This is a genomic window from Curtobacterium sp. MMLR14_006 (genome assembly GCF_001864985.1).
Lineage (GTDB): Bacteria > Actinomycetota > Actinomycetes > Actinomycetales > Microbacteriaceae > Curtobacterium.
Map to the genome: position 1 here is coordinate 56,351 of NZ_MJGU01000022.1, position 56,526 is coordinate 112,876.

The 56,526-nt window shown below is 68.7% G+C and carries 52 protein-coding genes, 1 tRNA gene and 1 pseudogene (2 of these 54 only partly in view); 19 read left to right on the top strand and 35 right to left on the bottom strand.

Translation table 11 applies throughout. From position 1 onward, the window contains the following. The 3 genes from BIU94_RS09285 to BIU94_RS09295 form a co-directional block, all read right to left on the bottom strand. Positions 1–1,132, bottom strand: the 5' portion of a protein-coding gene (locus tag BIU94_RS09285; RefSeq protein WP_071258034.1) for an ABC transporter substrate-binding protein. The gene continues 131 nt to the left of window position 1, outside the view; 1,132 of the gene's 1,263 nt are visible here — the first part of the coding sequence; its start codon is at positions 1,130–1,132; the stop codon falls past the left edge of the window. 131 nt (positions 1,133–1,263) lie between these two features. After that, on the bottom strand, positions 1,264–2,313 hold the full coding sequence (locus BIU94_RS09290) for a LacI family DNA-binding transcriptional regulator (RefSeq protein ID WP_071258036.1): 1,050 nt from the start codon (positions 2,311–2,313) through the stop codon (positions 1,264–1,266). A gap of 135 nt (positions 2,314–2,448) precedes the next feature. Then, positions 2,449–4,335, bottom strand: a complete 1,887-nt coding sequence (locus BIU94_RS09295; RefSeq protein WP_071258038.1) for an arabinofuranosidase catalytic domain-containing protein — start codon at positions 4,333–4,335, stop codon at positions 2,449–2,451. A 177-nt stretch (positions 4,336–4,512) separates the two neighbouring features. Here BIU94_RS09295 and BIU94_RS09300 point away from each other — a divergent pair, with 177 nt between their 5' ends. After that, positions 4,513–4,932, top strand: coding sequence for a BLUF domain-containing protein (locus tag BIU94_RS09300; protein WP_071258040.1), 420 nt, complete (start codon positions 4,513–4,515; stop codon positions 4,930–4,932). Between the two features lie 57 nt (positions 4,933–4,989). Here the strand turns inward: BIU94_RS09300 and BIU94_RS09305 are convergent, their stop codons facing one another. The 3 genes from BIU94_RS09305 to BIU94_RS09315 form a co-directional block, all read right to left on the bottom strand. Then, positions 4,990–5,757: an SDR family NAD(P)-dependent oxidoreductase gene (locus BIU94_RS09305; protein ID WP_071258046.1), complete on the bottom strand. Its 768-nt coding sequence runs from the start codon at positions 5,755–5,757 to the stop codon at positions 4,990–4,992. A gap of 451 nt (positions 5,758–6,208) precedes the next feature. Next, entirely contained in the window at positions 6,209–6,742 is a 534-nt protein-coding gene (locus BIU94_RS17400; protein WP_139196001.1) for a hypothetical protein, read from the bottom strand. 5 nt (positions 6,743–6,747) lie between these two features. Beyond that, positions 6,748–8,010 carry a NucA/NucB deoxyribonuclease domain-containing protein gene (locus tag BIU94_RS09315; RefSeq protein WP_139196365.1) on the bottom strand — a complete coding sequence of 421 codons (1,263 nt, stop codon included), beginning with the start codon at positions 8,008–8,010 and terminating at the stop codon, positions 6,748–6,750. A gap of 1,512 nt (positions 8,011–9,522) precedes the next feature. Here BIU94_RS09315 and BIU94_RS09320 point away from each other — a divergent pair. Further along, positions 9,523–10,950, top strand: a complete 1,428-nt coding sequence (locus BIU94_RS09320; RefSeq protein WP_175473906.1) for a restriction endonuclease — start codon at positions 9,523–9,525, stop codon at positions 10,948–10,950. 121 nt (positions 10,951–11,071) lie between these two features. On the opposite strand, the gene BIU94_RS09325 is transcribed toward BIU94_RS09320, so the two are convergent. From BIU94_RS09325 to BIU94_RS09335, 4 genes are all read right to left on the bottom strand, one after another. After that, positions 11,072–11,344 (bottom strand): hypothetical protein, encoded by a 273-nt coding sequence (locus BIU94_RS09325; RefSeq protein WP_139196366.1) that lies wholly within the window; start codon positions 11,342–11,344, stop codon positions 11,072–11,074. A gap of 428 nt (positions 11,345–11,772) precedes the next feature. Then, positions 11,773–12,786: an ImmA/IrrE family metallo-endopeptidase gene (locus BIU94_RS09330; protein WP_071258065.1), complete on the bottom strand. Its 1,014-nt coding sequence runs from the start codon at positions 12,784–12,786 to the stop codon at positions 11,773–11,775. Beyond that, positions 12,783–13,451 carry a hypothetical protein gene (locus BIU94_RS17405; protein WP_139196367.1) on the bottom strand — a complete coding sequence of 223 codons (669 nt, stop codon included), beginning with the start codon at positions 13,449–13,451 and terminating at the stop codon, positions 12,783–12,785. Before BIU94_RS17405 ends, BIU94_RS09330 begins: the two co-directional genes overlap by 4 nt. Beyond that, a complete protein-coding gene (locus tag BIU94_RS09335) occupies positions 13,448–13,975 on the bottom strand; it encodes an RNA polymerase sigma factor (protein WP_071258068.1) in 528 nt (175 codons plus the stop codon). The genes BIU94_RS17405 and BIU94_RS09335 overlap by 4 nt, the downstream gene beginning before the upstream one ends. Positions 13,976–14,485: 510 nt before the next feature. Between BIU94_RS09335 and BIU94_RS09340 the strand changes: the two genes are divergently transcribed. Together BIU94_RS09340 and BIU94_RS09345 are read left to right on the top strand one after the other, a co-directional pair. Further along, positions 14,486–15,484 (top strand): hypothetical protein, encoded by a 999-nt coding sequence (locus BIU94_RS09340; RefSeq protein WP_071258071.1) that lies wholly within the window; start codon positions 14,486–14,488, stop codon positions 15,482–15,484. A 105-nt stretch (positions 15,485–15,589) separates the two neighbouring features. Continuing rightward, positions 15,590–15,940, top strand: a complete 351-nt coding sequence (locus tag BIU94_RS09345) for an Lsr2 family protein (protein ID WP_071258075.1) — start codon at positions 15,590–15,592, stop codon at positions 15,938–15,940. Between the two features lie 630 nt (positions 15,941–16,570). Here the strand turns inward: BIU94_RS09345 and BIU94_RS09350 are convergent. Together BIU94_RS09350 and BIU94_RS09355 are read right to left on the bottom strand one after the other, a co-directional pair. Continuing rightward, on the bottom strand, positions 16,571–17,017 hold the full coding sequence (locus tag BIU94_RS09350) for a hypothetical protein (protein WP_071258077.1): 447 nt from the start codon (positions 17,015–17,017) through the stop codon (positions 16,571–16,573). After that, positions 17,014–17,487 (bottom strand): ImmA/IrrE family metallo-endopeptidase, encoded by a 474-nt coding sequence (locus BIU94_RS09355; RefSeq protein ID WP_071258088.1) that lies wholly within the window; start codon positions 17,485–17,487, stop codon positions 17,014–17,016. The genes BIU94_RS09350 and BIU94_RS09355 overlap by 4 nt, the downstream gene beginning before the upstream one ends. A gap of 461 nt (positions 17,488–17,948) precedes the next feature. Here BIU94_RS09355 and BIU94_RS09360 point away from each other — a divergent pair, with 461 nt between their 5' ends. From BIU94_RS09360 to BIU94_RS09390, 8 genes and pseudogenes are all read left to right on the top strand, one after another. After that, on the top strand, positions 17,949–18,836 hold the full coding sequence (locus tag BIU94_RS09360; RefSeq protein WP_071258091.1) for a sce7726 family protein: 888 nt from the start codon (positions 17,949–17,951) through the stop codon (positions 18,834–18,836). A gap of 50 nt (positions 18,837–18,886) precedes the next feature. Next, complete coding sequence (locus BIU94_RS09365; RefSeq protein ID WP_175472085.1) at positions 18,887–19,825, top strand: sce7725 family protein; 939 nt, start codon at positions 18,887–18,889, stop codon at positions 19,823–19,825. Between the two features lie 215 nt (positions 19,826–20,040). Then, the gene (locus BIU94_RS09370) at positions 20,041–21,285 is read left to right on the top strand and encodes a hypothetical protein (RefSeq protein WP_139196370.1); all 1,245 of its coding nucleotides are present in this window, start codon (positions 20,041–20,043) and stop codon (positions 21,283–21,285) included. A 204-nt stretch (positions 21,286–21,489) separates the two neighbouring features. Beyond that, positions 21,490–21,828, top strand: a pseudogene (locus tag BIU94_RS18105) (histone-like nucleoid-structuring protein Lsr2); the annotation flags it as partial. A gap of 171 nt (positions 21,829–21,999) precedes the next feature. Next, positions 22,000–22,593, top strand: coding sequence for a hypothetical protein (locus BIU94_RS18110; RefSeq protein WP_071258097.1), 594 nt, complete (start codon positions 22,000–22,002; stop codon positions 22,591–22,593). Between the two features lie 316 nt (positions 22,594–22,909). After that, positions 22,910–23,530, top strand: coding sequence for a hypothetical protein (locus BIU94_RS17410; protein WP_139196371.1), 621 nt, complete (start codon positions 22,910–22,912; stop codon positions 23,528–23,530). A 1,257-nt stretch (positions 23,531–24,787) separates the two neighbouring features. Continuing rightward, positions 24,788–25,852 (top strand): hypothetical protein, encoded by a 1,065-nt coding sequence (locus BIU94_RS09385; RefSeq protein WP_071258101.1) that lies wholly within the window; start codon positions 24,788–24,790, stop codon positions 25,850–25,852. Further along, the gene (locus tag BIU94_RS09390; protein WP_071258103.1) at positions 25,849–27,792 is read left to right on the top strand and encodes a hypothetical protein; all 1,944 of its coding nucleotides are present in this window, start codon (positions 25,849–25,851) and stop codon (positions 27,790–27,792) included. The genes BIU94_RS09385 and BIU94_RS09390 overlap by 4 nt, the downstream gene beginning before the upstream one ends. Positions 27,793–27,924: 132 nt before the next feature. Here the strand turns inward: BIU94_RS09390 and BIU94_RS09395 are convergent, their stop codons facing one another. Further along, the gene (locus BIU94_RS09395) at positions 27,925–28,902 is read right to left on the bottom strand and encodes a Fic family protein (protein WP_071258104.1); all 978 of its coding nucleotides are present in this window, start codon (positions 28,900–28,902) and stop codon (positions 27,925–27,927) included. A 434-nt stretch (positions 28,903–29,336) separates the two neighbouring features. Continuing rightward, positions 29,337–29,426, bottom strand: a tRNA-Ser gene (locus BIU94_RS09400). A 142-nt stretch (positions 29,427–29,568) separates the two neighbouring features. Between BIU94_RS09400 and BIU94_RS09405 the strand changes: the two genes are divergently transcribed. Then, a complete protein-coding gene (locus BIU94_RS09405; protein WP_071258106.1) occupies positions 29,569–30,672 on the top strand; it encodes an SGNH/GDSL hydrolase family protein in 1,104 nt (367 codons plus the stop codon). Positions 30,673–30,682: 10 nt separating this feature from the next. Beyond that, positions 30,683–32,044, top strand: a complete 1,362-nt coding sequence (radA, locus tag BIU94_RS09410) for a DNA repair protein RadA (RefSeq protein WP_071258108.1) — start codon at positions 30,683–30,685, stop codon at positions 32,042–32,044. A gap of 86 nt (positions 32,045–32,130) precedes the next feature. On the opposite strand, the gene BIU94_RS09415 is transcribed toward radA, so the two are convergent. Further along, entirely contained in the window at positions 32,131–32,514 is a 384-nt protein-coding gene (locus BIU94_RS09415) for an SseB family protein (RefSeq protein ID WP_071258111.1), read from the bottom strand. 292 nt (positions 32,515–32,806) lie between these two features. Between BIU94_RS09415 and BIU94_RS09420 the strand changes: the two genes are divergently transcribed. Further along, complete coding sequence (locus BIU94_RS09420; RefSeq protein WP_017887662.1) at positions 32,807–33,016, top strand: cold-shock protein; 210 nt, start codon at positions 32,807–32,809, stop codon at positions 33,014–33,016. Positions 33,017–33,460: 444 nt separating this feature from the next. Here BIU94_RS09420 and BIU94_RS09425 read toward each other — a convergent pair whose 3' ends face one another. Beyond that, a complete protein-coding gene (locus BIU94_RS09425) occupies positions 33,461–34,138 on the bottom strand; it encodes a hypothetical protein (protein WP_071258113.1) in 678 nt (225 codons plus the stop codon). Between the two features lie 51 nt (positions 34,139–34,189). Continuing rightward, positions 34,190–34,732 (bottom strand): amino-acid N-acetyltransferase, encoded by a 543-nt coding sequence (locus BIU94_RS09430; protein ID WP_071258115.1) that lies wholly within the window; start codon positions 34,730–34,732, stop codon positions 34,190–34,192. Positions 34,733–34,830: 98 nt separating this feature from the next. Here BIU94_RS09430 and BIU94_RS09435 point away from each other — a divergent pair, with 98 nt between their 5' ends. Both BIU94_RS09435 and BIU94_RS09440 read left to right on the top strand, forming a co-directional pair. Next, positions 34,831–35,283, top strand: coding sequence for an SRPBCC family protein (locus BIU94_RS09435; RefSeq protein ID WP_071258129.1), 453 nt, complete (start codon positions 34,831–34,833; stop codon positions 35,281–35,283). A 145-nt stretch (positions 35,284–35,428) separates the two neighbouring features. Beyond that, positions 35,429–36,442: a hypothetical protein gene (locus tag BIU94_RS09440; RefSeq protein ID WP_071258131.1), complete on the top strand. Its 1,014-nt coding sequence runs from the start codon at positions 35,429–35,431 to the stop codon at positions 36,440–36,442. A 228-nt stretch (positions 36,443–36,670) separates the two neighbouring features. Here BIU94_RS09440 and BIU94_RS09445 read toward each other — a convergent pair whose 3' ends face one another. After that, complete coding sequence (locus BIU94_RS09445; protein WP_071258133.1) at positions 36,671–39,190, bottom strand: ATP-dependent Clp protease ATP-binding subunit; 2,520 nt, start codon at positions 39,188–39,190, stop codon at positions 36,671–36,673. 169 nt (positions 39,191–39,359) lie between these two features. Further along, positions 39,360–39,836, bottom strand: coding sequence for a Clp protease N-terminal domain-containing protein (locus BIU94_RS09450; RefSeq protein ID WP_071258142.1), 477 nt, complete (start codon positions 39,834–39,836; stop codon positions 39,360–39,362). A 71-nt stretch (positions 39,837–39,907) separates the two neighbouring features. Between BIU94_RS09450 and BIU94_RS09455 the strand changes: the two genes are divergently transcribed. Next, positions 39,908–40,840, top strand: coding sequence for an NAD(+)/NADH kinase (locus tag BIU94_RS09455; RefSeq protein WP_071258144.1), 933 nt, complete (start codon positions 39,908–39,910; stop codon positions 40,838–40,840). Between the two features lie 144 nt (positions 40,841–40,984). Here BIU94_RS09455 and BIU94_RS09460 read toward each other — a convergent pair whose 3' ends face one another. From BIU94_RS09460 to tilS, 14 genes are all read right to left on the bottom strand, one after another. Next, positions 40,985–42,043, bottom strand: coding sequence for a sigma-70 family RNA polymerase sigma factor (locus BIU94_RS09460; protein WP_071258146.1), 1,059 nt, complete (start codon positions 42,041–42,043; stop codon positions 40,985–40,987). A gap of 357 nt (positions 42,044–42,400) precedes the next feature. Continuing rightward, positions 42,401–42,532 (bottom strand): hypothetical protein, encoded by a 132-nt coding sequence (locus BIU94_RS18205; RefSeq protein ID WP_258369388.1) that lies wholly within the window; start codon positions 42,530–42,532, stop codon positions 42,401–42,403. Positions 42,533–42,739: 207 nt separating this feature from the next. Continuing rightward, positions 42,740–42,943 carry a hypothetical protein gene (locus tag BIU94_RS09465; RefSeq protein ID WP_071258149.1) on the bottom strand — a complete coding sequence of 68 codons (204 nt, stop codon included), beginning with the start codon at positions 42,941–42,943 and terminating at the stop codon, positions 42,740–42,742. Positions 42,944–42,972: 29 nt separating this feature from the next. Continuing rightward, positions 42,973–44,499: a lysine--tRNA ligase gene (gene lysS / locus BIU94_RS09470; protein WP_071258157.1), complete on the bottom strand. Its 1,527-nt coding sequence runs from the start codon at positions 44,497–44,499 to the stop codon at positions 42,973–42,975. Between the two features lie 88 nt (positions 44,500–44,587). Beyond that, on the bottom strand, positions 44,588–45,280 hold the full coding sequence (locus BIU94_RS09475; RefSeq protein ID WP_071260245.1) for a Rossmann-like and DUF2520 domain-containing protein: 693 nt from the start codon (positions 45,278–45,280) through the stop codon (positions 44,588–44,590). Continuing rightward, the gene (locus BIU94_RS09480; protein WP_071258159.1) at positions 45,277–47,148 is read right to left on the bottom strand and encodes a PH domain-containing protein; all 1,872 of its coding nucleotides are present in this window, start codon (positions 47,146–47,148) and stop codon (positions 45,277–45,279) included. The genes BIU94_RS09475 and BIU94_RS09480 overlap by 4 nt, the downstream gene beginning before the upstream one ends. A gap of 8 nt (positions 47,149–47,156) precedes the next feature. Further along, positions 47,157–47,678 (bottom strand): PH domain-containing protein, encoded by a 522-nt coding sequence (locus tag BIU94_RS09485; protein WP_071258168.1) that lies wholly within the window; start codon positions 47,676–47,678, stop codon positions 47,157–47,159. Between the two features lie 27 nt (positions 47,679–47,705). Beyond that, positions 47,706–48,197 carry a DUF3180 domain-containing protein gene (locus BIU94_RS09490; protein WP_071258171.1) on the bottom strand — a complete coding sequence of 164 codons (492 nt, stop codon included), beginning with the start codon at positions 48,195–48,197 and terminating at the stop codon, positions 47,706–47,708. Further along, complete coding sequence (folK, locus tag BIU94_RS09495) at positions 48,194–48,745, bottom strand: 2-amino-4-hydroxy-6-hydroxymethyldihydropteridine diphosphokinase (protein WP_071258174.1); 552 nt, start codon at positions 48,743–48,745, stop codon at positions 48,194–48,196. Before folK ends, BIU94_RS09490 begins: the two co-directional genes overlap by 4 nt. Further along, entirely contained in the window at positions 48,742–49,131 is a 390-nt protein-coding gene (folB, locus tag BIU94_RS09500) for a dihydroneopterin aldolase (RefSeq protein WP_071258176.1), read from the bottom strand. Before folB ends, folK begins: the two co-directional genes overlap by 4 nt. Beyond that, entirely contained in the window at positions 49,128–50,021 is an 894-nt protein-coding gene (folP, locus tag BIU94_RS09505) for a dihydropteroate synthase (RefSeq protein WP_083404728.1), read from the bottom strand. Before folP ends, folB begins: the two co-directional genes overlap by 4 nt. Before the next feature lie 9 nt (positions 50,022–50,030). Continuing rightward, entirely contained in the window at positions 50,031–52,016 is a 1,986-nt protein-coding gene (ftsH, locus tag BIU94_RS09510; protein ID WP_071258178.1) for an ATP-dependent zinc metalloprotease FtsH, read from the bottom strand. Between the two features lie 155 nt (positions 52,017–52,171). Then, positions 52,172–52,723: a hypoxanthine phosphoribosyltransferase gene (gene hpt / locus BIU94_RS09515; protein ID WP_017887686.1), complete on the bottom strand. Its 552-nt coding sequence runs from the start codon at positions 52,721–52,723 to the stop codon at positions 52,172–52,174. 9 nt (positions 52,724–52,732) lie between these two features. Beyond that, on the bottom strand, positions 52,733–53,752 hold the full coding sequence (gene tilS, locus BIU94_RS09520) for a tRNA lysidine(34) synthetase TilS (RefSeq protein WP_071258181.1): 1,020 nt from the start codon (positions 53,750–53,752) through the stop codon (positions 52,733–52,735). Positions 53,753–53,816: 64 nt separating this feature from the next. Here tilS and BIU94_RS09525 point away from each other — a divergent pair, with 64 nt between their 5' ends. Continuing rightward, a complete protein-coding gene (locus BIU94_RS09525; RefSeq protein WP_071258184.1) occupies positions 53,817–54,308 on the top strand; it encodes an inorganic diphosphatase in 492 nt (163 codons plus the stop codon). Between the two features lie 81 nt (positions 54,309–54,389). Here the strand turns inward: BIU94_RS09525 and BIU94_RS09530 are convergent, their stop codons facing one another. Both BIU94_RS09530 and BIU94_RS09535 read right to left on the bottom strand, forming a co-directional pair. Next, entirely contained in the window at positions 54,390–55,844 is a 1,455-nt protein-coding gene (locus tag BIU94_RS09530) for an NlpC/P60 family protein (RefSeq protein WP_071258217.1), read from the bottom strand. Positions 55,845–55,878: 34 nt separating this feature from the next. Then, a protein-coding gene (locus BIU94_RS09535) for a M23 family metallopeptidase (protein WP_071258219.1) crosses the window boundary here: on the bottom strand, positions 55,879–56,526 show its 3' portion. 630 nt of this gene lie beyond the right edge of the window; only the last 648 of its 1,278 coding nucleotides appear in the window; its start codon lies off the right edge, out of view; the stop codon is at positions 55,879–55,881.

A 56,526-nucleotide genomic window follows, 5' to 3' on the forward strand; every position in this document is an offset into this window, starting at 1 on the left:
GCACGTGCGGCAGGTAGAGGCGGGCGTCCCCGACCTGGCTGGCGAAGACCGACACCGTCGGGTCGGCCTGCAGCTTCGCGTCGTCCGACAGGTCGGTACGGAGCGGCGGGAAGCCGGTCTGCAGCGAGAACTTCTGCTGCGCGGTCTTCGACGTCCAGTACGCCAGGAACTCCTGCGCCTGCTCCGGGTACTTCGTCTTCGCCGAGATCGACAGCGGTGCGATCGAGCCGAGCGTCGACGACTTGCCGTCGACGCCGACCGGCACCTTCACGATGCCGAGGTCGATGCCGGCCGACTTGTACCCGGAGGCCGCCCACGGCCCGTTGATCTCCATCGCGGCCTTGCCGGCCGAGAACAGCGAGTCGGCCTCGGCGCCGGTGAGGCCGACGGGGCTCACCTTGTCCTTCGCGACCAGGTCGCCCCAGGTCTCGAGGCCCTGGCGCGATGCGCTCGTCTGCACCGCGCTGCAGCCCTTGCTCGTGACGATGTCGCCGCCCTCGAGCCACTGCAGGACCGGCCACATCTGGATCGTCTGGTTGTCCGCGAGCGCGATGCCGTACTTGCCACCGGTGGTGAGCTGCTTCGCGTCGGCCGCCAGCTCCTGCACGGTCGTCGGCGGCTTCGCGATGCCGGCGTCCTCGAAGAGCTTCTTGTTGTAGTACAGGCTGAGCGTCGCGAAGTTGGCCGGGACGCCGTAGAGCTTGCCGTCGTAGGTGAACTCCTCGACGGTCCCCGGTGCGAACTCGGACGTGTTGATCTTGCCGTCGCCGCTGCCCGTCATCGTGATCGGGAGCACCGAGTTCGTCTTGACGTACTGCGCGACGGCGTTCGGGTCGCTCGACACCGCCGCGACGTCGGGGCCCTGCCCGGTGAGCCAGGCCGACGGCAGCTTCTGCTGGATGGTGTCCCACGGCTGGACGGTCATGTCGACCGTGATCTTCGGGTGGGACTTCTCGAAGTCCTTGACGATCGTGGCGTAGCCGGGGCGGTCGCCACCGGTGAACCCGGTCCAGACCTTGAGGGTGACGGGACCGTCGGTGTCCGCGGACCCGCCGGCCGAGCAGCCGGTCAGGACGAGGGCGAGGGCGGCGGCACCGGAGACGACCGCGAGGGTCGTGCGTGCGTGCTTCATGGTCGAACGCTCCTTTGCGTTGCAGGTGGGTGCGCGGGTCGGTGTTCGGTGTCGATCGGCGCTGTGGTGGTGCGGGTTCGGGTGGTGCGGGTTCGGGTCGTGCTGGTTCGGGTGGTGCTGTCGGGAGCGGCTCAGCCGGTCGGCTGCTCGCGGTCGTCGTCGCACCCGCAGGATCCGCGGAGGACGACCTCGACGGGCAGCTCGGTGTGCTGCCCGGTCGTGCTGGGGGTCCGGCGGTCGACGAGGTCGAAGAGGCGCTCGGTGGCGATGCGTCCCATCTCCTCGGCGGGCACGCGGACGGTGGTGATGCCGGGGGTCGTCACCCGGGCGAGGCCGAAGTCGTCGAAGCCGACGACCGAGACGTCCTCGGGGACGCGGACACCCGCGCGACGCAGCACCCGGAGACCCCCGACGGCCATGTCGTCGTTGGCGAAGACGATGCCGTCGTGGTCGGCCCCGCTCGCGAGGGCCTGCTCGACCGCCGCGGCACCGGAGGCCTCGGACAGGTCGCCCTCGACCACCGTGACGTCGGTCAGACCGTGCTCGTCCGCCGCGCGGAGGAACCCGTCGCGACGGTCGATGCCGGTCTGGTGGTCGAGCGTGCCGGTGACGTGCAGCAGCCGGCGGCGGCCGTGCACGGCGACCAGGTGCTCGACGAGTCGCTCGGTCGCCGCGACGTCGTCGATGCCGACCGAGACCGCCCGGTCGAGGTGCGGGTAGTTGCCGATGAGCACCACGGGCAGCCCACTCGCGACGAGCGTCTGCACGTGGTCGTCGTCGATCGCGGCACTCGTGACGATCGCGCCGTCGGCCGTCCGCGACCGCATCACCCGCTCGTACGCGACGCTGCCCGAGGACGTGTCGGCGTTCGTCGAGACGATCACCTGGGCGTCGTGCGCGTTCGCCGCGGTCGACATGCCGGTCAGGACGTGCATGAAGTACAGGTGGCCGAACACGTGGGTCGACGAGTTCGGCACGATGAGCGCCACGGCGTCGGCCCGCTGGCTGCGGAGCGCCCGACCGGCGGAGCTCGGCACGTACCCGAGCTCGTCGGCCGCCTGCTTGACGGCGGCCCGGGTCCGCTCGCTGATCCGCTCGTGGCCGGACAGCGCCATGCTCGCGGCGGCCGAGGTGACGCCGACCGCGGCGGCCACGTCCTTCAGGGTCACGGACTTCGGCACGAGCGCCTCCTCGGGTTGTTTTATCGATTAACCGGTCTGCACAGCATGCACCTGCTGAATCGATTGAGCAAGCGGTGCGTGTGGATCGGACAGGAGGCGCGTGGCGGGGCCGCCCCGTGCCTCCTGTCCGGTGGATCAGTTGAAGCGGAACACCTGCGGTGCCTGCCCGTTGCAGTCGTAGAGCTGCAGGGCGGTGCCGTTCGCGGTGTTGCCCGACGGCACGTCGAGGCACCGGCCGGACTGCGGGTTCAGCACGGACCCGTTCGCCTGCGGCACCCACTGCTGTCCGCCGACGCCGTTGCACGTGTACAGCTCCAGGTGCGTGCCGTTCGCCGTCGCGTTGCCGTCGAGGTCCAGGCACCGGCCGAGCGTGCGGATGGTGTGGTCACCGGCGTCGTACGCCCACTGCTGGTCGGTCGTCTGCTCGTCGGTCAACAGGGTCTGGCAGTCGTACACCTGCACCTGCTGGCCGTTCTGCTGCAGGTCGTTGCCCGCCACGTCGACGCACTTGCCGCCGATGGTGCCGATGGGGACCGCGGCGACGAACTTCTGCGCGGCGTTGCCGTTGCAGTCGTAGAGCTGCAGCGCCGTGCCGTTCGCGGTGTTGCCGGACGGGACGTCGAGGCACCGGCCGGACTGCGGGTTCTTGATCGACCCGTCCGGCTGCACGATCCACTGCTGCCCACCGACGCCGTTGCAGTCGTAGAGCTCGACGTGGGTGCCGTTCGCGGTCCCGTTGCCGTTCGCGTCGAGGCAGCGCCCCAACGTGCTCAACGTGTGGGTGCCGTAGACGTTGCCGAGCCAGTGCTGGTCCGCCGCCAGGGTCCGGCAGTCGTACAGCTGCACGACCGCGGTGTTGCCACCGGTGTCGTCACCGGCGACGTCGACGCACTTGCCGCCGGGGCCGGTGATGGACGCGCCGGGTCCCCCGCCGGTCGACACGCCCTGGTAGTTCTGCGCGACGATGTTCGCCTGCACCGCGCTGTCCGCGGCGTCGGTCGAGTACCCCGTGGTCATGACGCCCTCGAAGAACGACTGCGTGCCGCGGTTCGAGTTGTCGCCGCCGGCACCGAGCACGATCGAGCCCTCGAGCTTCATCGGCGTGTAGCCCTGGCCGTCGCCGTCCCGGTCTGTGGGCAGCGCGCCCTCGTACCACTTCGACAACGAGCCGCCCTGCGCGTCCCCGCCCTTCAGCGCGAAGTTCGCGACGCCGTCGTTCTTGAGCAGCGCGGTGACGAACTTGCTCGAGTTGCCGGTGTTCGCCGTGGTGATCGCCGTCTTCCCCTCGTAGACGCCGTTCTCCAGGTCGGCCTGCACCCACGGACCGCGGCCCGCACTGCCCTTGCCGTTCAGCATCGACAGGTTCAGGGCGTCCATGTGCCCCTTGCCGGTGTCCTGCGGCAGTGTCTCGACGTTGCCGAAGTCCGAGCAGCAGCCGTGGTTGACGTTGGTGCCGCTGGCGACCTCGTACATCGACTCCGGGCTGGCGCCGCGGGCGGTGCCCTTCGCGACCGTGCTCGAGATCCGGTAGGCGACCTGCTGCGGCATGAAGACGCCGTAGGCCTTGTGCCCGGCGACCGTGATCGGCAGCGCCGCAGCGTCGGCGGCGTGGTTCGCGGGTCCCGCGTCCCCCGCCCCGGCGACCGTCAGGTCGTTGTGGTTGCTCGTCTGGTCGTAGATCTTCGGGATGGTGCACGTGGTGCCGGAGCAGAACGCGTCCTGCGTCGCGGCGTTCGCGTACCCGCCCGCGGCGAGCAGCCCGACGTTCGTGGTCGCGCCGTCCGAGGCGCGCTGCACCTGGTAGAGCGGGCCGTTGTACGCGGCGAAGAGGGCGCGGGTCGAGCTGTAGGCGGCGACGCACGACGTGCCGGCGCTGCCGTACGTGTCGCACGGGCCGTTCGTGGCTGCCGAGGCAGCGCCGGCGCCGAACGTCGTGGCGAACAGGCCGCCGGTGACGAGGGCGAGGGCGCCGAGCGCGGCGGCGATGGGACGCCGCCTTCGCGTGAGTGGTCTGGTGTGCATGGTGAGCGGTTCCTTCCGAGCGTCGTTGCTTGCGGATGCGGTCGATCGCGAGGATGCTTAATCGATTAACCGCATCCAGGATAACGCAGACGTGGTCGGGGCAACAGTCCGATCGGGCACACGGCACCCACGGAGTTGACTGACCGTCCCGGCACGACCCCCGACAAGGAGCCTCCGATGCTGTCCCTCATCTACTCGAGCCTCGCCACCCGACACCTCGAGGACGACGACCTCGCCGCCTTGCTCGCGCAGAGCCGACGCGCGAACGCCGAGAACGACATCACCGGCGTCCTGCTGTTCCGCAACGGCTACTTCCTGCAGCTGCTCGAGGGGCCGGACCAGGCCGTCCGCGACAAGATGGCGACCATCAAGCACGACGACCGGCACACCAAGGTCTCCGTCCTGGTCGAGGAACTCGTCGAGGAACGACAGTTCCCGGAGTGGACGATGGGCTTCCCCGCCGAGGACTCCGACGTCGAGCAGGCTCCGGGTTACCGGACCACCTTCGACGACCTCGACGCTGCCGGCGGCACCCAGGTGAGCTCGCTGCCGGCGCTGCGCGAGCTCATCCGGTGGTTCCGGCCGGCGGGGCGCTGAACCGCGGCACTGCTGCGGTGTCCGGAGGCGCCTGTCGGCGCGCCGCTTCTGCGGTGCCTACAGTCCGACGCTGCCCTGGGAGATCCCACCGTCGATCGTGACCGTGGTGCTCGTCATGTAGGCGGCCTTGCCGGACGCCAGGAAGACGACGACCTCGGCGATCTCGTGCGGCTTCGCCGGGCGACCGAGCGGGATGGCGTCGTCGAGCTGCTTGAGCTTGTCCGGGTCCGAGGTCGTGGCGGTGTTGATCGGGGTGTCGACCGCCCCCGGCGCGATGTTCACGATCCGGACGCCGTGCGGACCGAGCTCGACGCCGCCGCTCCGCGCCAGCATCCGCATGCCGCCCTTCGACACGCAGTACGCCAGGTTGCCGGGCATCGGCCAGTCCTCGTGCACGCTCGAGATGTTCAGGACGAGACCACCGTCGCCCTGTGCGATGAACTGCTTCGCAGCGGCCTGGGTGCCGAAGAACGCGCTCTTCATGTTGACCGCCATGAGCTTGTCGTAGCCCTCCTCGGTCTCCTCGAGCAGGGACTTCCGGTCCTCCATGCCGGCGTTGTTCACCAGGACGTCGAGCGAGCCGAACGAGTCGACCGCCTTCTGCACCATCCGGTGCAGGTCGTCCGCCTTCGTGATGTCGGCATCGACGCCGACCGCATGACCGCCGGCCTGCTCGATCCGCTGGACCAGCGACTCCGTCTCCTCGGGGTGGGCGACGTAGTCGATGACGATGTTCGCGCCCTCCGCGGCCGCGGCGAGGCAGATCTGCTCACCGATCCCGCTGTTCCCGCCGGTGACGACGATGGTCTTGCCTTCGAGCAGCATGCTTCCTCCTGGTCGGTTCCTGACGGCCACGATGCTCCTGGGGACCGGGGAGCGTCCGGTCAGTGGGCTGAGGCTGTGCCCGGGCGGGTCGGGCGGCGTATGGCCGGGGTGCCGACGCTGTGCGCAGTCGATCAGCGGACCCGTGGCGGAGGCCGCAACCGCCGCGGGCGCAATCTCGCATCCACCCCGCGCCAGGCCCGACTCCGTGGCCGGATGATCGGCTTCTTCGCGGTCTCGCCACTCCCGATCAGCTCGGGCATCGTGGGGAAGGGCGATCTCCAACTCGTGTTCCGGTCACTCCAGTTCAGCGGCCGTGATCCCCGGGCGTATCCGGGCAACGACCGCGAAGGAGCTCGGCGCCACCGCTGCTGCGTCCGCGCCGAGCTCCTCGATGATGTGACGCCGCGTCATCTGCTGTCGCCTCTCACCCGGTGTCGGGTGGACGAACGCTTCACACGAGGAGCAGCCGGCGAAGAGGCACGTCCGGGTACAGCGTGTGATCGATGCGCCAGGCGGAGCCGTTCCAAGTCCAAGCCCTGGTGACCGCCGTGGTGCGCCAGAGGCGTAACAGGTCCCCGACCGGGACGACCGGATAGTCGTCAACGAATCCGCTCGGATCGAAGACCAGCGCGCTCGTGGCGACGTCAGGGCCGTGTTCGATGATCTGCGCGACTGTGCCGTCGGTGACGAACGCCAGCCAGAACGTTCCTGGCCGGTGATCTGGATGGTCGGGGAGCGCACGTCGGGACCGTAGCATCGCCTCTCCTTCTGCGACCGCCGTGCTGAGCGGAAGGAAACGCGCGCCTGGGACGAACTCATCGCCGGGGTTCTGTCCGTCCCGCCATCGCCAGATCGAGGCGACCTCGGGAGGCAGCCGAGCCAGGCTGTGGTCGGTGGGTTCGAGACCTGGTCGCAAGCGCAAGGGGGACGAGGAGCTCGACGACACTCGTCGGGCGTACGCGTCGAGCTCCTCATCGTTGTTCATGCTGTTCAGTGTCCGTTGCAGATCTTGAGCGTGGCCACGGCAGATCCCCGTGGCGCTGGAGCCCACACGATGCCACGTTCGCTTCGGGGTGCCGTGTTGAGGTGGCACTTCGTCACGAAGCTGCCGTACTGGCCGCCTTGTGCACTGTTGTCCGTGCTGGTGATCGAGCGCAAGCTCGGGAGCGGGGATGCAGTGTTGCCGCCCTGCAGGGTGCTGTAGAGCGGGAACTCGTCACAGGAGTTTCCGGCGGGTTGGTTCTGACAGGCCGGCGACGATGAGTACCAGCTTCGAGGACTCGGGTTCTCTGCCGCTGGACGGTAGTCCTGGAGCACCCACGCGGGATGGGTCAGCATGGCGTCGATGTCGTGATTTGTAGCTTCATCGACGGCGTCTTCCTGCCCGGAGACGAAGATCGGACGGTGCTTGCATTCGTCGTAAGGGTTCTGCCCTGCCGCGGCGACGTAGGCGATGCACTGTTTTGCTGCGACCTGGGCGTCGCTGGGCGTGAGGTCCGGGTTCGTCCCGGTGAGTGCTGACGCGACGGCGCCGACTCGCCAGAAGCCTGGCAACTGCGCCGGCGGCTCTGGCGCCGATGGCGGGGCGGGGTTTGCCTGCTGCGTCCACGCGGGTGCAGTCGCCGTCTGCGTGCCATCGCCCACGTAGTAGATCGCCAGCGCGGACAGCGCTGCCGCACCGCCGGATGAACGGACGGCGAGGAGCACCGAACGGCTCGTGGCACCACTGGCCTGCGCCGCACGTGTGCAAGCGATGTACTGGTCGGTGAGGGAGCTGCCGAGGTTGTGGGTACCAGGCACGAATGCCAGGCCGTCGCAGAGCTGCGACGGTGCAATCGCGAGCAGCGACGCCGCGAGCGCTTCGGCGTCGAGCCCGTCGGAGAGCCGATGAACGGTCAAGCCCGCGGCGCCGACGGCGCTGGTCGGCTGCTGCGCGGAGGCGCGCACGGACGCAGCGCTACCACCGTTGAAGGCGCTGTTCGATGAGTACGAGTACTCGTCTCCCCCGCGGGTGTCACGGGCGGTCGCCTTCCAGGAGTCACCATTGCCTTCGACCCACATCTCGATGGCTGTGGTGCTGTTGCCGCTCTCGGACCATCCCCAGTCGGAGAGGTCGGAGGCGTTCGTGTCGTCGTAGTTGCCGGAACCGAAGATCGCGCTGTACTCAACCGCTGTCGCAAAGTTCCGCAGCGAGGACGATGTGACGGCGTCGTACGGGCCAGCGGCTTGTGCGGGTGATGTCCCGATGGTCAAGAGTGCCGCTGCGAGAGCGGTGGCAGCCGAAGCTGCGACAGTGGTTCGGAGAGTTCCCCTCAGTTTTCTCACGTCGCCACCCTGACAGGGCACACAGCATCGTCGCCGCCCCCCGTTCGGGGGTTCGCAACCAACAGGCGCAACCCCTTGGCAAAATCCATTTCCTACCACGTCGAGCGTGACCGAGAGGAGGAGCTACAGCACTGCTGGCGGCACCTCGATTCCCCATCCCCGCCGTGCACTGGAGGCGCCTGAGCCATAACCGACGCCAGCCGGCGGGGCCGCGGTTCGCATGGTCGTTCTCATCTGCTCAGTTGTGACTGTGGGCGGTGCGGGACGGGGCGCTTCGCCTTCGCAGACCGCGGTGGCTCCATTGCCCTGACCGGCAGGGACGTGCCCGTCAGGGCTCACGTCGAGGCGCGCGCGTCCTGCAGATCGCCGTGTCGAGGTGATGGATCCTACGTGTCGATACCGCGCACGTAGGCCGACACATCCGCTCCCGAACGCAACACGCACGCCTTCAACCCGAAAGCTTCGCCGCGCCCGGAAACGCCATCAGAGCGTCCGGGGTGCTTCAGCGCGCCCGAAAACAGCGGCGAACGCCGCCACAGTCACTTCCACGCCGTAGCAAGGCGTCCGACGAGCCCCTATCCGGCTACAGACCCCGCAGAAACGAGAAGAACCCCCGGCTGAAGTCGGGGGTTCTTCTCGTGAGCCGAGTTTCGCAAACCGTTGAGGTCAGAGACACAAACGGCCCTGTGGCGGGTCATTTGCAGGTCTCGGCGTCCACCGTAATAGCGCCGATCCGGGACAGCCGGGCTGGCCGCCGTAGCTGGGTTTCCCCTGGGCCGGGTCGACGTTTCCCCTTTCGGAAGGAAGCCCTGGTCAGGCGTTGGGTGCACTTGACCCAGACGCACTCTTCGGCGAACGGTCAGATGGTGACGAGATCGCAGTGCCCGCCTCGCTCGAGGTGGCCCCGGCCGCCGAAGAGTGCACGCAACCCGACTCCGGAGACTCCACTCGAACAGGGTGGGTGTCACGCATCTCAGCTGTTCACGGAAGCTTGCCTGGCGAGTTCGGCGGCGAAGGAGAGCCTCGGGTGTTCGCGGACGACTGCGAGGAGCTGCGCCTCTGGGACTCCAAGCTCGTGCAGCAGGTTGAGGATGACCACCGCGGAGGTCGTCTCAACGACGGCGTGCAGCCGGTCGAAGTCCCCTCCAGCTGCACCGGCATCTGGCTGGCGCTGCCCCCACTCGTCGTATGGACTGGGTCACGCTCCGTACGAAAGGTCCCCAGCAACAGCTGCCCGGCGGAGGATCGGTGTAACAGCATCCCGACGACGAGGAAGAACACGTATCCGCTCTTCCATCTGATCTCCTGGCCCAAACGCGTCAAGCGGAACCTGTCGTCGTGTCTTCACGACCGGGCCCCTGAACTCACCAATCTTCACCTAGGCCGCTTCGGATGTGATCAACTGATCGCGGACTGCACGGGAAGGTGGTCGGAATGATCGTGCTCGGCAAGACCGCTGACGACAAAGGCGCACAGCTTGAGGCGGTCGTCGCCGCTGCCCTCACCGCGCAAGGCTATGAGGACGTCACCGGCAACCTCATCGAGGCGGGCGGCAACGAGATCGACGTCGTCGCGGTCCGCGCCTCACCGGTCATCGGCGATGTGCAGCGCACTCCGGTGATCTGCGAAGCGAAGGCGTACCGTGACCCGGTCGGCACGCCCGCGTGGCAGCGGTTCCTCGGCAAGCTCTTCATCGCCCGAGCGTCAGACGCCAGCACCGTCGGCGTGCTCATCGCACTCAATGGCGTGAATGGCAACGTCGAGGGCAGCTTTCGCGACCTACGAAAAGCCGACACCGCAGTGTTCATCATCACCGGTAGGCATCTCGAGGAGAACGCTCGAAACACCGGCGAAGTCGGCGACGCGGCAACCGTGCAGACTACGGCGGAGGAGCGCTACAGCCGAGTAGCGACGAACACGGAACTGGCCTACTACGGCGGCGCCTATTACTGGCTGATCACCTGGCAGTCCACCGTCGGGGAGTACTCCATCACCGACGGGCATGGCGGCGCCCTGTCCCAGGAAGTCGTCGAAGACCTCGGCCCAGCGTTGACCGCCGCGGTTTCCGGCACGCTCCTCACCGACGCAGACGTCGCCGAACGCGACGCCGAAACCCACCTGGAACGCCTGCGGCTAATGAACCGGTTGTTCGCCGGCCAGTCAGTTGAACCTGGCGAAGCCGCCGACGAACTCAGGGTGGAACCGTTCTGTGCCGAAATCGACGGGCAGGTGACGTTGCGGCCAGCAGGAGAGCTCAACGCCTACGCCGTGTCGCGGCTGTTCGCCAGCATCTTCACCCACGCTGTTCCGGTCGCGCAACTCGGCTTCGCCGCGGATCGTCACCACACCGCGTACGTGCTCCGCCTCATCGACGTGCTCCCGGAGCTGCAGTTCGGGTTCACACTCTCCGCCGACGACGACGCGACGCTTCGAGCTGTCGCACCGTACTTCCCGTCGGTGTGGATGGCGTTGGCGACACCGATGCCGTTCTTCGCCGGCCACGCCGACACCGTCGTCGATGATGCAAAGACGGGAGATCTGGGCGTGGTGGACCGGAACGCGTTCTGGGAGACGATCGCGGACCTGATCCGCGGCGACTTCGTCAACGTCAGCGTTCGCGGTTTCCTGTTCGAGCACCTCGGGGTCGCCGAGCTCGCCGAGCAGCGCGCACTGACGGTGAAGACTCGCAGCGCAGCGATCGGCACAGTGGACGTGCAGTACCGGAACGCGCTCGCAACGCTTTCCGACGAACTCGTCGGCGAAGCAGGCAGTCGACACAGCATCATCCGGATCCTCCCGGGCGTTCAAGAGCCCTGGGAGGTGGAACACCCGGAACCGACGATCGCGCTCAACCGTCCGACGGGTTGACTTCGCCACATTACGTCCGCCCCGGGATGACGTGCTGCATGTCGTTGCCCAGTTGTCGCCGACGATCGTACAGGCGCGTTCGGTCGGCACCATGGGCTTGCACGTTCGCTCCTGCTGCTGGCTAGAAGTGGTTCTGCATCCAGTCGGTCACGTCGTTGGGCACGCCGTATGTCGCCCAGACCTGGTCGGTGACGGTAACGACGGTGACGGCGTCGTTGCTGTCGACGATCTTGCCGATGCCGTCCCGGAGTTGCACCGCGGTGAGGTCGGTGTCGACGAAGTAGCTGCTTTCCGCGGGGCGAGCCCAGCTCCGATGCGACTTCAAGTATGCGATGAGGGCTTCGTACTTCTGCCCGGTCATGTTCAGGTCGTAGTTCACCCAGTGAACGGCCATGGTGTTCTCCTGTCGATGCGTTTGGGGCGCTGAGCGGGTGGACTGCGACGACGCTGCAGCCCACCCGCCGTTCGCTACTTCTCGTTCCGGACACCCTTGTGCTGGTTCGAGCTCCCGTTGAGGATCCGACCCGTGCTGGTGTCACGCTTGAACCACTGGCCGTTGTGCTGGAACTCGCTACGTCCCTTGACGGCACCATTGCGGTGCCCGTTACCGGTGTTCTTTGCCACTGTTTTCGTCACCTCCGCTCCGAGCGAGAATCGGCGGTTCCGCCACGCTCACTCAGTAGTCGGAAGGTGCGTTCCCGACTTAAGCCGCTCGGTCGAACTTTTCCGCGCCACCTCTGTGGCGGCTGAGGTGCAACGGGCGTCCCGTCGTGTACTCGGGTCTGCCGGGCACGAGCGCTCCGCGGTGACGGCAGGGTCCGTTCACTGGCAGTCGACGCAGATGCCGGCGTCGTTGATGAGGTAGATGCTCTTCAGATCTCCGCATTGGGCGCATGCTCGGGCGCGGGCGGCGTTCCGGTCGCAGCGGCACTTGCCGCAGACCGGGCAGTGCGGTTCATGACAGGTGGGGCACGGCCATCCGCGCACCGCCACCTGTCCCTGGCAGCAGCTGATGTGGAACGTGGGCCGTCGGTCGTAGTCGCGTTCGATGACGGGTTGGGCGATGCCGCTTCCGCCGCTCCATACGTTCGCGTCGGCGAATACGGCGATGACGTATCGTCCGTCACGGACGGCGTCGACCCAGAAATCTGCTTGCGCTCCCCATGGTGCTCGCCAGCCGATCCGCCGGCGGAGGGATCCGCCTTCGGGAAGTTCCAGAAGGGGGTTGCCCGGGTCTGGGATCTGGTTCCGCCAGGGGTAGACCGTGGGCCAGCCGTGTTCCGCGTCGGGATGAATGGAGGCGTGTGCGACAACTCCGTACTCGGGGTCGATCATGGCGATGGCGCCGAGCCCTCGCATCTGCTCGGTGAGGGCGATGACGCAGACCGGTCGGCTCGCCCGAGTCGTGCGGTAGAGGTTGATGACGTCTGAGGCTTGGAGGGGTCGTTGCAGCGGCTGGAGTGCTGCGGCGGGGAGCAGCAGCGCTTGTGCGATGCGGTCGCACAGCATCTCGAGCAGATGCTCGGGCTGTGTTTGGTCCGCGATCCAGTCGTAGAGCCCTGAGTTGGTGACGAGGATGTGCGCGAACTCGTGAGCGAGAGTGAACTGGTCGCGGTCACTGTTTGACGACGCAGCGTAGAGCACCACTCCGTCTTCCAGAAATGACAGCCCGTCGCACGTTCCGTCGGCGGCACGTTGGTCGCCGAGGTGTTCTACCTGTTCGACGATCAGGTCGAACTCGTCCCGCATCGTCGCCGCGGGGTCTGCTGCGAAGCGCCGCCGCTGCTCTTCGGACACTCGCCGCAGCGCCTTTGCCACCGCCTGGTCGAGGTTCATAGGCCGCTTCGGTTTTCGAGCGCGCGAACGAGCGCCTCAATCGACGACAGGGTGTCGTCAACATCTGTTCGCGATCCTCGGTGCACGGTGCCAAGCGCGCGTCGTTCTAGGGCGGTTCGCGCCTCCTGCACGGTGATGTGACGCAGCTGCGCCCACCGTTCGACGAGCGCTCTGAACCGCGGGTGACGGCGAAGCTGCTGCACGAGGTTCGCATCTTCCGCAGGTGCGGAAACGTCGATGAGTTGTTCCGCAGCGGTGTTGAGGATTGAGGCAAGCGAGTCGATGACGACGGGCGGTACGTCGGCGGCTTCTGTGGTTTCCCACCTCATTACATCTGCTGGCGTGATACTCCAACCACGTCGGCTGAGTTCTGCCGCAATGTCGCTGACGGTGCGCTGTCGACGTTGACGCTGGCGACGGAGGAGCCGACCGTCGAGGCGCTTCGTTGGTGAAGGAACCAGGCCGAGCAGCTTCGCTGCTGAGTCATCCTCGAGCGCTGGAGCACCAGAATACTGTCCAACGTTTTGCAATTCATCCACGATTGCGGCGAACGGTCGAATGTCTGCGGGGAGGTTGGGCAGCGGGACGGGCGCGTGCGCGTGGCGAGGGCCCAGTCTGCCCGTTGCCATTAGTCGGCTGATGAGGTCGTCGTTGTCCGTGGTCATTGCTTCGCTCCTTCCATTCGTTGCCGTAGTTTCTGTAGAGCTTTGGAGAGGATTTGCGAGATTCGGGCCGGGGTGACCCCCAGTGCCTGTGCAACGGTCTTCTGAGGTTCGTTGTTCATGATCACTCGCGCGATGACGTCCCGTTCCCGGTCCGTCAACACATCCCATGCTTCCCAGAGCTCAGCGATGGCGAGGGCCTCGTCGACCGTGTCGTCGACCGCCGCGTAGGCGTCGATCGGGTGCGGTACGTCTTCGAGCGCATCCGCCGTCCCGGCGTACTGCTTCGGGTGCAGGCTCCGGATCGCGTCGATCGCGCGCCGCTTGATCATCTGGATGACGAACGCTTCCGCGTTTGTCACACCGGTGGGACGTTTGCGGAGCAGCTCCTCTACGACGGTGAGCACCACGTCCTCAGCCTCACGTTCAGCACCGACTTGCGCCAGCACTGATGAGGCGACGCGGTAGAGAGTGTCTCGGTGGGCGTTGTAGAACGCCGCGATGCCTTCCGGAGTGGAAAGGTCCATCGGTCCCCCAATGTGTCAACGGCTGACACGCCGCCTGGTAGCTACCTTCACATGATGAAGTCGTCGTCGGTGTCAGAAACGTTAGCGGCGGGTCCACTCGGGCGTGTCGCTGCGTCAAGTCGGCGACGGGTCCTCCTCCGGGTCGCGCTGCGGTGGTCTTCCTTCGGCCTGCCCGCGAGCGGTCGATCGCATCAAGAAGCGGGGGTGAACATTGAGCTGGGGTAAGCACCTCAACCTGCATCGAGCATGCCCATGGCCAGGGCGAGCGCTCCGGCGAGGAGCGACCAGACGGCGCGGATGACCCCTGGAGGGCGAATCTCCGGCGATGTGTGGCAACGCTGGCGCCAGCGACCCGCCCCGCAGATCCTGACCCCTGAACGGCGCTACGGTTCTGCCAGCAGGAGGACGTCACTGGCTGCGGGAGTCATTTCCGGCCGTGTCGGTGGGAATTGACGCGATCGGTGGCACTACTGTCTGCGTCGGATCGAGACGAACCCGATCGGAGCTGTCATGGAAGTCGTCGAACGAGTCGGGGTCGCCGCGCTGACCGCGGTCCGGCTGCTCGAGGCCGGCTCACCTGGCCAAATGAGCATCGCCCTCGTATTGCTGGAGGCCGCAGCGGAAGCAACGATGCGCCGCCGCGCACAACAAGAGGAATGGTCTCCGAAGTTCGCCGACTTCTATCGCGGAATCGGCGAGCCCGTTTCCGAGATCGACCTCCGCAACACGCTTCCCGTGAGCAAATTGACGACGAAGGCCTGGGAGCTCGATGATCGTTCGCGTCGAGCGATGGAGAAGACCTTCGAGGGACTCACCGACTACCTGGTGTTCCTCGAGGTGATCCCGCCGGACCTGAAAGCGCCACTGATGCGGCTCCACGAGTACCGCAACGAGACTTACCATCACAACCGTGTGCGATCCGAGACACTTCGCACGGCCGTACAGCTGTACCTGAACCTCGTCGCCGAGCTCCTCGAACTCGCCACCCCGAACATGTACGAGCTGTTCTCGCGCCAACGGGCGGCCGCTTTCGCAGCGGTACTCGAGATCGACACGGATGAGGCCCGCGGAGCAGTCACCGCGCAGAAGGCTCTCGCAGCGAAACTCCGTGCCGCAGCGGGCAAGTCCGACGCCCTGCCACGCCTTCTCGCCGAGGACGTGCACCGGCGACTCGACGACGTCGCGGAGGCTCTGAGCTTCTCGGCTTCTGTGATGCCCCAGGAGGGCGTGACCGCCGATGACGTCTCGCGCCTGGCGCAATGGACCGGTAATCCACTGGAATCGATGGAATCGCTTCGCGGCAAGCGCTTCCCAGTGATGAAGGCGACAGTCGCTCGTTGGCGGCAGGACGCAGGGGCGATCTCCGAGGCGACCGATGTTCGTGCCGCCTTCACGCTGTTCGCGAGCTTCGAGGACGAGTTCGAGGACTACGAGGCAGCAGTGGCCGAGATGGCATCGATGGCCGACGACTACGTGCAGCACCAGATTGATGAGCGGCGCGGGAAGTAGCCCCCCTCCCCGAATTGCGACCGCCGGCGGCAGTAAAAGAAGCTCGCGGGCTGGGATCTTCTGCCACAGTGGTCTCTGAAACCTACGACAGATCAGGAGTCGCACATGGCGCAGAAGGTGACGACGCAGCTCGTCGACGACCTCTCCGACGAGGTCATCGAACAGGGGAAGGGCCGCACGGTCCAGTTCGCGTTCGATGGCAGCTTCTACGAGATTGACCTCACGGACGACAACGCGGAGAAGCTCCGTGAGGTGTTCTCCGACTACGTCGCAGCGGCCCGCAAGGTATCCGGCGCTCGTGCGGGCCGGGGCGCTACGTCTTCTGCTGCGAAGGACCGCAACAGCGCAGACGAACTTGCAAGGATCCGCGAGTGGGCTGCTGCCAACGGCTACGAGGTCGCAGCACGAGGCCGCATCAGGCAGCAGGTTCGCGACGCGTACGCCGCGGCGAACTGACCGCGACCGAGGAGCTGAGCCAAGAGCAGGGGCGGGAAGCGGCGCACGAGTAGCGCCGAGAGGACTCGCTGCGCTGACGGCCACTGCGTGGAGGTCGCTTGTTCGCACCGCACTTTGTTCTGCAGCCGCTGCGATCGGGTCGAAGGCGAGTTCGCCGCCGCGATTCACACCGGGTCCGCCCGCGGAGCTGATCGGCTGCTCCCCTGTCAGCCTCTGAACCTCGCTCACTCCGATCCCGCACTTCCTCTCCCACCGCGCGTTGAGCAGTTCGAGGACTTTGAGAATCGTGACTTCCGGGATCCACGTGGCCCGACGACGGCGATGAAGTTCGCTGGCGCGACCACCAACGTTGCCTCGCGGCCGGCGAACCTCTGCGGGTCTTCCCCGTGGCGCCACGCGATGCCTGACAGAGCGTAAACCGGCGCAGGTTTCTCCGCGGAGCGAGAGCGCTGCTCGCCGTTGTCGGCATCCGTCGGGAGACCAGGACCCGAAAGTCCACCCCTCGGCGCCCGTCAGCAGGGGCAAGGAGGCAGGCGTTGGTGGTCATCCGCCGACCGCCCGTGCTCCGACATGGCATGTCTGCTGCCCACCACTTCCTTCGCCTGGGCGCGCACCGTCGTCTTCGGAGCTTCAGTCGTTCTTCGGCGCTGGCGGGAAGAGATAGCGGGCAATGATATAGATGATGCCCAGCACTTCGACGATGGTCGAAGATATCCAGAATTGCAGAACACTGGGCTCGACGTGACCTTTGACGGACCATGCGTAGTAGCCCACCAAAGCGCAGCCGAACACGAGGACACTTACAGCGAGCCGGGATGCGAACGTGAAGAACCGGAGACGCAAGTCGTTCTGCTGCCGCAGTCGAGCGATTTCCTGGAGTTCCATCTCACGCGCGTGATGTTCGCGCTCGTGTGCCAATTTGCCGGCCTCGGCCAGGTCCGCCCGAGGCTGAGTGCCTATTGTCAGATCGGCGACGTCGGGTCCGTCAGGGACATCCTCTTTCAGCTGTTCGATCTTGGCCTTATCCTTGGCCTCTTCGTTCTCGGTTTTCTTCGATCGCCGCTTACCCCACGTCATCGGGCGAGACGTTCGCGGCGCTTCTGTACAGCGGTCGGCGAGACGCCGAAGTACGACGCCAGGAGGTAGTCGGAGCCCAGCTTCCGTTCTTGCTTCCGGAACTCGGACGCGGGCATCAGCAGGGCGCCAGCGAACTCGTCCGCGTAGAACTCGTGCAGGTCGTATTCCCCGCCGCGCTTCTCGACGAATGAGTACGAACGGTCGTCTTGAGCTCTTCGCTCGACGAAGTGACCGACCTCATGGGCGCAAGTGAACATCTTGCGTCCGTAAGCGTCGGTGTCCTCGATCAGGACTTGAGCGGATCCGGGGCGCACCACGATCGCTCCCGAGATCCCCGGCAGCATCGACGTGAACTTAACGTCCAGCTCCATCGACCGTGCGATGGCGACGGGGTCGACTGGGAAGGTGCCGTTCCAGTGCTCGGCGCGGATCCGTTCCGCGGCATCCCGAGCAGCGTCTTTGACGAGCATCCTGCCTCCTTCCCCAACGTGGGATCCACGGTACCAGCGCGCTACGACGCCGGCTCGTAGGCATGCGGCGAGAAAGCTGCGGCGATAACCGGAGTGAGACCTGTCGTCGCGCGACGTAACGTCTCTCCGTGTCGCTCTGGTGCGGCTCTTCATGCAGCCCCTATGCGCGGAGCCTCGCCCGGCCGCCGCGGCCGGAGCAGGCAGGGCAGAAGCGGGTCGGCGTACCCGAGAGGCGCCGCCGACTCACCCGACCCTCCCTGGCCCTCGCACAGGGAGGTCAAGCTGGACAGGGGGTCCGCCGAGATACTCGCCAGCCGCTGAACCCCCGGCATAGGCAGCACATGACATCCCTGGGCCAGGACCAGCGTGCACTCTCGCCGGAAGCCGACGCACCCCCACGACCTTCTGCCGACTCCAACCCGCAGCATCCGGACTCGACGCTCGCTGCGTATGCTGCTGCGGTGCGCACTGAGCTGATTCCCGAGCCGTCGGTCGCCGACGCGGCGGCGCTGCTCTCCTCAGCCACGTACCGCAACCTCTCGACGACGCATCCGCTCGACGCGCTGTCCCGTATCGCGAGAGTCGCGCCGCTCGCGGCGTCTCAGGGCGCACAAACAATCGGCGACGTTCTCGACATCGCATACGCGGCCCTCGTCAGCGACTACCGCAACGAGTATGTCTTCAAGAATACGGTGGTATCGAGAATCGTGTTCGGTAAGCACAAACCGACAACCGCTTCAGCCATCCTGGAACTGCCACTCGGCACGTCCTTTGCGGACGTCGCGATCTTCAACGGAACGTCCACCGTGTATGAGATCAAGACGGACCTGGACTCGTTCAGCCGGCTGGAGAGCCAGCTGCGCGACTACTGCTCTCGGGCAGAGTTCGTGAACGTCGTCGTATCCGATCGGCGGGCCGCCACCGTGCAACGGCATCTACCGGAGTCCATCGGCATCATGGCGTTGCGCCGCAACGGCGCCATTCAGACCGTGCGCGCAGCGGAGTCCAACCTCGGCCAGCTGCGCTCGGACCATCTCTTCGACAGCCTAAGACGAGCTGAAGCGGAAGCTATCCTTCGCGCCAGCGGACACACAATCGTCGCAGCGGATCCGCTAGAACGGTGGAACGAATTGCGCGAGGCGTTCGCTGCACTCGATCCACACTTCGTGCACAGCCGAGCTGTCGTCGCCCTCCGCGAACGCGGGATGAAAGCCGCCTCCGTCGCAGCGGACCCGTCGCTACCACTCTCCGCACGAGCGCTCGCATACTCCGCTCCACTCTCCAACGCGAGCGGTCGACGGCTCCTCGACCGACTACGACAACCGATACCCCCAGTTTGGGGCTGTTGAGTTCATCTCACAGAATGCGCAACACTGTTCCCGGATAGCCAGGGGGACTGTTGTACTTTCCATACTTCTACGCAAAGCGTGCCGAACGAAATGCGCTCATCGACGTAGTGACGCACTTGGGCTCACCGCAGAAGGTGCATCCGATCCTCGAGCCGTACTCTCCGGCCGAGGACCTCGCCAAACTCCTCAACGCGTTCAGTGCGGCGAAGCAGCGGCTGCACCTGGTCGTCAATCCGAGTCGTGGTCTCCTCCAGACAGCCCCGAGCCGGGCAGCATGGTCGGCGGCGATGGCCAGTCCCATTGCGCAACCGGCACTGATCACGCCAACGCTGCACGTACTCGCTGGATCTACGGAAGCCGACCTCATAGCGTTCCTCGCTGCATTCCCGAAGCGTGATGTGGCTTTGATCGTCCTCGACCCGGGCTTGGCACCTGCGATCGTCGCGAAGCACGTCGTCGGCAAGCCCGTGCGTGTGTTCACCGGGCCACGAGTCGCGGTGACGGACTACCAGACGGCGTTGTCGCCGCTACCCGTTGTGGCACTCACTCCTCGGTTCCCGGTCATGACGAACGCGGACTACCCCGGTACGTCGCCGTTCTCGCTCAACCCGACGAGCTACGGCACAACAGGCTTCGGCGACTTCGCTCTGCTGGATCCGAAGCTCCCGCGGGTCGGCGCCGGCGGTGGCGGTGGCGCCGGCGCAGTCGCGTTGCATCTGACTTACCAGGACGCCACGACGAACGAACTGCATGTGCAGCACTTCTTGTCCGACGACCGTGTGCAGGGTGCCCCGCCCGTTGCCATCAAGCTCCTGCAGGCGATCGGGCACATGGACGCGCAGCAGACGGCCACTCCAGGTCGGTTCCTGCAGTCCCCCGGCTTCCAGACGCTGCACAAGTACCGCGTGGACAAGAAGGAAACGAGCCTCGAAAAGTCGAAGCAGCAGCAGATAAGCCACCACCTGTTCACGGTCGCAAGCGCACTGTAAGTACAACGAGCCGCTCGCCGTCGAGGCTCGGCACGTTGCCGTGACACTGCGGCCGCCTCTTGCGTCGTCGACGACGCCCAAAGTCCAGGTTGCGACCACCTCGAACGGCTCTTGCTTCATCGCTGAGGAAACACATGCCCCTCTTCCCCTTGTTCCGCCGCGCGCCCACTGCCGCTGTCGCTGTCAGGGAGGTCCCGCCTTCGACCATGGCATCAATGGCGATCCGAGAGTCCCGTATCTACGGGCGTGCGGTGCACGTCCGGGTCATCGTCGCCACCGTCGTCGTTCTCGCGGTCCTGGGTTACTTGTGGCTCGCTGTCACGCTCGCAGGGACGCAGAGTGCAGACGCAGACTCTGCACCCAAGTTCGAAGTCCATCCGTTGAGTGGCGCGACGCTGGTCGCGGTGTACGCCGGTCTGGGCGGGGTGAGTATCGCGCTGCAGTTCGGTGCCAGGTCGGTTGTAGACGCATCCACTGGCGACGCTCGTGGTACAGCGCGAGCTCTCGCGCAGCGCGCGTTCCTCAGCACATTGGCTTGGACGGCGTTGCTCTCCTCGGTTCTCCTAGGCATCCTCTCCGTGTTCTGGTACTCCGGGTTCCCGCACATCGACGCTGCTCGCACCGCTGGCCCATTGCTGACGAGCGCGTTCCTCGCCTACGTCGCAGCGGAGACGCATGTACTGCTCGAGAGCCCGCTGGATAAGACGATTCGCGAGATCGTGCAGCTGCGGCGCCGCCGGCAACTCAAGCACATTGTCGCCACTCATCTGCCGGCGCCGCTCAGCCGGCGGCGGGACTGGATTCTTCGCGTGGCGGCCTTCATCGGCGTTCCGCTTCTGTGCACCGCAGCCAGTCACTCCGTGTTGCCCGCCCGTGACCAGTTCGTGCTCGCCGGTCGCCTCGGCATCATCGCGTTGGCGACCGTCACTGCGTACGCAATCGTTCTCGCTGTAACGCAGGCGCTGGTCGACCGTCAGCCGGGCACCCTCGTCTCCTTCATCGGGTTCTCCGCTCTCGTGGGCTTCGTCCTCCTGCTCACGGTCCTGCAGACGATGCTTCAGATGCATGGAGAGCTGACTACCCGGGGTGACGTGGCTCGCGGTGTGCTCGGGATGTGGGTATTCGTCGTCGTTGTGCCGCTTGCCGTCATGTGTGCTGCCACCAGCTCGCGGGGGTTCATCCTCGGCGACACTCGGGCGCTGCTGCAGCGTCGCATCCGTGCCCTGGAGCGTGCGACGGTGAACCACCAGGCCCGGCGCCCGCTCGGCCGACTCGTCGTATGGGCGTGGTTGACCGCTCCGGTGTTCCCGTTCGGGATCCTCGTCGGATTACGTGCTGCACGAGACGCACGTGCGTTCCAGCACCGCGGGGCCGCTTCGGCGATGGCGGCTGCATGGACATGTGGAGGTATCGCAGGTGTCGGCGTCGTCGCCGCTGCCATCATCGCGCTCTTCCCGTAAGCGCCGGGGCACTCCCCCTTGGAGGGACGATCCCCCTTCCGCGACGCTCGGCGTAAGCCGGTGCGCGGCGTTGGAGCAGAAGGTCGAGCGGTGCCCCGGCAGGCCACAAACCTTGCACCTCGGGCACCTCACGGACGACGACCAGTATCCCGTCCAGCGCCGGTCTGCCACGCTGAAGGCAATGCTCGCAGTTCGGGGCAGCGCATGGCACAGAAGGTCACCACCCACCTCGTCGACGACCTGACCGTCGTCGTCGTCGTCATCGAGGAGGGAGGTACTGGACGTACCGTTCAGTTCGCGCTCAAGGGCATCAACTACGAGATCGACTTCGTCGACGACAACGCTGACAGCCTCCGCGAGGCGTTCTCGACTTAGATCTCCGCTGCTTTGGAAGTCACCGGACGCAGCGCCCGTTCGTCTTCCTCTTCCACCGCGTTGAAGGGCGGCAGCACCCCAACGGTGCTGGGAAGGATTCGAGAGTGGGCGGCCGCGAATGGCCATGAGGTCGCCGCTCATGGTCGTATCAGCCAGCAGGTCCGCGACGCACACGAGGCCTGCTGTCTCAGAATCAAGCACTCCCCTGCTGCGAGGGCATCAGCAGCAACCGTCCTCCAGGGCGCCCCTTCCTTCAGTCATGCGGCGAGATTGCAGCCGGCCCGAGTGGGCGCCGGGATGGGCTGGACAGCTCACTTCACCCGGACTACGTTCATACTTATGACCAATGAGGCTGCCGAAGTGCTCGGTCGAGTGGTCGCTGCGCTCACGGACCGGGAAGTGCCGCGCCTTGGCTGGCCGACGTCGGTGGTCCCGCTTCGAGGTGTCCGCATCGAGGCCATCGCGCACGACTCCGCTGTCACCGTCGTCGTCACCGACGGCAGCGCCGAAGCCTCGGCACGTCTCGACCTCGAAAGTCGGGAGGTCGTCATCTCATCCTCCGGCGGCGACGCGCAGCTCCGTCGACGTCTGCGCTGCCATACCCTCGAATTCGTCGCGGACCGCAACGACTTCGATCATCGCCGCGGTCTGATGACGCGTCCCGCTCCCCCGGACTTCGACGAGCACGACCCGGGTACGTGGACGTCGATGCAAGAACTCGCGGACGTCGTCGACGACGACTGGTACCCGCCGGAGCCGCGGGACCGGGAGCCCTCCGGCTGGGCATCGTTCTACGCGACGGCGCACCGCTTCAACGACCGGCTCCCGAACTCGGATGCCGTGGCCACAACGCAGCATTCAGACCCACTTCGAGGCGAGCGATGGTCTGCAGGTCCGGCCACGCCTGGCCAGCCAGCACCCGCTGAAGAGTGACATGACCGATACCGGCGTCCGCGGCAACCGCGCGCAGACTCCGTCCCGCCATCGCGTCGCGGACGTTCAACACGAACTGGCGAGCGATCTCGCCGAATCGATCCGAAGAGGGAACCTCTGGCCACGGCGCGTCGGCGAGTTCCACCGGCAACGCACGCATCGGACGACCCATGCGTCCAGCGTAGAGGGCCCGGCCCCCCGATTGTCGCTTGGTGGCGGTGACGGCCATCGGGGGCGCACTCGAACTGTCTCGCCTATCACCGCCTACCGCTTGGTTCTTCTACCCGTCCGACGGCGCCCGCCGACAGAACCCGATGTGACAGCCATCGAACAGATTGCCTTAGCAACTGCCGCAGACCTGCAAGCCGGACTCCGCCTCGTCGGCATTGAGTGGGAGCCCCGAGTCGGTGAACACTCACGCCCGGGCGACATGTACGTCTGGGTGTGCGGCGATGCGGGCGAGCAGAGCGCAGTCTCCTCCCTGCACCGCGGCGTCCTCTACGTGGGCGTCGACCAGAGCGGGCGCGGCGGACGGACGGAGTACGAGGAACGGGTCCGGCGCGGCTGGCACGGTCACGGTTTGGCGTTGGAACGCATGCACGCAACGGCCCTCACCGGCACCGTGTCGGCAGCCGCACCGTTCTTGGCGCATCCGGGCCTCGGCGCGGGCGCGAAAGGGCCGTACGTCAACGAAGTGCCGGATGGTCTGCGTCATCTTCACGCTGACATCGCCGCCGGCCGAGTCGTCACAGCCGCAGAACGACTGGCTGTCCGGCTCTGCATGCATGTGGGTGCGATTGGAGCGGCTGTGAACTCGCAGTACGCGTCGGCGTGGAAAGTGTCTGACACACTGAAACCGTACGACGACCTGGCATTTTGGGTCGCCGACTACCTTCGCGATGGTCGTCCCACAGCTCCAGCCAGCGGCGAACGATGAGAGGTGCGCCGCTCTCCGAAGCGACAGCACCTGCGGCTTTACCGTGGCCGTGCCGGCGTTCCGACTGGCTCGGTTCCGCGATCTGCGGCGGGCCTCCTGGGTGAACGTATAGGCGTTCGGTCGCTCGAACGCGCCAATGCACGCTCGACATGTGCGGGCAGCACTGGGCTCCCGTGTGACCAGCTCCTTCTCACCGGCGCCGACGTGAGCCGGCGCGGATCGAACCCGACTCCGAGCAGGACGACCCCCGCAGCGTTGAGCGCCACGGCAGGGAGCCCCCCCCCCCCCCCCCCCCGTGGAGGCCAAGGAACTGCCGCTGCGCTGACATGGCGGCAGCGATCGCAACGGCGAGGACCGATGCCGTTCGGATCATGAACGGCATAAGCTCGACCGGCCAGCCGAGAATCACCACCGCAACGAGCATCAGGCAACCGATCACAGGACCGACGCAGAGCAGCAGCAGACCGGTCAGAGAAAGCGGATCGATGCATCCTCTGCTCCGTCTGATGACTTCGGCCCGGGCCAGGTCAGGTCGAAAGTCCTCGCGCATCACGGCCCGTCCTCTGCACCAGCCACCACACCGGCGGCCCTGTCACGTGACCTTTTTCAACGACAGCCTGTCGATCCGCCGAGCCCCCACCTCGCCTGTTTATTACTATAAGCAGATGTCGAGCTATCGTCCACGCCTCCCATCGGCCGACTGGGACGCCATCGCCCCTTACGTGCATGACGTCGTCACACGAGCAGTGCCGCTCGTCACGTACGACGCGAAGGAGCTTTACCCCGCGGTCACTCGACTCGTCCACTTCGCCCGAGGGGAATACGCGCCGCTGACAGACGAAAGCGTGTTCGAGCCGTACATGGTGAACCGGTTCGTCGTACACCACCTCGCCGGCTACAACCGGGCCAGCAGGAACACGATCCGTGCCCGGCTCAGACGCGTCTCCGAGGCGCTCCTTGGCGATGACGCGGTCGGGAAGTTCAAGGCGCTCGGGAAGGCCGACGCGGTCCAGCCCTACACAGTCGGCGAGCAAGCTGCGCTCGAAGCATGGTCCCGGGCGCAGACATCAGCGGAACGGCGCACGTCGGCCGCCGCGCTGCTCTCCCTCGGGTTCGGCGCCGGACTCACCGGAGGGGAGATCATCCGCCAACGACTGGAGCACATCGCCGTCACCGGTCCGCACGTCATCGTGCACGCGGGCGGCGGGGGCCCGGACGGAGCTCTTCCACCCCACCCTCCTCGGCCGCTACATCCGGATGCGAGCGCCGAAGAAGCAGTCGAGCCTCAACAAGACCCTGCACTCGCTGCTCTTCCGAGTCGCCAGCGCCGTCGCCGACGTCGACCACAACCGCAAACACCGTGGCCGCATCAGCCACGGTGTCATCCCCTACACCGCAGCGGAACTGGCTGAACTCGAGAGCTGGGCTATCGCGCGGAAGAACGCGACGCACCGCCGCTACGCGAAGACGTTCCTCGCCCTCGCGGGAGGCGCCGGCCTGCAGTCCGTCGAATGCACGCACGTCCGAGGCCGCGACATCATCCGCACCGACGCGGGTTATGCCGTCCGGGTGACCGGACGACACCCGCGAACAGTGCCCATCCAGTCCGAGTGGACGAGCTACATCGACGAGGCCATCGGGTCTCTCACGGACGACGAGCACGTCCTCTTTCCCAGCGACACCGACGAGGTCCGACCTCGGACTCTGAAGTGGTTCTGCGTCGGCGGCCACCCCGCACCGTTCGCGCAGCGGCTCCGGGACACGTGGGTGCTCAGCCAGCTTCCGGTCCTTCCCCTCGGCGTCCTCCTCCACGCCGCCGGGATGCCCGACATCCAGACGCTTCGACGCTACCTGGAGCGCATCGCCGACACGGACCTGACGGACTGGGACGACGTCCTCCGACGGCCATCCGAACACATCCGCCCTCCGGCTGCCGACCGCGAGCGGGTCGCCCGCCCCCGGACAGCGCGTCAGGACGTCGGAGAAGCGGACCGCTTGCGCGCCCCGGACGACCGCGGCGCCGAAGCCCTACGCCGCGGAGAGACCACGCTCCGCTTGGACCAGACCGCCGTGCCAGCCGGAACACCGCAGTCGTCTGTGCCTAGGTCGGTGCCGCACGCCGGCTCAGGGAACAGCTCCTTGGAGCCGGAGGCCGTTTCGATGTCGGGGCTCACTCGCGCCGGAGTGAGAGCCGAGTCGACTGCGACCTCGCTCCCCGTGTGGACGCGGGGAGCCTCGACCTCAGGTTCCGCGACATTCACGGAGCTCAAAGAGCAGCTACAGAAGCGCCGCGACGAGCGGAACGGCGGTGACCTCCGATGAGCGTCGAAGCCCTTTCCTGGGACGACACGGTCGCCCTCACCCTCGAGGTGCTCGGCTCCGCAACCGACGGTGGCCTGAGCGACAGGGAGGTCGCCGCGGGTGCCGGGTCGATGACCCCCACCGACGCGCACCTCGTGGAGACGTGGCTGAACCGCGTCATCCAGTCGAGGGTCCTGCCCGCCCTCGTCGGGTGGCGACGATTCGACAGGGCCGCAGCGGGACGACGCGCAGGCGGACCCCTTCCGGACATCTCCGACGCCGTCATCCTCACCATCGCACTCGTCCTCGTGATGGAGGAATCGACCGTCCGCGTCCGAGACATGGAACGAGCCCTCGCTCATCGGCTGACGCCAGAGGCGCGGGAGGTGCTTGGAATCGCCCACCTCTACGACAACCCGTTCAAGGACTGGTACTTCCTCGCGCACCGCGCCATCCACCGCATCATCGCCACGTTCGACCCGTACGTCGCCAACGCCGGCTTCCAGCGCAACAACTGGAAGGCGATGACCCTCGAACAGCGGAACCTCTGGGAAGCGAATCTCGACGAGGCGTTCCTCGACCGGATGCGCCTCCGGGGAGAGTGGTTCATGAACGCGCTCCTCGAGATGTCCATCCGTCAGCAGGCGCCGCAGTTCCGTCGCGTCAAGACCGCCTTCACCATCGACCAGAGTGCCGTCACTGCAGGCGTGCATCAAGCACGGTGGAAGCGCGACAAGCACGGCAATGAGGTCCCGATGCGGAACAAGCTCGACACCACCACCAACCAGGCGGAACCCCGGCGGGTCCTAGCGCTCGAAGCGGACTGGGCGCCGAAGAAGAAGGGGGCCAAGAAGCGCAACGCCGACGAGGAGAGACGGGTCTCCCGCATCAAGTGGGAACTGTCGTACATGGCGAACATCATCATCGACGTCATCGAGGACCCCGACCTCGACAAGAAGCTGCAGGCACCGCAGCTCATCCGCGCCATCAGCCTCGGCACCCCGAACAAGCGCATCGGCGACCACGCCATCGCACTGCTCGACTCCCTCGAAGCACGCGGGTACGAGCTATCCCGACTCTCGTTCGACCGCGGGTACTCACAACTCACCGACGCGTTCCACGAAGAGTTCGTCCGACGGCGCATCCCCGTCGTCAAGGACTACGTCGAGCGACAGAAGGGCATCACCAACGGCGCACTCGGCGGCGCCATCATGGTCGAAGGACGCTACGTCTGCCCCTCCACACCAGCCGACCTCCTGGAAGCGACGGGACGGTGGGAGCGAGGCGAGCTCACTGACGTCGAGTACGGGAAGGAACTCGACCAGATGGAGGACTACGAACTCAGTGTCCATGAGAAGAAAGGCGACGGTACCCTCCGACTCAGCCGCCCCGCGTCCGGCATCTCACCCACGGCATCCTGCCCGCTGCGGAAACTCCACCCGAGAGCCGTCCCGGACGAGGAAGCGGACCGCGTGCGCATCCAACGGGCGAACATCACCGACCGGCAGAAAGATTACAAGGTGTGCTGCCAGACAAGCGTCACCGTGAAACCCGACCAACACGTGCAACAGCGGCAGCTGCTCCGCCACAACAGCCGTCAATGGTTCAAGACCTACCGCTCGGACCGCAGCAGCAGCGAATCCACCAACGACCTTCTGCAGCGCGACCACAAGCTCCACGTCACAACGAACCGTCCCCTGCGCGGCCTCGCCGCACAGAAGCTCGCACTCGCGCTCCTCGCCGTCAAGTCGAACATGACCCGCATCATCAACTTTGAGAACGCTCTCCGAGAAGAACAGCTCCGCGCGGCAGCCGGTCGAGCACCGAAACGACGGAAGCAGGACGGCGAATACCTGCAGCGCTCCCGCGACCGGCGCGGGGAAACCCGCTACCTGCGGAACCCGCCGCCCCGGGAACTCGTCCCCTACGAGGAGCCAGCCTTGCCGGACCCACCAGTGTGACGAAGGCCCTCAATGCCCGGGAGTGCGAGATGATGCTCGCGCTCCCGGGCACCCTGGTCCTTCAACACGTACAGCTCGACGCTGCAACCGCCGCCCTATGTCGCTCGTCTCCCGTCACGAGTACGGGCGACCCTATGAGGAGCTGCGCTTGAATCGGGAGCCCTTGTACGCGGCAAGCGCCATCCGGCTCGAGCGCCACTGACCATCAGCACCGCGGATAGCTTCGAGCCGCCCGCGGGTTGCAGCAGCCTTCAAAGCAACGAGACTGAAGTCAGCATCGACGAGACTCTGAAGCGGTACGTACTTGGCCGGTCCGGCGATGTTCGGGATGAGAGTGTGAAGGTTGTCAACGACCGATCTACTCAAGAGCTCCGCGAGCGGCCCGTAGTCCCCGTTATCCGCCCGGTCCAGGGCTCGAAGGTACTTCTTGCGTTGTTCCTTGAAGACGATCGCAGGCGGCCATCCCAGTCGAACAAGGATCAGGTTGAGGCACAGTCGTCCGGTTCGGCCATTGCCATCGATGAACGGGTGGATGTGTTCAAAGTCCCGATGCATCAGGGCGAGCCACTCGGGCACCTCTGCAAGCAGGATCGACTTGTCGTCAACCCCCACCCCAAAGTCATTGACCTTGTCCACCCACGATGTGAGTTCAGAGTGAATCAGGGGGAAGCTGGGCGGAGTCATTCCGCCAGAGAAGGAAGCAATTTCATGCTCGCGGAAGCTTCCGGGCTGTTCGTTTCCGGTGGCCTCGGGATGTGGCGCGACCGCCCAGACCTGCTCCATCATCACCTGGTGGATGTTGCGGATCTCCTGGAGAGTGATCAGTTGATCCCCGCCCGCCGGCTGCAGCGCCTGCTCATAGACCCATTGAGCAGCAGCCCCGTACCCAAGCACTTCAAGGTAGTCCTTGAGCTCCTTCGCTCCAACCGCCCGGCCTTGCTCCAGCAGCTGCGCCACCTCGCGAAGCACGAGTGTGTTGCCTTCGATGGCCGTCGAGTGATGGGCCTCCAGGTGCCAGAGCTGGTCCCAGAGCCCCTTCGCCTCGTGAGGCTTGGGAAGACCTCCGAAGTTAGCTAGCTCGTCAATCGCTGCCTCGAAGCGCTTGTACACCGCTGCGCGAGCGGGTCGCCCTCGTCCCGGCGCCGAAGGCTGTACAGAATCAGAAGTTGTCACGGGTCGCCCTAGGTAAGGAAACAGAACGATGTTCATCTTGTCACGGGTCGGGCTGAGTAACAAAACAAGTTGCGATCGGCATGCCTGAGCCGATCCAGATTACAAGATGCACGGAAGGAGCCGAGAGATCGGCCCTCCGGCGCAGCAACTCGTTACAGGATGCGGCAACACGGCCCGCAGGATCGCCACCTGATCGGCGCCAACCTGGACGTCAGCTTCTCGGGAGTCGCGTCACGACCTCGACAACACCACGGCCGCGCCACTGCGATGCCAGCGACAGAGAGCAACAAAGCCCCCCGGCCGAGACCGGGGGGCTCACGTTGGCGGTCAGACTTGCAAACGCTGGAACTCCAGACTTGCAAACGACCCTGTGGCGGTACCGGTGGGATTTGAACCCACGGTGGAGTTGCCCCCACACATGTTTTCGAGACATGATCCTTCGGCCGCTCGGACACGGTACCGGGAAAGATCATACACGATCAGGAGGCCCCTCCCGCCACCCAGGGTCGGCTCTCCCTCCACAGGCGGTCGCCACCAGGGCCCTCTCCACATCCGCACGGCACCTTCGTCGAGGACGAAGCGTTGCGGCGTACCGTCCTCGGCATGAAGTCCCGCACGCTCATCGCCCTGGTGTCCTCGATCGGCGGGGGTCTGCTCGTCGCCGGCAGTGCCGCCCTCGGTACCCGCGCCGGCGTGAAGGGCCAGCGCGCCGCCGCCCAGCGGGTGGTCGACATGCTCCCCGTGCACGCCGACTGGTGGCGCGAACGCCAGCAGCACGAGGGGCAGCTCCTCTACGTGGCCATCGGCGACTCCGCCGCGCAGGGCGTGGGCGCGACCGCCCCGTCGCGCGGGTACGTGGGCCTGCTCGCCCGACGCATCCGACACCGCTCCCGCATGTCGGTGCGGGTGGTGAACCTCAGCGTCTCGGGCTCGACGACCTGGGGCGCGAAGCGGGACCAGCTCCCGAAGCTGCAGCACTACTCGCCCGACGTCTGCACGGTGTCGATCGGTGCGAACGACATCGCCGACTTCGACCCGGGCAAGTTCGAGCGGAACATCCGGGCGATCTACGGGGCCGTGCCGTCGCACACGGTGGTCGCCGAGCTACCGTGCATGTTCGTGCCGGACCGGGAGCGCAAGGTGGCGGTGGCGAACGAGATCGTGCACCGGGTGGCCGCCGAGTTCGGGTTGACGGTGGCGCCGCTGCACACCATCACGAAGCGGGTCGGTCTGCGCCGGACGTTCTTCAACAGCTACGGCGACCTGTTCCACCCCAACGACCGCGGGTACGAGATCTGGGCGAGTGCGTTCGAGCCAGCGGTGGATGCCCGGGTGGACACCGTCGCCGCGATCCGGCACTACCTCTCTGCTCGCGAGGCCGAGAACCTCGGGCGTGAGGCAGGCGCCGTCGCCAACGCCCGCGCCGAGCAGGACACGGAGGGCGCCGAGGCCCTCGATCACGCAGGGCGGCAGAGCCCCGGCCCGGTCGAGCGCCTCCGCCAGCGGATGACGGCATCCGCGACGCAGGACGAGCGCGAGCACGCCACCGACGCGAACCCTGACCAACACCCGGACCGACACTCAGACGAGCAAGACGCCCCCGCCCACCACGACGGCCAAGCCGAGCCCGACCAGCACGACGACCGAGCGCAGCCCTCCCGTCAGCAGCCGTCCCGCCCGTCGGGTGATGTCGGCGGCACCGCCTAACCTCGACGTCATGGCGCGCCCGCAGTCCCTCTACCGATGCACCGAGTGCGGCTGGACCAGCGTGAAGTGGGTCGGCCGCTGCGGCGAGTGCCAGACCTGGGGAACCGTCGAGGACTCTTCCGCCGCCTCGGCGAGCTCTCGCGGCACCGTCGCTGTCGCCGTCACGGGCACGCGCGTCGCCCGACCGATCACCGAGGCCCGTGGCACGTCGGTGCAGCGGTGGCAGACCGGCATCGGCGAGTTCGACCGGGTGCTCGGCGGCGGCGTCGTTCCCGGGGCGGCGGTGCTGCTGTCCGGTGAGCCCGGTGTCGGCAAGTCGACGCTCCTGCTCGAGGTCGCTTCACGCGCGGCGGCCGCCGGCAAGCGCGTCCTCTACGTCAGCGCCGAGGAGTCCGTCGACCAGGTCCGCCTGCGCGCCGAGCGCACCGGCGCCATGCACGATCAACTCTTCCTGGCGAGCGAGGTCGACCTCGGCGTCATCATCGGCCAGATCGACCAGGTGCAGCCCGACCTGCTCATCGCCGACTCGGTGCAGACGATCTCGTCGGGCGCGATCGACGGCATCGCCGGTGGGACGTCACAGGTGCGCGAGGTCGCCTCGACCCTGATCCGCATCGCGAAGGACCGTGCACTGCCGGTCCTCATCGTCGGGCACGTGACGAAGGACGGCACGATCGCCGGCCCCCGGCTGCTCGAGCACCTGGTCGACGTCGTCTGCCACTTCGAGGGTGATCGGCAGACCGCGCTCCGGTTCGTCCGGGCGCTGAAGAACCGCTTCGGCCCCACCGATGAGGTCGGCTGCTTCGACATGGCCGGCGACGGCATCCACGAGGTCCCCGACCCGAGCGGCCTGTTCATGTCGAAGAACGCCACCCCGGTGTCGGGCACGTGCGTGACCGTCGCGCTCGAGGGGCGTCGGGCACTCCCGGTCGAGGTCCAGGCACTCATCGTGCCGAGTTCGGCCCCGCAGCCGCGCCGCGTGGTGAACGGTGTCGACTCGTCGCGTGTGGCGATGCTGCTCGCCGTCCTCGAACGGCGCGCGGGGCTGAAGCTCTCCGATGCCGACGTCTACGTCTCGACGGTCGGCGGCATGAAGCTCACCGAACCGGGCGCCGACCTCGCCATCGCACTGGCGCTCGCGAGCGCCGCCCGTGACCGTCCGTACCCGCACACGTTGGCGGCGGTGGGCGAGATCAGCCTCGCCGGCGAGATCCGTCCGGCCACGGGGACGAAGCAGCGAGTGGCCGAGGCGAAGCGGCTCGGCTTCACGACGGTGCTCGGCGCGGACTCCGGGCACCTGCGCGAGGCACTCCGGGTCGCGTTCTCGATGACCCAGTCGGCCCGCGAGCGCGAACTCGACCGCGCGTTCTGACCGGCACGTACGAGCACCGGCACGCACGAGCACCGGCACGGCCGGGCACACCGACGCAGGCACCTGCACGAGTCGCCAGACGCCCCTCAGGCGCGCAATGCGGCCAGCAAGTCCTCGGGCGTCGCCTGCATGGTGTGCGGTCCGGCGATGTCGAAGAACACGCCCTCGAGCAGGTCGAGGTGCGCCGCGAGGAACTCCTCGAGCCGCGGTCCGTCGTAGACCATGACCTGCCGGATCTTCTCGTCGGGCACCATCGCCGTGTAGGCGTCGGCCGACGAGAACAGCAGCAGGATGCGCTTGTCCGAGCCCTCACGGCCGAACACCCGCACCTGCATGTCCTTCTTGCCGGTGACGAGTCGGGGGACGATCACGATGTCGTTGCGCAGCGCAAACGCCACCGCAGCGACGTCCTGCTTCGCGAGGGCTTCCTCGAGTTGTTCACTCCGGAAGCGCTGTTCCTTGTCTGCCATCGGAACGATTCCACCAGATTTCGCTGTGCCGTGGAGAACGCGTCGCGAGAACGGGTAGCCAGCGGAGCCTGAGCACGCTAGCCTGGTGAAACCGCTTCGGCGGCGCTCAACGTCTTGGTCAGGTGGTTTGCCCCTGACTCGGACTACCAGGATCACCGGTCGTCAGACCTGATCCCGAACCCGTCCCGCCGGCACCTGCCCGCGTGGCGCATCACCCCCGTCGACGTACGTCGGGGCTCCGCAGGTGCGATCGCACCATGGCGGAACGCAAGAAAGCTAAGGAAACGCCATCATGGCATCTACCGGTACCGTCAAGTGGTTCAACAACGAAAAGGGCTTCGGCTTCATCGCCCCGGACGACGGCAGCGCTGACGTCTTCGCGCACTTCTCCGCGATCGCCGGCAACGGCTACAAGTCGCTGGAGGAGAACCAGAAGGTGGAGTTCGACATCACCGAGGGCCGCAAGGGCCCGCAGGCGGAGAACATCACCGTCCTCGGCTGATCACATCAGCTTCGAACGGCCCCGTCGTCTTCGGACGTCGGGGCCGTTTGCTGTCACCGGGCAGGGAACACCGCACAACCACAGTGCGTCGGAACCGGCACACGACCCGGCGCGGACGCAGTTCGGTCGCACAAAGCGCTCCCGGACCGCCCGGCCGAGCACCGGGACCCCGCCCGTCGCCACCCTGCCCTGGTGGCGACCACCGACGGACGGGAGGCGCGGTACCAGCTGGCACCGTGCCTCCCGTTCGTCCGTGCGCACGTCGAGCGCCGCATCACCGCAGCGACGGACCCGCGAAAGCGACAGTGTGCCGCGAACCATCCGCGGAGATCAGTCGCTGTCGCGACACACCCACAGCCCCGAGCGCCGACGCCCAGCCCGAGCGCCAAGCCCCGCCCGAAACGCCAAGCACCGCCCGGCGCCCCGCCCGGCCCCGCACCAGCCTCAGTTCAGCACGAACTGCGCCGACCGCTCCGACTCGACCTTCCCCACCGCGACCTGCAGGTGGTAGCTCGCTCCCCCGCCGGTGACGGCCGGCCGCGACGAGTCGCAGGTCGTCGTCGAGGACCGGGTGCGGTCCCACTCGATCGCCGGCGTGGTGAGGGTCTGACCGACCTTGATGGTGACGTCCTGGTGGGTGCCGCCGGTCTGGCAGTCCTTCGATGACCAGTACTGCTCCTCGCCGGAGCTGATCGTCAGGACCTGCTGCGCCGAGCCGAGGTCCCAGTGGCAGCTGTTCGAGCCGGAGTTGGTGATCGACATGGCGATCTTTGGGTCCTCGGTGGGGCCGTAGGCCTCCTTGTCGAGGACGGGCTTGAGCTCGATCTGGTCGGCCGTGCACTCGGCGCCGTCGGCGGCGGTCGGCGCTGCGGAGCGGGAGGGCGCGGGCGTGCGCGACGTCGCCGTCGACGACGAGCCGGAGCTCGCACCCGATCCCGATCCCGATCCCGGTTCTGCGGAACCGGAGGCCCCGGGAGCAGCCGACTCGGCTGCCCCGCCGCGGCCCACCACGATGAGCACGACCACGATCACGACGACGAGGACCGCGCCGAGCGCGATGGCGCGCCGGCGCCAGTAGACGCTGGGGCGCTCGGGGCCGACGGGGTGGCGGAACGACGACATGCGCACAGGGTAGGGCGGCAGGTCGGACGAGCGCGGATGCCGCGCGACGCGTCAGAGGATCTTCAGCATGCGGGTGTTGCCGAGGGTGTTCGGTTTGACCCGGGCGAGGTCGAGGAACTCCGCGACCCCCTCGTCCGACGAACGGACGAGTTCGGCGTAGACGTCCGGCGAGACGACGCTCTCGCCGATCTCCAGGTAGCCGTGCTTCGCGAAGAAGTCGACCTCGAACGTCAGGCAGAAGATGCGCGCGACGGCGAGCTCGCGGGCGTCGTGCTCGAGCGCCTCGAGCATGCGGTGGCCGACGCGCTTGTGGATCCAGTCGGCGTCGAGAGCGAGCGTGCGGACCTCGGCGATGTCGTCCCAGAACACGGCGAGGGCACCGCAGCCGATCGGCACGCCGTCGGGGCCCTCGGCGATCCGGAACTGCTGGATCGAGCCGTAGAGCTGGACGTTCTCCTTGCCGAGCAGGATGCGGCGGTCGACGTACGGGGCGATGAGCCGCTGGATGTGCGGGACGTCCGACGCCAGCGCCGGACGCACGAGGATCCCGTGCTCGTCGCGCTCGTCGAACGCGTGCCTGCCGTGCTCTGTCATCCGGCCCACACTAGTGCGAGCCGACCGTCGACGTGCACCACGCCGAGGGGGACACCCGTCTGGGTCCCGCTCAGGACGACCGGCCTACCGTGCAACCCATGCCCCAGATCATCGAAACCGTCGACGTGAACGTGCCCGTCTCCGCTGCCTACAACCAGTGGACCCGCTTCGAGGAGTTCCCCACCTTCCTCGACGAGGTCGAGAAGATCGTCCAGGTGGACGACAAGACCACCGACTGGACCGTGAAGGTCGCCGGCCAGGAGCGCGAGTTCCGGGCGATCATCACCGAGCAGCACCCCGACGAGCGCGTCGCCTGGACCGTCAAGGACGGCGAGACCGACCACGCCGGTGTCGTCACCTTCCACAAGCTCTCCGACAACGAGACGCGTGTGACCGCCCAGATCGACTGGCAGCCCTCCGGCTTCCTCGAGAAGCTCGGCTCGGCCGTCGGCATCGGTGGCCACGCCATCAAGAAGGACCTGCAGAACTTCAAGGAGCGCGTCGAGTCCGCTCCGACCGACTCCGGCTGGCGCGGGGACGTCCAGGCCTGAGACCGGCTGCGGTCGTCCGTGGTGACGGACGGCCAGACTGGAGGCGCGGTGCCGGACGGCACCGCGCCTCCCGTCCGTCCGGGGGTCGGGTCCACCCCCGCACCCGCGCCGACGCACGCCGGGAGGCTCCGCGAGGGGAGACCACATGACCGGCACACGCACCACCGTCCTCGGCACGACGATCGGCACCGCGGTGGGGACGGCCGGCAGCATCGCCCTCGCCGCGCTCGTCGCCCGCCGGTTGCTCGCCCCCGCCCCGTACCGGGCGACGGCCACCGTCCGGAGCTCCACGCGGACCGAGGCGCTCCTCGACGCCACCCGTGACACCCGGCTGCCGGGCACGTACGGCCTGCAGCGCTCGGGCCGACGCGAGCGGATCGGCACCGTGCTCGGGGTCGACGGCGACGCCGTCCGCCGCGCGGTCTCCGAACCCGTCGACCCCGGCGTCTGGGAGTGGGACGCGCTGATGGCCGACTCCCCGGACGACGTACCGGGCGAGGAGCCGGCCACGACCGCCCGCACCCACGTCGTGCACGTCCACGGGCAGGCGCTCGGGCCGCGCCAGGTGCTCCGCGGGCTCGCCGTCTGGCGGTCGCTCGGGGCGTCGAACACGATCGTCGACACCACCGACCTGCCGCTGCGCTCGCTCGACCCCGCAGCCGCGGACCGCATCGTCGCCGCCGTCCGGGCCGCCCGCGCGGACGGGGCCGAGCGCGTCGTCCTGCAGGGCTGGTCGGCCGGGGCCCTCGCGTGCGCGGTGGCGGCCGACCGCGAGCACGTCGACGGCATCGTCGGCGTCGCACCGCTGCTCTCCATGGCCTCCGCGCTGCGCGGGGCCGTCCGGGCGGCACACCTGCCGTCGGTCGTCGGCTCACTGGCCGCCCGCACCGCGTCGACGCCGCTCGTCTGCCGGCTCGCCGGCACGAACGACCCCGTGGCCGTGACCACCTGGCCGGACCGGACCACCCCGACCCTGCTCCTGCACTCGACGGCCGACGCCCTCGTCAGCGCCGACGACGTCGCCGCGCAGGCTGCCCGGGCGGGTGTAACCGCGGTCGCGTTCCACACCGCACCGCACACGCTCGAGTGGAACGAGGACCCGGTCCGCTGGGACGACGCCGTCCGCCGGTTCGCCGCCGAGGTCGCGCCGACCCCCTGACGTGCAACGGCCCCGGTCTGCGAACAGACCGGGGCCGGCAGCGCCTCGATCCGTTGGGGGGAACCGATCGAGTGCTCCGCGCGAGGAGTTGGGGGGAACGTCTCGCGCGTACTGGCAACACTACCCCCGGACGAGGGCCGGTGGCCGCGACGCGCGCAGAACGGACGGGAGGCCCGTTGCCAGATGGCAACGGGCCTCCCGTCCCGACACGTGTCGGTTATCCGTGCGTCAGGACTCGATCTCGCCCTGCGGCGCCTCGGGCGCCTTGTCGAGCGACGGCGCACCGGCGAGGACCTCTTCGCGGCCCGGCTGACGCCCGGTCTCGAACTGGAACTTGCCCTCGGCGAAGTCGACCTTCACGTGGTCGCCCGCATTGAGCTCACCCTGCAGGATGTGCTCGGACAGCTGGTCCTCGACCTCGTGCTGCATCGCGCGGCGCAGGGGGCGAGCACCGAGGGACGGGTCGAACCCGACCTTGATGAGCTGCTCCTTGGCGGCGAGCGTGAGCTCCACCGTCATGTCGCGGTCGAGCAGGCGGTCGGCCAGACGCTTCACGAACAGGTCCACGATCTGCAGCAGCTCGGGCTCCGACAGCTGCGGGAACACGATCGTGTCGTCGACACGGTTCAGGAACTCGGGCTTGAAGTGCTTCTTCAGCTCCTCGTTCACCTTGCCGCGCATGCGGTCGTAGCCGACGGCCGAGTCACCCTCGACCTGGAAGCCCACCGGGCCACCGGCGATGCCCTGCGAACCGAGGTTCGTGGTCATGATGATGACGGTGTTCTTGAAGTCGACCACGCGGCCCTGACCGTCGGTCAGACGGCCTTCCTCGAGCACCTGCAGCAGCGAGTTGAAGATGTCCGGGTGGGCCTTCTCGATCTCGTCGAACAGGACCACGGAGAACGGCTTGCGGCGCACCTTCTCGGTGAGCTGGCCGCCCTCCTCGAACCCGACGAACCCGGGAGGGGCACCGAACAGGCGGGACACGGTGTGCTTCTCACCGAACTCCGACATGTCGAGGGAGATCAGCGCACCCTCGTCGTCGAACAGGAACTCGGCGAGTGCCTTGGCGAGCTCGGTCTTCCCGACGCCCGTGGGGCCGGCGAAGATGAACGAGCCGGAGGGACGGTTCGGGTCCTTCAGGCCGGCACGGGTGCGGCGGATGGTCTTGGACAGGGCCGAGATGGCCTCTTCCTGACCGATGACGCGCTCGTGCAGTGCCTTCTCCATGAAGACGAGACGCGAGGTCTCCTCTTCGGTGAGCTTGAACACCGGGATGCCCGTGGCCTGGGCCAGGACCTCGGCGATGATGCCCTCGTCGACGGTGCCGGACGCGGCGACGTCACCCGCACGCCACTGCTTCTCGAGGCGGAGACGCTCGCCGAGGAGCTTCTTCTCCTCGTCGCGCAGGCTCGCGGCCTTCTCGAAGTCCTGCTCCTCGATGGCGGCTTCCTTCGACCCGCGGACCGTCGAGATCTTCTCGTCGAACTCGCGGAGCTCCGGCGGCGCCGACAGGATCGACAGACGCAGGCGGGCGCCGGCCTCGTCGATCAGGTCGATGGCCTTGTCCGGCAGGAAGCGGTCCTGCACGTAGCGGTCCGCCAGGTTCGCCGCGGCGACGATCGCGCCGTCGGTGATGGACACCTTGTGGAACGCCTCGTACTTGTCGCGCAGCCCCTTGAGGATGTTGATCGCGTGGGGCAGCGACGGCTCGTTGACCTGCACCGGCTGGAAGCGACGCTCGAGTGCGGCGTCCTTCTCGAAGTGCTTGCGGTACTCGTCGAGCGTGGTGGCACCGATGGTCTGGAGCTCACCGCGGGCCAGGAGCGGCTTGAGGATCGAGGCAGCGTCGATCGCGCCCTCGGCAGCACCGGCACCGACGAGCGTGTGGATCTCGTCGATGAAGACGATGATGTCGCCGCGGGTGCGGATCTCCTTCGTGACCTTCTTCAGGCGCTCCTCGAAGTCACCGCGGTAGCGGGACCCGGCGATGAGCGACCCGAGGTCGAGCGAGTAGAGCTGCTTGTCCTTCAGCGTCTCGGGCACGTCGCCCTTGACGATCGCCTGGGCGAGGCCCTCGACGACGGCGGTCTTGCCGACGCCGGGCTCACCGATCAGGACGGGGTTGTTCTTGGAGCGGCGGGAGAGGATCTGCATGACCCGCTCCATTTCCTTCTCGCGCCCGATGACGGGGTCGAGCTTGCCGTCGCGCGCGGCCTGGGTGAGGTTTCGACCGAACTGGTCGAGGACCTGCGAACCCTGCTGCGCGTTCTGCTGCTGCTCGCCACCGACGGCGACGGCTTCCTTGCCCTGGTAGCCGGACAGGAGCTGGATGACCTGCTGGCGGACCCGGTTGAGGTCGGCGCCGAGCTTCACGAGGACCTGGGCTGCGACGCCCTCGCCCTCGCGGATCAGGCCGAGCAGGATGTGCTCGGTGCCGATGTAGTTGTGGCCGAGCTGCAGCGCCTCGCGCAGGGACAGCTCGAGCACCTTCTTGGCGCGCGGCGTGAACGGGATGTGCCCGGTCGGCTGCTGCTGGCCCTGCCCGATGATGTCCTGGACCTGCTCGCGGACGGCATCGAGCGAGATGCCGAGCGACTCCAGCGCCTTGGCGGCGACGCCCTCGCCCTCGTGGATGAGGCCGAGGAGGATGTGCTCGGTGCCGATGTAGTTGTGGTTGAGCATCTTCGCTTCTTCTTGAGCGAGGACGACAACCCGACGGGCTCGGTCGGTGAATCTCTCGAACATGTGCTCTCCCTTGCCGGAATCGTGGGAGTCCGGTGACGTACATCGAGACTAACCAGCGCTCCCCCGACGGGCTCCCCCTGTTCGCCGTGGGCGTGACCTGGAGTGCGCGATGTGCGCGATGTGCGCGATGAGCGAACGCCGGCCGGCTCCTCGGCGTCCGGGAGCCGGTTCAGCCGCGCCGGACCGCTCGCCGCAGGGCCCGTCGGAAGCGCCGCGGGTCGACGCCGAGCGTCTCGAGGACGTCGTGGGCCGAGCCCATGAACGGGTCGTCGACACCGTCGAGCACTGCGAGCACGACGTGCGCGGGCCGGACCCGGTCGAACGGGCCGGCGAGGACGGCCGCGCGGGCGAGCACCCGGGCGGCGGCGGGCGTGCAGGCGACCCGGTCGTGCTCGCCGGGGCACGGCGTCCTGGCACCGACGAAGGCCGTGATGCCACGGCGGACGGTCTCCGGCGTGACACCGTGTGCCGCCAGGACGGGACGGAACCGGGGCATGCCGCTGCACAGGGCCACGGCGGCGAGCAGGAGGTGTTCGGCGTCGACGAAGCCGAAGCCGGTCTCGTGGGCCTCGAGGTCGGCGAGCAGGACGATCTCGCGGCCGTGCCGTGCAGCGGGGAGGGCGACGGACAGGTGAGCGATCTGCATGTATGCAGAATATCGCATGCACTTGCAAGCGACCAGCCCCCGTTCGAGGTCCGGTCGGTAGCATCCGCAGCATGGATCAGCCCGTCGTCGGCCTCGTCGTCCACCCGACCAAGAACGTCCAGGAGTCCGTCGCGACCCTGCAGCGCTGGAACGCGTCCGGTCTCGGGGAACTCGTGGCCCGTCGGGCGGACGCCCAGCGCGTCGGCCGCGGGGTCGCCGTCGTCGACGACGACGACTTCACCGACCGGGTCGACCTCGTCGTCGCGCTCGGCGGGGACGGCACGATGCTCGGGGCGATGCGCCTCGTCGCGAAGCGCCCGGTGCCGGTGCTCGGCGTCAACTACGGCAACGTCGGGTTCCTGGTCGAGATCGAGCCGCCGGAGCTCGAGGCCGCGCTCGAACGGCTGTCCGCCGGCGAGTACCAGCTCGAGCCGCACCACGCGCTCGAGGCCCGGCTGTCCTGGGGCGGCGCCCGCACCGACTACCTGGCGTTCAACGACCTGACGGTCGTGCGACGACCGGGAGCGGGTCAGGTCTCCGCCGACCTGAGCGTCGGCGGGCTCGGCTACGGCTACTACCGCGCGGACGCCGTCGTCGCGTCGACGCCCGCCGGGTCGACCGCCTACAACTACGCCGCCGGCGGCCCGGTGCTCTCCCCCGCCCTGTCCGGCTCCGTCGTGACCCCGGTCGCGCCGATGGCCGGCATCGACCGGTCCGTGGTGCTCGCCGCCCGGGAGCGCTACCGCCTCGACATCGCCGAGGGCACGAGGAGCGCTGCGCTCGAGGTCGACGGCCTCGTCGTCGGCGAGGTCGCGACCGGGGCGCAGATCGACATCCGCCTGCGGAAGGACGCCGGCAGCGTGGTCCGGCTCGACGCCGAGCGCCACGGGCGCACCGGCCGCGTGAAGCTGAGCCTGCTCGACCTGCCGCTCCGGCCGGACCAGCTCATCGAGCTCATCCCGAACGACCTGCGGCAGAAGCTCGACCGCGAGATCGACGAGTGACGGTCCGTTCCGGCCCGGGAACGAGAGTGGCCCGCCCGAGCAGTGCTCGAGCGGGCCGTTCCATCACCCCACCGGATCGCCTTCCCACAGGACGCTCCGGGTTCCCCGCGCCGACACGATCGGTGCCGGCCGAAGCCTGCTGACCTAGTCGGTCAGGTACAGCTGCATGTCCTGCGACACGGCCTTCGCGAAGAGGCGCAGCTTGGCGCGCGACTCGACACGGCTGACGGCCTGACGCGTGGTGTGCACGATCTTCGAGATCTCGTCGAGGGTCATCGGCTTGTCGTCGTCCAGGCCGTAGCGCATGCGGATGACGTTGGCCTCGTCGCTCGGCAGCTCGGCGACGATGGAGCGGATGTCGCGGTGCAGCAGCGTCGTCTCGGTGAGCTCGTTGGGGCTCGCGGCGTCCTCGTCCTCGATGAAGTCACCGAGCTCGCTGTCGTCGGAGTCACCGACGACGGTGTGGATCGAGACCGGCTCGTGCGAGCGGCCCTTGAGGTCGACGAGTTCCTCGACGCTCATGCTCAGCTCGGCGGCCACTTCCTCCGGCATCGGCGCACGGCCGAGGTCGACGGTCAGGTCGCGCTCGGTGCGCGAGATCTTGTTGATCAGCTCGACGGTGTGCACCGGGATGCGGATCGTGCGGGCCTTGTCGGCGAGACCACGCGAGATCGCCTGGCGGATCCACCAGGTGGCGTAGGTCGAGAACTTGTAGCCCTGCGTGAAGTCGAACTTCTCGACGGCACGGACCAGGCCGAGGTTGCCCTCCTGGATGACGTCCATGAACGGCAGGCCGCGCTGCGAGTAGCGCTTCGCGATGCTCACGACGAGGCGGAGGTTCGAGGTGATCATGCGCTCCTTGGCGCGCTCACCGTCGCGGACGAGCCAGCGCAGTTCGCGCTGCAGGGACTTGGCGAGCCCCTTCTCGGTGGTCAGCTTCTCCTCGGCGAACAGGCCGACCTCGATGCGGCGGGCGATCTGTGCTTCTTCCTCGGCGGTGAGGAGCGAGAGGCGGCCGATGTGACGGAGGTAGTCGCCGACCTGGTCGACGGAGGCGCCACGGACGCCGGCGAGCTGCTCGTCGGCCTCGACCTCGGTGTCGAGGGAGGTGGTCGCGGACTCGGCGGTCGCGGTCTTCGACGCTGCTGTCTTCTTGGTGGTGGAGCGGCGGGTGGTGCTGGGTGCAGCCGTTGCGATCGTCATGGTGTTTCTCCCTGCGTTCGACGTGGTGGCCATCTGGGGGGTGGTGCTCACCGGGGGGTGGTCATGAGTAAAGCGGTCGGGGGGTGTACCCCACAAACCCGCTGGATCGATTCCCAGGCTTCTCCGTGGTTCGCCCCCGGAACGGGTCGGAACGGGGTACGGGTGCCCCCCGATCTGTCCCCCTGCCCGGGTGCGCAGAGCGGCTGTGACGTGATGTTTCCGCCGTTGCCGCCGTGTTTCGGCCGCGTTTCCGCCCCCGACCCCCGGGGCACACCGCCCCCAGGACGAACGAAAGGGGTACGCCCGACCTGATCGGCTCGATCTGGTCGGCGTACCCCGATTGTGGTGCGATGGGGGTCACCAGGAGGGTTCGAGCCAGCCGTCCCGGCGCTTCGAGGCCTCGAGGTCGGCGTCGCGGTCGAACTCGTCGTACTCGCTCTCGATGTCACCGACGAGGCTGCGACCGGTGAAGGGGTGTGCGGTTGCCATGCCGACGATGGTCACCCCGGCGCGCGACGACCGGGTGAACGGGTCGTGACGGGACGCCGGCGCGCAGGCGTCCTGGCGGGGCCGCTGCGCGCAGACGAGCGCTGCGCGCGGAGGGGCGCTGCGTGCGAAGGGGCGCAGCGTGCGGAGGGGCGCAGCCCGGCAGCGGGCGCGCTGGTCCGCGGACGGGCGCCGTCGGAAGCGGGCGCGCTACTCGGCGGAGGTGGTGCTCGGCGCCGGGTAGCCGTGCTCACGCTCGAAGCGGGCACGCTCCTCGGCCTCGACCTTGGCGTACGCAGCGCGCTCGGTGCGGTCCGCCCGCATGATGGCGCGCATGACGAACCAGAAGATGAGGCCGACGATGATCGTCGGCGTCAGGGCGAAGATGATCCCGGTCACGACTCCATGCGGCACCCGAGCATGGTACCCCGCGAACCCCGGGGCTACTTGACCAGCGGGAACAGGATGGTCTCGCGGATGCCGAGGCCCGTGATGGCCATGAGCAGGCGGTCGATCCCCATGCCCATGCCGCCCGACGGCGGCATCGCGTGCTCGAGCGCCCGGAGGAACTCCTCGTCGACGCGCATCGCCTCGGGGTCCCCGCCCGCCGCGAGCTTCGCCTGCTCGACGAAGCGCTCGCGCTGCACCACCGGGTCGACGAGCTCCGAGTACGCCGTGGCGAGCTCGAACCCGCGGACGTACAGGTCCCACTTCTCGACGATGCCGGGGCGGGTGCGGTGCTGCCGGGTGAGCGGCGAGGTGTCGACCGGGAAGTTCATCACGAACGTCGGGGCGTACAGGCGGTCCTCGTTGAAGTGCTCCCAGAGCTCCTCGACGTACTTGCCGTGGGTGGCGTGGGCGACCTCGACGCCCTCGGCCGCGGCGAGCGCCTGGAGCTCGGCCAGCGGCGTCTCCGGCGTGATCTCGCGTCCGGCCGCCTCGGACAGCGACCCGTACATGTCCATCCGGGCCCACTCGCCGCCGAGGTCGTAGTCGGTGCCGTCGGGCAGGGTGACGACGAGCGAGCCGCCGGTCACCGCGCGGGCGGCGTTCTGCACGAGCTCCTGGGTCAGGTCGGCCATCTGCTCGTAGTTGCCGTACGCCTGGTACGCCTCGACCATCGCGAACTCGGGCGAGTGCGACGAGTCGGCGCCCTCGTTGCGGAAGTTGCGGTTGATCTCGAACACGCGGTCGATGCCGCCGACGACGGCGCGCTTGAGGAACAGCTCGGGCGCGATGCGCAGGAACAGCTCGGTGTCGAAGGCGTTCGAGTGCGTCACGAAGGGTCGCGCCGAGGCACCGCCGTGCTGGGTCTGCAGCATCGGCGTCTCGACCTCGAGGTACTCGTGGCCGGTGAAGGTCTGGCGCAGCGATGCCATCACGGCGGCACGGGCGCGGACGGTGGCGCGCGCCTCGTCGCGGACGATGAGGTCCAGGTAGCGCTGGCGGACCCGGGTCTCCTCGTTCAGCTCGTTGTGCAGGTTCGGCAGGGGCAGGATCGCCTTCGCCGCGATCGCCCAGTCGTCGACCATGATCGACAGCTCGCCGCGGCGCGACGAGATGACGCGGCCGTGCACGAACACGTGGTCGCCGAGGTCGACGAACTCCTTCCAGCGGGCGAGCGACTCGTCGCCCACCTCGGCCAGGGACACCATCGCCTGGATCCGGGACCCGTCACCGGACTGCAGCGACGCGAAGCAGAGCTTGCCGGTGTTGCGCGAGAACACGATGCGGCCGGCGACGCCGACGACGTCCTGCGTCTCCTCGCCGGTCTCGAGGTGCGCGTACTGCTCGCGGACCGCCGGGATCGTCGTGGTGATCGGGAGCTCGGCGGGGTACGCCTCGATGCCCGACTCCAGCAGCTTCGCCCGCTTGTCGAGCCGGACCTGTCGCTGCTCGCTCGTCTCCTGCTCGGCCTGTGCGGCGGCGTCGGCGGTCGCGGTGTCGGGGGTGACGGTCTCGTCGGTCATGCGGGTGCGGCTCCGGGGGTCGTGGGGGTCGGGGGAAATGCTACCCGCGACCGGCGCCGAGCCGGACCCCGCGCGACGTCGCCGCCCGCTACAGCGTCGACTGCCCGTCGGCCGCGGTGAGCGCGTTGTCGACGGCGGACCGCACGAGCGCCCCGAGCACCCGGCCGGGGTGTTCCACCCCGATGCCGGACAGCGTGCCCGCTGACTGGTCGACGATGGCGGTCGAGAACGCCACGGCAGCGCGCACGGCGTCGGCGTACGCGGGCCGGTCGCCCTCGGCCACCACGAACGGCTCCGCGCCCATCTCGACGACGAGCGCCTGCGCGATCGGCAGCACCGGCGACGGGGCGGTCACCGCGCAGTAGGCGTCGCGCAGCCGGGACAGGTCGACGCTCGTACCGGTGAACGCCATCGCCGGGTGGATCGCGAGCGGGATCGCCCCGGCCGCCATCGCCGGGGCGAGGATGCCGACGCCGTGGTCGGGACTCGTGTGCACGACGAGCTGCCCGGGCTGCCAGACGCCGGCGTCGGCCAGGCCCTGGACGAGCGAGGGCAGCTGGTCGTCCGGCACCGCGAGGAGCACGAGCTCGCTGCGCTCGACGAGTTCCGGCGTGGTGAGCACCGGGGCGCCGGGCAGCATCGCCTCGGCGCGGTCGCGTCCTTCGTCCGAGACCGCGGTGACGCCGACGACCGCGTGCTCCGCGTTCGCCAGGGCGGCTCCGAGCACCGGGCCGACGCGTCCGGCACCGACGATGCCGACGCCGAGCCGTCCCGCCCTCATCGTGCGGCCTCCGTCGACGGCACGTCCGTCCACCCCGCGGGCACCGGTCCGGGAGGCACGGCTCCGGTCCGGCGGTCCGCGTCCAGCCCGGCGGACGCACCGGCGAGGGCCCCCGGTCCGCCCGGCACGCCCGCGCCCGGCCCGGCAGACGCACCGGCCGCTGCTCCTGGTCCGCCCGCCACGCTCGTGCCGGGCCCGGCAGGGGCGCCCGAGGTGACCCACGACCCGTCCGCGGCGTGCGTGCCGGGCGCGGGCCGGGCCTCCCGTGCGCGCCACCGGTGGGTGGTGTCCACGGCGGCCGCCTCGACGGCGCGGTGGGCGGTCTCGGACCACAGCCGCTGCGCGTCGCGGGCGTCGAGTGCACCGACGCGGGGCGAGACCGGGCCGGCGACGGTGTGCACGTGCACGGAGGCGAGCCGCAGGGCGCGCTCGAGCGGGCCCTGCTCGACCTTGACGCTCTGCACCCGGGGCAGGGGCACGACGACGAGCGACCGCCACACCGCGCCGAGGCGGAGCAGCACGGCACCTTGCACGAAGCGGTAGCCGTTGCGGCGCGAGGACAGCGGGCGCAGCCAGGCGCCGCGGCGCGGGGAGTGCACGAAGCCGCCACGGTCGCCGGTGGTGGTCAGGCTGTCGTCGACGACGTCGACGGCCTCGGCCGAGCCCTCGCGCAGGGCCTCCTGCGAGGCGGCGGGACCGGCGACGACGGTGCCGACGAGGCCGGGCAGGATGATGTCGAGGACCTCGCGGACGTCGGCGGCCGTGCCGACCGGCAGCACGATCGACGAGACCTGCTGGTTGTTCGACGCCCCGTTGCCGGCGTTCGTCGCGCGGTTGATCCGGACGTCCCACCAGCCGAACGGCCGCCAGAACAGGGGCTGGGCGACGCTGACGGCGTGGATCCGCCCCGGCGGCAGGGTCTCGTTCGAGGTGGAGACGAGGCCGAAGCCGATGCGGATGCCGTCGCGGGTCTCGGCGATCGTGTACTGCAACGACCGCGAGAACTTGCGGACGTAGTACCCGCCGGCGCCGATGACGGCGGGGAACAGCCCGAACAGGAACCCGTACTCGCCGGTGAGCGCGACGCTGACGACCATCGCCGCGACGACCAGCAGGATGAAGAACGTCGTGCCGGACAGCAGCATCGAGGCGATGAGCCGGCCCGGGTGCACCTTCACGATGCGGGTGGCGTGCACGGCGGCGGGGTCGAGCTCCGGTGAGAAGACCTCGCCGAGGCGGTCCTGCAGCACGCCGTGCGACACCCGGGTCGGCCCGCCGGCGGGGTCGTCGTCCTTCGCCCCGGAGGCGAGCACGAGGATCCGCTGCCGCAGGTCGTCGGCGGCCTTCACCCCGAGGTAGGCGAGCTGGACGTTGGCGTCGTTGCCGGCCTGCGCGATCTCGAGCTTCGCGGTGCCGAACAGCCGGGGCACGAGCGGCCGCTGGATGTTGATGCCCTGGATGCGGTCGAGTCGCGCCTTCCGGTGGTTCCGGAAGAGCACGCCGGAGCGCACCTCGACGATCTCGCCGGTGACCCGGAACTCGTGCATCCGCCAGGACAGGTAGAAGAGCCCGATGAGGACGACGAGCAGGCCGGCGACGCCGAGCAGCACCCAGCCGACCGCACCGTGCTCGTAGACGTACTGCACGGGGTCGCCGTCCTCGCGCGGGCCGCCCGGGATGAACACGTCGACGAGCCGGTCACGCAGGCTGTTGAGCACGTAGCCGAGGACGACGATGAGCACGATGCCGCCCTTGAGCAGCGGCGTCAGCGGGTGCAGGCGGTGCCAGTCGCCGTCGGTCAGGGGCGCGGCGGCCGCGGCGTCACCTCGGCGGGGCGGGGCCGGCGGCGGACCGGGTCGGAAGGTCACGGGTCCTCCTAGAGCCCGGCGCGGCGGGACTCGGCGAGTTCGACCAGCCGGTCGCGCAGCGCGTCGGCGTCGGAGGCGGGGACCCCGGGGATCCGGACGTTCGTGGCGGCCGCGGCGGTGACGAACTTCAGCTCGCTCATGCCGAGCGCGCGGTCGAGCGGACCGCGGGCGACGTCGACGAGCTGCATGCGGCCGTACGGCACCGCCGTGAAGCGCTGCCACATGAGCCCGCGCCGGACCACCAGGTCGTCGTCCCGCAGGGCGTAGCCGATCGCGCGGACCCGGCGCGGGGTGAGGGACGCCGTGACGATGGTGACGACGGCGGCGGCGATCCCGATGAGGGTGAAGACCGTGCCGGCGGGCGAGCCGAAGCCGTCGTTGACGACGCCGATGAGCACGAAGCCGGCGGTGAACACCGCGCCGATCACCAGGGCGATGACGAGTTCGGTCCAGACGAGCTTGGCGGACACCCGCGTCCACGCGATGCCCTGCAGGCCGAGGCCGTCCTCGTCGAGTCGTTCACGCGGCATCGCGGGGCCTCCTGGGGTGGTGCTCGGTCAGTCGAGCGTCGTCGTGCCGGCGCCGGGACCGTGACGGTCGTCGTCGTCCTCCGGGGGTGCGACGCACATCCGCTCGGCCACCAGGGCGCAGACCGTCAGGACGACACCGCCGCCGACGGCGACCACGTTCGGCAGGGTCGAGCCTAGCGAAGGCACCACCGCGCGCGTCAGCAGGTAGACGACGAGCCCGGTGCCGAAGCCGGTGAAGAGCGCGCCGCACAGGCTCGCGGCCTTCGCGAGCACGACGACGCGGGTCGCGTACAGCGGGTCGACCGGGTGCCGGCGCCCGGCGCCGTCCCGTGCGTGCTGCCGGATCGGGCGCGCCATGGCCACGACGGCGACGCCGATGAACGCGAGCGTGACGCCGAGCGGCACGGCGAGCAGGAGCGTCGGCGCCTGGCGTGAGGCGAGCACGGCGTCGATCGCGTACCCGGCGACGGCGGTGACCACGGCGAGGGCGAGCAGGGTGGAGAGTCGGGTCGGCTTCATGCGCTGGTCACGTCCCGTTCCGGTGCGGAGGCCCGGGTCGGCTCGGCGAGCAGGCGCGGCTCGTCGACGCGCTCGGTGTCGTCGCCCAGTGCGGCGAGCAGGTCGGCCACCGGCCCGGCACCGGGCAGGACGGCCGCGGGGTCGGCGTCGAGCCACGGCGCGAGCACGAACGCCCGCTCGGCGGCCCGCGGGTGCGGCACCGTGAGGGTCGCCGTGTCGATCCGGAGGTCGTCGACGGCCACGACGTCGAGGTCGAGCGTGCGGTCGCCCCAGCGGACGTCGCGGGTGCGGCCGTGGGCGTCCTCGATGCCGTGCAGGGCGTCGAGGAACACCTGCGGCTCGAGGTCGGTGTCGACGATCACCACGGCGTTGCGGTAGCGGGGCTTCGCGTCGTCCGGGCCGTCCAGCGTGACGGCGACGGACTCGACCTCGTGGCTCGACGCCACCGGGCGCACGCCGGGCAGTGCGGCGACGGCCTCGGCAGCGGCGCGCAGGGTGCTGCCCCGGTCGCCGAGGTTGGCGCCGAGGGCGACCACGACGCGGCTCACGCCGCCCCCTCGACCGGGGCGTCGGCGCCGCGGGTGCGACGGATGGTGATCGACACGTCGGTGAACGGGACGGTGATCGGCGCCTGCGGCTTGTGCACCGTGACCTCGGTCGCCAGGGCCGCGCGGTGGCTGAGCACGACGGCGGCGATGCGCTCGGCCAGCGTCTCGATGAGGTCGACCGGGTCGCGCTCGACCTCGGCGACGACCTGCTCGGCGAGCACCCCGTAGTGCACGGTGGCGTCGAGGTCGTCGCTGCCGGAGGCGGCTCGGGCGTCGAGCTCCACGGCGACGTCGACGACGAAGTCCTGGCCGTCGGTGCGTTCGTGGTCGAAGACGCCGTGGTTGCCGCGGGCGCGGACCCCGACGAGGCGGATGGTGTCGTTCACGAGCGAGCTGCCCTCCAGGCGTCCCAGACGTCGAGCACGGCACGGGTCGGTGCCGGGTCGTGCACGCGCACCCCCCACGCGCCCCGTTCGGCGGCGAGCAGGCTGATGGCGGCGGTGGCGAGGTCGCGCTCGCGCGGAGCTGCTCCCTCGGGGCTCCCGACTCCGTCGAGGAACCGCTTGCGCGACGCGGCGACGAGCACCGGCAGGCCGATCGAGGCGAACCGCTCGTAGCCGGCCAGGATCTCCCAGTTCTGCGCGCCCTGCTTCGCGAAGCCGAGGCCCGGGTCGATGACGACCTGCTCCTGGCGGACCCCGAGGACGATGAGCTCGGCGACGCGCATCTCGACCTCACGCCGGACCTCGTCCACCGCGTGCGTGTACTCGGCGTTCCGGTACATCCGGTCGCTGTGCCCGCGCCAGTGCATCACGACGAACCGGGTGCCGGTGTCCCGCACCACGCGGACCATCTCCGGGTCGGCGAGTCCGCCGGAGACGTCGTTCACGATCGCCGCGCCGGCCTCGACCGCGCGTTCGGCGGTGGCGGCGTTCATCGTGTCGATGCTCACCGGGATGCCCTCGGCCACGAGCTGCCGCACCACCGGCAGCACGCGTTCCTGCTCGACCGCCAGCGGCACCCGTTCGGAGCCCGGACGGGTGGACTCGCCACCGACGTCGACGATGTCGGCACCGGCGGCCACGAGGTCACGGGCGTGGGCCACCGCGGCGTCGTACGCCTGGTGCAGCCCGCCGTCGCTGAACGAGTCGGGGGTGACGTTGAGGATGCCCATCACCCGGGTGCCGGCCGCGCTCGGCACCCGGGTCACGGGTGCCGAGCGCGGACGGCTCACCTCGGCGAGCCGACGTGCGCGTCGCGTCGGGAGGTCGGACATGCCGGCCGCCTAGGCGGGTGCGATGCCCGGGTTGCCGAACGGACGGTGACGCGGGGCCTTCGACGGCTCGCGGTCATCCGGCTCGACGGCGGTGTTCGCCGCCTTGCCGGAGGCGATGGCGGGCAGGTCGCTCACCGGGCGCTTGTCGCTGGAGAGCCACTGCGGGCGCTCCGGCAGCTTGCGGACGTCCTTGAAGATCTCGACGAGCTCGGGGGCGTCGAGCGTCTCCTTCTCGAGGAGCTCACCCGCCAGGCGGTCGAGGATGTCGCGGTTGTCGTTGAGCACCTGGTAGGCCTCGTCGTGCGCGGCCTCGAGCAGGGCACGGGTCTCGGCGTCGACCGTCTCGGCGATGTTCTCCGAGTAGTCGCGACCGGTCCCGCCGCTCATGTCGCGGCCGACGAACGGCTCGCTCGACCCGGAACCGAGCTTGACGGACCCGACCGCACGGCTCATGCCGTACTCGGTGACCATCTTGCGTGCGGTGCCGGTGGCCTTCTCGATGTCGTTCGAGGCCCCCGTCGTCGGGTCGTGGAAGACGATCTCCTCTGCGACGCGACCACCCATGGCGTAGGTGAGCTGGTCGAGCAGCTCGTTGCGGGTGACCGAGTACTTGTCCTCGAGCGGCAGCACCATCGTGTAGCCGAGGGCACGGCCGCGCGGCAGGATCGTGATCTTCGTGACCGGGTCCGTGTGCCGCATGGCTGCGGCCGCCAGGGCGTGTCCGCCCTCGTGGTACGCCGTGATGAGGCGTTCCTGGTCGGACATGATCCGGGTGCGGCGCTGCGGGCCGGCCATCACGCGGTCGACGGCCTCGTCGAGGGCACGGTTGTCGATGAGCTGCGCGTTCGAGCGGGCGGTCAGCAGCGCGCCCTCGTTGAGGACGTTCGCCAGGTCGGCACCGGTGAAGCCCGGCGTCTTGCGGGCGAGCAGCTCGAGGTCGACGCTCGCGGCGAGCGGCTTGCCCTTCGCGTGCACCTCGAGGATCTGCTTGCGGCCGGCCAGGCTCGGTGCGTCGACGCCGATCTGACGGTCGAAGCGGCCCGGGCGGAGCAGGGCGGGGTCGAGCACGTCGGGACGGTTCGTCGCGGCGATGAGGATGACGTTCGTCTTGCCGTCGAAGCCGTCCATCTCGACGAGCAGCTGGTTGAGCGTCTGCTCGCGCTCGTCGTTGCCACCGCCGATGCCGGCACCGCGGTGGCGGCCGACGGCGTCGATCTCGTCGATGAAGACGATGGCCGGCGAGTTCGCCTTGGCCTGCTCGAAGAGGTCACGGACACGGCTCGCACCGACACCGACGAACATCTCGACGAAGTCCGAACCGGAGATCGAGTAGAACGGCACGCCCGCCTCGCCGGCGACGGCGCGCGCGAGCAGGGTCTTGCCGGTGCCGGGAGGGCCGTACAGCAGCACGCCCTTCGGGATCTTCGCGCCGACGGCCTGGAACTTGGCCGGCTCCTTGAGGAACTCCTTGATCTCCTGGAGCTCCTCGATCGCCTCGTCCGAGCCGGCGACGTCCGAGAAGGAGACCTGCGGGTTCTCCTTGTTGTTCATCTTCGCCTTGGACTTGCCGAACTGCATGACCTTCGAGCCGCCGCCCTGGGCACTCGAGAGCAGGAACCAGAACAGGGCACCGATGATCAGGAAGGGCAGCAGGATGCTGATCAGCGACAGGAACCAGTTGCCCTGGGACACGTGGTCGTTGTAGCCCTTGGGCAGGTCGGCGTCGTTGACGGCGGTGACGACCTCGTCGCCGCGCGGCGTGGAGTAGTAGAACTGCTCCTGCTTGTCGCCGTCCTTCAGGGTGAGGTCGACGCGCTGCTCGGTCGAGTTGATGACTGCGGACGAGACCTTGCCGTCGGCGAGCTGCTCGAGCCCCTTCTGGGTCTCGATCTGCGACGTGCCGGCCTGGCTGAGCAGACTCCAGCCGATGAAGATGCCCGCCAGCGCGATCAGCACGTAGAGGTACGGGCCGCGGAAGATGCGCTTGAAGTTCATGTGATCCGGGCTGAGATGCCCGACACCTTTCTCTGCCGAAGTTGCGTGCTGATCAGCATACGGCTGCGATTCTGTGGCGAGAATGGGTGTCCTCTGCGGGCGAACTCACCGTTCGGCGAGTGTCCGCGGCGCGAGACCGCGCGGCCCGGACCCGCTCAGCTGTAGACGTGCGGGGCGAGGACGCCGACGCCGCGCAGGTTCCGGTAGCGCTCGTCGTAGTCGAGGCCGTACCCCACCACGAAGGCGTCCGGGATGTCGAAGCCGACGTACTTCACGTCGACCTCGACCTTGGCGGCCTCGGGCTTGCGCAGCAGCGCGACGATCTCGACGCTCGCGGCCCCGCGGGACTGCAGGTTCTGCTTGAGCCACGACAGGGTCAGCCCCGAGTCGATGATGTCCTCGACGATGAGGACGTCGCGCCCGTGCAGGTCGGTGTCGAGGTCCTTGAGGATCCGCACCACACCCGACGACTTCGTGCCGGAGCCGTACGACGACACCGCCATCCAGTCCATCCGCGCCTGCATCTTCAGGTGTCGCGAGAAGTCCGCCATCACCATGACGGCCCCCTTGAGGACCCCGACGAGCAGCGGGTCGCGCCCCGCGTAGTCGGCGTCGACGACCGCCGCGAGCTCGGCGAGCTTCTCGTCGATCTGCTCGGGGGTGAAGAGCACTTCGGACAGGTCTGCCTGGACGTCGGAGAGTTCCACCGCCCCAGCCTAACCGGCGCTGAACGCGATGCGGTCGCCGATCCGCGCCGCACGGACGCCCGGCAGGTCGATCGGCCCCTGGCCGCTCCAGTCCGTCACGAGCCGGCAGACCTCGAGCGTCTGCACGCGGGACAGCGTCACCCCGAACTCGCTCCGCACCGCGAGCCGGACCAGCCGCTGCCGCAGCGCCGGCGGGTTCGCGGCGAGTCCCGGCACGGACAGCGAGATGCCCGCCTCGGAGTGCTCGGCCAGGTCCTCGGCGATCTCCTCCGCGAAGTGGTCGAGCGCCGCGGCGTCCTCGCGCAGTTGGTCGGCCGTCCGGGCGAGCGCCTCGGGCACCCCGGCGCCGAGCTCCCGTTCGAGCACCGGCATGAGCACCTGCCGCACCCGCACCCGGGCGAACGCCGGGTCGTCGTTCTGCGGGTCCTGCCAGGGCGCGAGGCCCGCGGCGGCGCACGCCTGCCGGGTGGTGTGGCGCCGCACCGCGAGCAGCGGCCGGCCGTAGGCCGGGCCCTCAGCACGCCGGACGAGCGGCTGCATGCCGGACAGGCTGTCCGGCCCGCTGCCGCGCACCAGGCCGAGCAGCACCGTCTCGGCCTGGTCGTCGAGCGTGTGCCCGAACAGCACGAGGGGTGCGCCGACGGCGGACGCGACCTGCGCGATCGACGCGTGACGGGCCTCCCGGGCGGCGGCTTCCGGACCGCCGTCGGAGCCGACGGCGACCCGACGGACCGTCACCGGGTCGAGTCCCAGCTCCGCGGCCTGTCGGGAGGCACGGGTCGCCACCGCCTCGGAGTCCGCCTGGAGCGCGTGGTCGACGACCACCGCCCCGGACCGGAGCCCCTGCTTCGTCGCCTCGAACGCGGTGGCCGCGGCGAGCGCGAGCGAGTCCGGTCCGCCGCTCAGCGCGACGAGCACCAGGTCGCCGTCGGCGACGACACCCTGGTCGCGGGCGTCGGCGAGCAGCGTGCGCACCGCTCGACGGGTGTCGGCGACCGCGGGGTCCAGCCGGGGGCGCGGAGAGTTCACCCGGTAACGTTAGCCGCGCTTTCGGAACCACCGACAGCCCGTTCGACAAACCAGGAGTGCAGACATGGCCGCGTACGACGTCGTCGTCGAGATCCCCAAGGGCAGCCGCAACAAGTACGAGGTGGACCACGAGACCGGTCGCGTCTACCTCGACCGCGTGCTGTTCACGTCGTTCGTCTACCCGACCGACTACGGCTTCTTCGAGAAGACCCTGGCCGACGACGGCGACCCCGTGGACGCACTGCTGCTGCTCGAGTTCCCGACGTTCCCCGGTGTGGGCGTCAAGGTCCGTCCGGTCGGCGTCTTCAAGATGAGCGACGAGGCCGGCAAGGACGAGAAGGTCCTCGTGGTCCCCGCGAAGGACCCGCGCTGGGCGCACATCCAGGACATCTCCGACGTCGACGAGCAGACGAAGGCCGAGATCGCGCACTTCTTCGAGCGCTACAAGGACCTCGAGCCGAACAAGTGGGTCAAGGCCGAGGGCTGGGGCGACGCCGCCGAGGCCGAGGCGATCGTGCAGGCCGGCCAGGCCGCGTACGTGCCCGCCGGTCACTGACGCGCCGGTGACGCTTCCCTGACGACGAACGGCGCCCGCTCTCCATCCGGAGGGCGGGCGCCGTTCTGCGTCGTGCTGCGTCTACAGGGCGCCGCTCGGACGGGCGACGTAGGGCAGGAGCTGGCTCGGGGTCCAGACCGCCCGCTCGACCACGCCGACGCCCGGACGGGCCGCCTCGACCATCATCCCGTTGCCGGTGTAGATCGAGTCGTGGTAACCGCCTGAAGCGGTTCCGTTCGACGAGTAGAACAGGATGTCACCGGGCTGGCGCTGCGACAGCGGCACGAGCCGTCCGATCGAGGCGAAGTGGTTGTACTGCCAGACCACGTTGTGACCGCCGGTCGGGATGCCCTGCGAGCCGTAGGCCATCATCACGAGACCGGAGCAGTCCCAGGTGTTCGGCCCGGCGCCGTTCAGCACGTACGGCTTGCCGAGCTGGGCCCGCGCGTAGGCGATGGCGCCGGCGGCCTTCGACGGGCCGCTCGGGACGGTGGGCGTCGGAGCGGGGGCGGGGGCCGGTGCGGGCTTCGGCTTGCTCGGTGCTGGGGCCGGTGCCGGGTTCGCTGGGGAGGGCTTCGGCTTGCTCGGCTTGCTCGGCGCCGGCTGCGCGGGTGCCGGGTTCGCCGGGGTGCTCGTCGAGGGGGTGCTCGTGGACGGCCTGCTCGTGGACGGCGTGCTCGTCGACGGGTCGGAGGTGCCGGTGGACGCGCCCGGGCGGGTGCCCGTCGCTCGTCCGTCACCGTCGTCGTCGCGTGCGGTCTGCGCCGCCAGGGCGACCTCGGCGGCCTTCGCCTGTTGTGCCGTCCAGTACGCGGTCTCCGTCGCGACGCTCGTGCCCTTGAGGTAGGCGAGCTGGCGCAGGACCTCGTCCTGCTGCTCCTGCTGCTCCTGCACCCGGGACTGCGCGTCGGCGGACACGTCGTTCGCCGTCGTGAGCGCCGTCTCGGACGTCCGGGTCGCCGCGCGGAGCGCCGTGGTCGCGGCGTCCTGCTGGTCGGCGAGGGAGTCGACGGTCTTCTGGTCCGCCCGCGCCTCGGCGAGGACGGTCGCCGACCGCTCGGACAGGTGCGACATCGTGCCGACGCGGTAGAGCAGGTCCTCGGAGTCGGACGCGTCGACGAGCATCGCGGTGGACAGGTCGCCGCCGCCGGTGCGCGACAGCTCGACCACGAGGCCGGCGACCTGCCCGGCGGAGTCGTCGGCCTTCGCCTTCGCCCGCTTCGACTGCGCGGCGAGGTCGTCGAGGGTGTCCTGCGCCTGCTGCTGCTGCGACACCGCCATGGCGTACGCCTGTCCCGCCTGCTGCTCGACGACACCGGCGCGGTCGGCGGCCTCCTGCAGCGTCGTGAGCCGCGAGCTGAGCTCGTCGACGGTCTGCTGGGCGTCGGCGGCGTCCGACTTGGCGGCCTTGACGTCGTCCCACGAGGGGCCCGACGGGGCAGCCTGGGCCGGGCCGGCGACGACGAGCGACAGCCCGAGGCCGAGCACGGCGACGGTCGCGATCCCGCAGGACAGGGAGCGGGCGGACAGGTTCATGACGTGGGCCGGGGCCTTCCGACGGCGCTGATGCTCAAACCGAGATCCCCCGCGCTGCCATGAAGGGGACCGGGTCGACGGCGGCACCGTTGATCCGGGTCTCGAAGTGCAGGTGGCAGCCGGTCGACCAGCCGGTCGAGCCGATCTTCGCGATCTGCTGCCCAGCGGTGACGTGTTGCCCGCTCGTGACGAGGATGCCCCCGTCGACGACGTGCCCGTAGGCCGTCGAGATGCCGCCGCCGTTGTCGAGCACGACCTCGTTGCCGTAGCCGCCGCCGTTGCCGGCGAAGGTCACGGTGCCGTCGTGCGCCGCGTAGATCGGCGCGTAGCAGGCGGGGGCCAGGTCCACCCCGGCGTGCAGTGCCGTGTAGTGCGTGTACGGGTCGACGCGGTACCCGTAGCCGCTCGTCTGGAAGCCGCCGGACGGCCGCACCCAGCCGGCCGAGTTCGCCGTGCCACCGCCGGTGCCGCCCTGGCTCGTCGCCGCGGCCTTCGCCGCCGCCCGGGCCGCCGCGGCCGCGATGCGCTCCTGCCGCGCCTTCTCGGCGGCCACGCCCCGCTTGTACGCCGACTCGACGCCGCGTTGCTTCGTCGTGAGCGCGGTGAGCTGCGCCTCGAGCCGGGTCTCGTTGTCGTTCTGCGCGTCGACGGCCGTCTGCGCCGCGTCCGCCGCGCCCTGCGC

Excerpts from the sequence above, each read along its gene's own strand:
- BIU94_RS09445 (WP_071258133.1), bottom strand. The coding sequence starts at position 39,190 with ATGTTCGAGAGATTCACCGACCGAGCCCGTCGGGTTGTCGTCCTCGCT.
- BIU94_RS09415 (WP_071258111.1), bottom strand. The coding sequence starts at position 32,514 with ATGGCAGACAAGGAACAGCGCTTCCGGAGTGAACAACTCGAGGAAGCC.
- BIU94_RS09530 (WP_071258217.1), bottom strand. The coding sequence starts at position 55,844 with ATGAACCTGTCCGCCCGCTCCCTGTCCTGCGGGATCGCGACCGTCGCC.
- BIU94_RS18205 (WP_258369388.1), bottom strand. The coding sequence starts at position 42,532 with ATGGCAACCGCACACCCCTTCACCGGTCGCAGCCTCGTCGGTGACATC.
- BIU94_RS09330 (WP_071258065.1), bottom strand. The coding sequence starts at position 12,786 with ATGAACCTCGACCAGGCGGTGGCAAAGGCGCTGCGGCGAGTGTCCGAA.
- BIU94_RS09340 (WP_071258071.1), top strand. The coding sequence starts at position 14,486 with ATGGAAGTCGTCGAACGAGTCGGGGTCGCCGCGCTGACCGCGGTCCGG.
- BIU94_RS17405 (WP_139196367.1), bottom strand. The coding sequence starts at position 13,451 with ATGACCACGGACAACGACGACCTCATCAGCCGACTAATGGCAACGGGC.
- BIU94_RS09525 (WP_071258184.1), top strand. The coding sequence starts at position 53,817 with ATGGCCGCGTACGACGTCGTCGTCGAGATCCCCAAGGGCAGCCGCAAC.
- BIU94_RS09450 (WP_071258142.1), bottom strand. The coding sequence starts at position 39,836 with ATGCAGATCGCTCACCTGTCCGTCGCCCTCCCCGCTGCACGGCACGGC.
- BIU94_RS09300 (WP_071258040.1), top strand. The coding sequence starts at position 4,513 with ATGCTGTCCCTCATCTACTCGAGCCTCGCCACCCGACACCTCGAGGAC.
- BIU94_RS09485 (WP_071258168.1), bottom strand. The coding sequence starts at position 47,678 with ATGCCGCGTGAACGACTCGACGAGGACGGCCTCGGCCTGCAGGGCATC.
- BIU94_RS09295 (WP_071258038.1), bottom strand. The coding sequence starts at position 4,335 with ATGCACACCAGACCACTCACGCGAAGGCGGCGTCCCATCGCCGCCGCG.
- BIU94_RS09325 (WP_139196366.1), bottom strand. The coding sequence starts at position 11,344 with ATGGCCGTTCACTGGGTGAACTACGACCTGAACATGACCGGGCAGAAG.
- BIU94_RS09430 (WP_071258115.1), bottom strand. The coding sequence starts at position 34,732 with ATGACAGAGCACGGCAGGCACGCGTTCGACGAGCGCGACGAGCACGGG.
- BIU94_RS09390 (WP_071258103.1), top strand. The coding sequence starts at position 25,849 with ATGAGCGTCGAAGCCCTTTCCTGGGACGACACGGTCGCCCTCACCCTC.
- BIU94_RS09385 (WP_071258101.1), top strand. The coding sequence starts at position 24,788 with ATGCGAGCGCCGAAGAAGCAGTCGAGCCTCAACAAGACCCTGCACTCG.
- BIU94_RS09455 (WP_071258144.1), top strand. The coding sequence starts at position 39,908 with ATGGATCAGCCCGTCGTCGGCCTCGTCGTCCACCCGACCAAGAACGTC.
- BIU94_RS09305 (WP_071258046.1), bottom strand. The coding sequence starts at position 5,757 with ATGCTGCTCGAAGGCAAGACCATCGTCGTCACCGGCGGGAACAGCGGG.
- BIU94_RS09335 (WP_071258068.1), bottom strand. The coding sequence starts at position 13,975 with ATGGACCTTTCCACTCCGGAAGGCATCGCGGCGTTCTACAACGCCCAC.
- BIU94_RS09425 (WP_071258113.1), bottom strand. The coding sequence starts at position 34,138 with ATGTCGTCGTTCCGCCACCCCGTCGGCCCCGAGCGCCCCAGCGTCTAC.
- BIU94_RS09435 (WP_071258129.1), top strand. The coding sequence starts at position 34,831 with ATGCCCCAGATCATCGAAACCGTCGACGTGAACGTGCCCGTCTCCGCT.
- BIU94_RS09490 (WP_071258171.1), bottom strand. The coding sequence starts at position 48,197 with ATGAAGCCGACCCGACTCTCCACCCTGCTCGCCCTCGCCGTGGTCACC.
- BIU94_RS09355 (WP_071258088.1), bottom strand. The coding sequence starts at position 17,487 with ATGCTCGTCAAAGACGCTGCTCGGGATGCCGCGGAACGGATCCGCGCC.
- BIU94_RS09370 (WP_139196370.1), top strand. The coding sequence starts at position 20,041 with ATGGCGATCCGAGAGTCCCGTATCTACGGGCGTGCGGTGCACGTCCGG.
- lysS (WP_071258157.1), bottom strand. The coding sequence starts at position 44,499 with ATGACCGACGAGACCGTCACCCCCGACACCGCGACCGCCGACGCCGCC.
- BIU94_RS09440 (WP_071258131.1), top strand. The coding sequence starts at position 35,429 with ATGACCGGCACACGCACCACCGTCCTCGGCACGACGATCGGCACCGCG.
- radA (WP_071258108.1), top strand. The coding sequence starts at position 30,683 with ATGGCGCGCCCGCAGTCCCTCTACCGATGCACCGAGTGCGGCTGGACC.
- ftsH (WP_071258178.1), bottom strand. The coding sequence starts at position 52,016 with ATGAACTTCAAGCGCATCTTCCGCGGCCCGTACCTCTACGTGCTGATC.
- BIU94_RS09475 (WP_071260245.1), bottom strand. The coding sequence starts at position 45,280 with ATGAGGGCGGGACGGCTCGGCGTCGGCATCGTCGGTGCCGGACGCGTC.
- BIU94_RS18110 (WP_071258097.1), top strand. The coding sequence starts at position 22,000 with ATGACCAATGAGGCTGCCGAAGTGCTCGGTCGAGTGGTCGCTGCGCTC.
- BIU94_RS09345 (WP_071258075.1), top strand. The coding sequence starts at position 15,590 with ATGGCGCAGAAGGTGACGACGCAGCTCGTCGACGACCTCTCCGACGAG.
- BIU94_RS09420 (WP_017887662.1), top strand. The coding sequence starts at position 32,807 with ATGGCATCTACCGGTACCGTCAAGTGGTTCAACAACGAAAAGGGCTTC.
- BIU94_RS09405 (WP_071258106.1), top strand. The coding sequence starts at position 29,569 with ATGAAGTCCCGCACGCTCATCGCCCTGGTGTCCTCGATCGGCGGGGGT.
- folP (WP_083404728.1), bottom strand. The coding sequence starts at position 50,021 with ATGTCCGACCTCCCGACGCGACGCGCACGTCGGCTCGCCGAGGTGAGC.
- BIU94_RS17400 (WP_139196001.1), bottom strand. The coding sequence starts at position 6,742 with ATGAACAACGATGAGGAGCTCGACGCGTACGCCCGACGAGTGTCGTCG.
- BIU94_RS09460 (WP_071258146.1), bottom strand. The coding sequence starts at position 42,043 with ATGACGATCGCAACGGCTGCACCCAGCACCACCCGCCGCTCCACCACC.
- BIU94_RS09350 (WP_071258077.1), bottom strand. The coding sequence starts at position 17,017 with ATGACGTGGGGTAAGCGGCGATCGAAGAAAACCGAGAACGAAGAGGCC.